The sequence below is a fragment of the Phyllobacterium brassicacearum genome, assembly GCF_003010955.1.
Taxonomy (GTDB): Bacteria; Pseudomonadota; Alphaproteobacteria; order Rhizobiales; family Rhizobiaceae; genus Phyllobacterium; species Phyllobacterium brassicacearum.
This window is the reverse complement of sequence record NZ_PGGO01000027.1, coordinates 1-56,459: the sequence shown is the minus strand read 5'-3', so window position 1 is coordinate 56,459 and position 56,459 is coordinate 1. Positions and strand designations below refer to the sequence as shown.

54 protein-coding genes and 7 pseudogenes (1 of these 61 running past the window's edge) are annotated in these 56,459 nt (G+C 57.5%); 24 read left to right on the top strand and 37 right to left on the bottom strand.

The window, feature by feature from the left end; all coding sequences use genetic code 11:
- Window positions 1-698, bottom strand: the 5' portion of a protein-coding gene (locus CU102_RS24845; RefSeq protein WP_106713756.1) for an NADH-dependent flavin oxidoreductase. It extends 481 nt beyond the left edge of the window; the window shows 698 of its 1,179 coding nt (coding positions 1-698); its start codon is at window positions 696-698; the stop codon falls past the left edge of the window.
- A gap of 115 nt (window positions 699-813) precedes the next feature.
- On the opposite strand from CU102_RS24845, the gene CU102_RS24840 reads away from it, so the two are divergent.
- Window positions 814-1,707: a LysR family transcriptional regulator gene (locus CU102_RS24840; protein ID WP_106713755.1), complete on the top strand. Its 894-nt coding sequence runs from the start codon at window positions 814-816 to the stop codon at window positions 1,705-1,707.
- A 322-nt stretch (window positions 1,708-2,029) separates the two neighbouring features.
- Here CU102_RS24840 and CU102_RS24830 read toward each other — a convergent pair whose 3' ends face one another.
- Together CU102_RS24830 and CU102_RS29520 are read right to left on the bottom strand one after the other, a co-directional pair.
- Window positions 2,030-2,257, bottom strand: coding sequence for a helix-turn-helix domain-containing protein (locus tag CU102_RS24830; protein ID WP_106713753.1), 228 nt, complete (start codon window positions 2,255-2,257; stop codon window positions 2,030-2,032).
- 12 nt (window positions 2,258-2,269) lie between these two features.
- A complete protein-coding gene (locus CU102_RS29520) occupies window positions 2,270-2,485 on the bottom strand; it encodes a hypothetical protein (protein ID WP_133624756.1) in 216 nt (71 codons plus the stop codon).
- A gap of 377 nt (window positions 2,486-2,862) precedes the next feature.
- Here CU102_RS29520 and CU102_RS24820 point away from each other — a divergent pair, with 377 nt between their 5' ends.
- The 3 genes and pseudogenes from CU102_RS24820 to CU102_RS24810 all read left to right on the top strand — a co-directional run.
- Window positions 2,863-3,105, top strand: coding sequence for a helix-turn-helix transcriptional regulator (locus CU102_RS24820; RefSeq protein ID WP_106713751.1), 243 nt, complete (start codon window positions 2,863-2,865; stop codon window positions 3,103-3,105).
- A 520-nt stretch (window positions 3,106-3,625) separates the two neighbouring features.
- Window positions 3,626-3,931 carry a hypothetical protein gene (locus tag CU102_RS24815; protein ID WP_106713774.1) on the top strand — a complete coding sequence of 102 codons (306 nt, stop codon included), beginning with the start codon at window positions 3,626-3,628 and terminating at the stop codon, window positions 3,929-3,931.
- A 378-nt stretch (window positions 3,932-4,309) separates the two neighbouring features.
- Window positions 4,310-4,678, top strand: a pseudogene (locus CU102_RS24810) (transposase); the annotation flags it as partial.
- 45 nt (window positions 4,679-4,723) lie between these two features.
- Here CU102_RS24810 and CU102_RS24805 read toward each other — a convergent pair.
- The gene (locus CU102_RS24805) at window positions 4,724-5,620 is read right to left on the bottom strand and encodes a LysR family transcriptional regulator (RefSeq protein ID WP_106713750.1); all 897 of its coding nucleotides are present in this window, start codon (window positions 5,618-5,620) and stop codon (window positions 4,724-4,726) included.
- A 101-nt stretch (window positions 5,621-5,721) separates the two neighbouring features.
- On the opposite strand from CU102_RS24805, the gene CU102_RS24800 reads away from it, so the two are divergent.
- The 8 genes from CU102_RS24800 to CU102_RS24765 all read left to right on the top strand — a co-directional run bounded on the left by CU102_RS24800 (window position 5,722) and on the right by CU102_RS24765 (window position 14,617).
- Window positions 5,722-7,284, top strand: a complete 1,563-nt coding sequence (locus tag CU102_RS24800) for a sulfatase (protein WP_106713749.1) — start codon at window positions 5,722-5,724, stop codon at window positions 7,282-7,284.
- Between the two features lie 193 nt (window positions 7,285-7,477).
- On the top strand, window positions 7,478-8,824 hold the full coding sequence (locus CU102_RS24795; RefSeq protein ID WP_106713748.1) for an extracellular solute-binding protein: 1,347 nt from the start codon (window positions 7,478-7,480) through the stop codon (window positions 8,822-8,824).
- 21 nt (window positions 8,825-8,845) lie between these two features.
- Window positions 8,846-10,153 carry a carbohydrate ABC transporter permease gene (locus CU102_RS24790; protein ID WP_106713747.1) on the top strand — a complete coding sequence of 436 codons (1,308 nt, stop codon included), beginning with the start codon at window positions 8,846-8,848 and terminating at the stop codon, window positions 10,151-10,153.
- A 7-nt stretch (window positions 10,154-10,160) separates the two neighbouring features.
- On the top strand, window positions 10,161-10,985 hold the full coding sequence (locus CU102_RS24785) for a carbohydrate ABC transporter permease (RefSeq protein WP_106713773.1): 825 nt from the start codon (window positions 10,161-10,163) through the stop codon (window positions 10,983-10,985).
- Window positions 10,985-12,040, top strand: a complete 1,056-nt coding sequence (locus CU102_RS24780) for an ABC transporter ATP-binding protein (RefSeq protein ID WP_106713746.1) — start codon at window positions 10,985-10,987, stop codon at window positions 12,038-12,040. The genes CU102_RS24785 and CU102_RS24780 overlap by 1 nt, the downstream gene beginning before the upstream one ends.
- A gap of 23 nt (window positions 12,041-12,063) precedes the next feature.
- The gene (locus tag CU102_RS24775; protein WP_106713772.1) at window positions 12,064-12,804 is read left to right on the top strand and encodes a glycerophosphodiester phosphodiesterase; all 741 of its coding nucleotides are present in this window, start codon (window positions 12,064-12,066) and stop codon (window positions 12,802-12,804) included.
- Window positions 12,801-13,796, top strand: coding sequence for a LacI family DNA-binding transcriptional regulator (locus CU102_RS24770; RefSeq protein ID WP_106713745.1), 996 nt, complete (start codon window positions 12,801-12,803; stop codon window positions 13,794-13,796). The genes CU102_RS24775 and CU102_RS24770 overlap by 4 nt, the downstream gene beginning before the upstream one ends.
- Window positions 13,796-14,617: an inositol monophosphatase family protein gene (locus CU102_RS24765; protein WP_106713744.1), complete on the top strand. Its 822-nt coding sequence runs from the start codon at window positions 13,796-13,798 to the stop codon at window positions 14,615-14,617. Before CU102_RS24770 ends, CU102_RS24765 begins: the two co-directional genes overlap by 1 nt.
- A 16-nt stretch (window positions 14,618-14,633) precedes the next feature.
- Here the strand turns inward: CU102_RS24765 and CU102_RS24760 are convergent, their stop codons facing one another.
- The 4 genes from CU102_RS24760 to CU102_RS30620 form a co-directional block, all read right to left on the bottom strand.
- Window positions 14,634-15,509, bottom strand: coding sequence for a glycerophosphodiester phosphodiesterase (locus CU102_RS24760; protein ID WP_106713743.1), 876 nt, complete (start codon window positions 15,507-15,509; stop codon window positions 14,634-14,636).
- Window positions 15,510-16,190: 681 nt separating this feature from the next.
- Window positions 16,191-16,691 (bottom strand): hypothetical protein, encoded by a 501-nt coding sequence (locus CU102_RS24755; protein WP_106713771.1) that lies wholly within the window; start codon window positions 16,689-16,691, stop codon window positions 16,191-16,193.
- Between the two features lie 604 nt (window positions 16,692-17,295).
- Window positions 17,296-17,862 carry a type II toxin-antitoxin system VapC family toxin gene (locus CU102_RS24750; RefSeq protein ID WP_106713742.1) on the bottom strand — a complete coding sequence of 189 codons (567 nt, stop codon included), beginning with the start codon at window positions 17,860-17,862 and terminating at the stop codon, window positions 17,296-17,298.
- Window position 17,863: 1 nt separating this feature from the next.
- A complete protein-coding gene (locus tag CU102_RS30620) occupies window positions 17,864-18,223 on the bottom strand; it encodes a hypothetical protein (RefSeq protein ID WP_245425527.1) in 360 nt (119 codons plus the stop codon).
- Window positions 18,224-19,102: 879 nt separating this feature from the next.
- Between CU102_RS30620 and CU102_RS24740 the strand changes: the two genes are divergently transcribed.
- Genes CU102_RS24740 through CU102_RS24730 form a run of 3 tightly spaced genes read left to right on the top strand, consistent with a single transcriptional unit; the run spans window position 19,103 to window position 23,236 of the window.
- Complete coding sequence (locus tag CU102_RS24740) at window positions 19,103-19,759, top strand: ABC transporter ATP-binding protein (RefSeq protein ID WP_106713741.1); 657 nt, start codon at window positions 19,103-19,105, stop codon at window positions 19,757-19,759.
- Entirely contained in the window at window positions 19,759-22,167 is a 2,409-nt protein-coding gene (locus tag CU102_RS24735) for an ABC transporter permease (protein WP_106713740.1), read from the top strand. Before CU102_RS24740 ends, CU102_RS24735 begins: the two co-directional genes overlap by 1 nt.
- A complete protein-coding gene (locus CU102_RS24730; RefSeq protein WP_106713739.1) occupies window positions 22,157-23,236 on the top strand; it encodes a lipocalin-like domain-containing protein in 1,080 nt (359 codons plus the stop codon). The genes CU102_RS24735 and CU102_RS24730 overlap by 11 nt, the downstream gene beginning before the upstream one ends.
- A gap of 742 nt (window positions 23,237-23,978) precedes the next feature.
- Here CU102_RS24730 and CU102_RS24720 read toward each other — a convergent pair.
- The 5 genes and pseudogenes from CU102_RS24720 to CU102_RS24705 form a co-directional block, all read right to left on the bottom strand.
- Complete coding sequence (locus CU102_RS24720; RefSeq protein WP_106713738.1) at window positions 23,979-25,214, bottom strand: adenylate/guanylate cyclase domain-containing protein; 1,236 nt, start codon at window positions 25,212-25,214, stop codon at window positions 23,979-23,981.
- A 69-nt stretch (window positions 25,215-25,283) separates the two neighbouring features.
- A pseudogene (locus CU102_RS31175) lies at window positions 25,284-25,439 on the bottom strand (serine protease); the annotation flags it as partial.
- A 567-nt stretch (window positions 25,440-26,006) separates the two neighbouring features.
- Window positions 26,007-27,071 (bottom strand): annotated as a pseudogene (locus tag CU102_RS24710) (porin).
- A 180-nt stretch (window positions 27,072-27,251) separates the two neighbouring features.
- Window positions 27,252-27,428 carry a hypothetical protein gene (locus CU102_RS29985; RefSeq protein ID WP_166648598.1) on the bottom strand — a complete coding sequence of 59 codons (177 nt, stop codon included), beginning with the start codon at window positions 27,426-27,428 and terminating at the stop codon, window positions 27,252-27,254.
- Window positions 27,404-28,459: a hypothetical protein gene (locus CU102_RS24705; RefSeq protein ID WP_106713736.1), complete on the bottom strand. Its 1,056-nt coding sequence runs from the start codon at window positions 28,457-28,459 to the stop codon at window positions 27,404-27,406. The genes CU102_RS29985 and CU102_RS24705 overlap by 25 nt, the downstream gene beginning before the upstream one ends.
- On the opposite strand from CU102_RS24705, the gene CU102_RS29980 reads away from it, so the two are divergent.
- From CU102_RS29980 to CU102_RS24695, 4 genes and pseudogenes are all read left to right on the top strand, one after another.
- The gene (locus CU102_RS29980; protein WP_166648597.1) at window positions 28,458-28,595 is read left to right on the top strand and encodes a hypothetical protein; all 138 of its coding nucleotides are present in this window, start codon (window positions 28,458-28,460) and stop codon (window positions 28,593-28,595) included. The two genes, CU102_RS24705 and CU102_RS29980, sit on opposite strands and share 2 nt — an antisense overlap.
- 40 nt (window positions 28,596-28,635) lie before the next feature.
- Entirely contained in the window at window positions 28,636-29,274 is a 639-nt protein-coding gene (locus CU102_RS24700; RefSeq protein WP_210204793.1) for a hypothetical protein, read from the top strand.
- Window positions 29,275-29,614: 340 nt separating this feature from the next.
- Window positions 29,615-29,836 carry a hypothetical protein gene (locus CU102_RS29975; protein WP_166648595.1) on the top strand — a complete coding sequence of 74 codons (222 nt, stop codon included), beginning with the start codon at window positions 29,615-29,617 and terminating at the stop codon, window positions 29,834-29,836.
- 74 nt (window positions 29,837-29,910) lie between these two features.
- Window positions 29,911-30,176: pseudogene (locus CU102_RS24695) on the top strand (ISKra4 family transposase); the annotation flags it as partial.
- A 193-nt stretch (window positions 30,177-30,369) separates the two neighbouring features.
- Here CU102_RS24695 and CU102_RS24690 read toward each other — a convergent pair.
- A complete protein-coding gene (locus CU102_RS24690; protein WP_106713735.1) occupies window positions 30,370-30,879 on the bottom strand; it encodes an SDR family oxidoreductase in 510 nt (169 codons plus the stop codon).
- Window positions 30,880-31,701: 822 nt separating this feature from the next.
- Between CU102_RS24690 and CU102_RS24680 the strand changes: the two are divergent.
- Window positions 31,702-32,010 (top strand): annotated as a pseudogene (locus CU102_RS24680) (transposase); the annotation flags it as partial.
- 363 nt (window positions 32,011-32,373) lie between these two features.
- Here CU102_RS24680 and CU102_RS24675 read toward each other — a convergent pair.
- Window positions 32,374-33,765, bottom strand: coding sequence for an amidohydrolase (locus CU102_RS24675; protein WP_106713733.1), 1,392 nt, complete (start codon window positions 33,763-33,765; stop codon window positions 32,374-32,376).
- 9 nt (window positions 33,766-33,774) lie between these two features.
- Window positions 33,775-34,998, bottom strand: a complete 1,224-nt coding sequence (locus CU102_RS24670) for an MFS transporter (protein WP_106713732.1) — start codon at window positions 34,996-34,998, stop codon at window positions 33,775-33,777.
- Between the two features lie 117 nt (window positions 34,999-35,115).
- Here CU102_RS24670 and CU102_RS24665 point away from each other — a divergent pair, with 117 nt between their 5' ends.
- Window positions 35,116-37,035, top strand: a complete 1,920-nt coding sequence (locus CU102_RS24665) for a helix-turn-helix domain-containing protein (protein WP_106713731.1) — start codon at window positions 35,116-35,118, stop codon at window positions 37,033-37,035.
- A 490-nt stretch (window positions 37,036-37,525) separates the two neighbouring features.
- On the top strand, window positions 37,526-37,948 hold the full coding sequence (locus CU102_RS24660; RefSeq protein ID WP_106713730.1) for a hypothetical protein: 423 nt from the start codon (window positions 37,526-37,528) through the stop codon (window positions 37,946-37,948).
- 88 nt (window positions 37,949-38,036) lie between these two features.
- Here the strand turns inward: CU102_RS24660 and CU102_RS24655 are convergent, their stop codons facing one another.
- The 16 genes from CU102_RS24655 to CU102_RS24580 all read right to left on the bottom strand — a co-directional run bounded on the left by CU102_RS24655 (window position 38,037) and on the right by CU102_RS24580 (window position 51,194).
- Window positions 38,037-38,504, bottom strand: coding sequence for a DUF411 domain-containing protein (locus tag CU102_RS24655; protein WP_106713729.1), 468 nt, complete (start codon window positions 38,502-38,504; stop codon window positions 38,037-38,039).
- A 54-nt stretch (window positions 38,505-38,558) separates the two neighbouring features.
- A complete protein-coding gene (locus CU102_RS24650; protein WP_106713728.1) occupies window positions 38,559-38,831 on the bottom strand; it encodes a hypothetical protein in 273 nt (90 codons plus the stop codon).
- Window positions 38,832-38,904: 73 nt separating this feature from the next.
- Window positions 38,905-39,486 (bottom strand): methyltransferase family protein, encoded by a 582-nt coding sequence (locus CU102_RS24645; RefSeq protein ID WP_106713769.1) that lies wholly within the window; start codon window positions 39,484-39,486, stop codon window positions 38,905-38,907.
- A 70-nt stretch (window positions 39,487-39,556) separates the two neighbouring features.
- Window positions 39,557-42,730 (bottom strand): efflux RND transporter permease subunit, encoded by a 3,174-nt coding sequence (locus tag CU102_RS24640; RefSeq protein WP_106713727.1) that lies wholly within the window; start codon window positions 42,728-42,730, stop codon window positions 39,557-39,559.
- Window positions 42,727-44,187: an efflux RND transporter periplasmic adaptor subunit gene (locus CU102_RS24635; RefSeq protein WP_106713726.1), complete on the bottom strand. Its 1,461-nt coding sequence runs from the start codon at window positions 44,185-44,187 to the stop codon at window positions 42,727-42,729. The genes CU102_RS24640 and CU102_RS24635 overlap by 4 nt, the downstream gene beginning before the upstream one ends.
- Window positions 44,184-44,579, bottom strand: coding sequence for a FixH family protein (locus tag CU102_RS24630; RefSeq protein ID WP_106713725.1), 396 nt, complete (start codon window positions 44,577-44,579; stop codon window positions 44,184-44,186). The genes CU102_RS24635 and CU102_RS24630 overlap by 4 nt, the downstream gene beginning before the upstream one ends.
- Before the next feature lie 121 nt (window positions 44,580-44,700).
- Complete coding sequence (locus CU102_RS24625; RefSeq protein WP_133624752.1) at window positions 44,701-45,081, bottom strand: hypothetical protein; 381 nt, start codon at window positions 45,079-45,081, stop codon at window positions 44,701-44,703.
- Between the two features lie 282 nt (window positions 45,082-45,363).
- Complete coding sequence (locus CU102_RS24620) at window positions 45,364-46,053, bottom strand: haloacid dehalogenase type II (RefSeq protein ID WP_106713723.1); 690 nt, start codon at window positions 46,051-46,053, stop codon at window positions 45,364-45,366.
- 113 nt (window positions 46,054-46,166) lie between these two features.
- Entirely contained in the window at window positions 46,167-46,886 is a 720-nt protein-coding gene (locus CU102_RS24615; protein WP_106713722.1) for a cytochrome c biogenesis CcdA family protein, read from the bottom strand.
- Window positions 46,887-46,893: 7 nt separating this feature from the next.
- A complete protein-coding gene (locus tag CU102_RS24610; protein ID WP_106713721.1) occupies window positions 46,894-47,292 on the bottom strand; it encodes a thioredoxin family protein in 399 nt (132 codons plus the stop codon).
- Between the two features lie 140 nt (window positions 47,293-47,432).
- Window positions 47,433-47,660: a GDCCVxC domain-containing (seleno)protein gene (locus tag CU102_RS30610; protein ID WP_106713768.1), complete on the bottom strand. Its 228-nt coding sequence runs from the start codon at window positions 47,658-47,660 to the stop codon at window positions 47,433-47,435.
- 660 nt (window positions 47,661-48,320) lie between these two features.
- The gene (locus CU102_RS24600; RefSeq protein WP_106713720.1) at window positions 48,321-48,578 is read right to left on the bottom strand and encodes a DUF982 domain-containing protein; all 258 of its coding nucleotides are present in this window, start codon (window positions 48,576-48,578) and stop codon (window positions 48,321-48,323) included.
- 534 nt (window positions 48,579-49,112) lie between these two features.
- Window positions 49,113-49,439, bottom strand: a complete 327-nt coding sequence (locus tag CU102_RS24595; protein ID WP_166648596.1) for a GYD domain-containing protein — start codon at window positions 49,437-49,439, stop codon at window positions 49,113-49,115.
- Window positions 49,440-49,612: 173 nt separating this feature from the next.
- Entirely contained in the window at window positions 49,613-50,062 is a 450-nt protein-coding gene (locus CU102_RS24590; protein WP_245425533.1) for a transposase, read from the bottom strand.
- Complete coding sequence (locus CU102_RS30605) at window positions 49,996-50,535, bottom strand: hypothetical protein (protein WP_245425525.1); 540 nt, start codon at window positions 50,533-50,535, stop codon at window positions 49,996-49,998. Before CU102_RS30605 ends, CU102_RS24590 begins: the two co-directional genes overlap by 67 nt.
- A gap of 44 nt (window positions 50,536-50,579) precedes the next feature.
- Window positions 50,580-51,194 carry a TetR/AcrR family transcriptional regulator gene (locus CU102_RS24580; protein ID WP_106713766.1) on the bottom strand — a complete coding sequence of 205 codons (615 nt, stop codon included), beginning with the start codon at window positions 51,192-51,194 and terminating at the stop codon, window positions 50,580-50,582.
- Between the two features lie 67 nt (window positions 51,195-51,261).
- On the opposite strand from CU102_RS24580, the gene CU102_RS24575 reads away from it, so the two are divergent.
- Window positions 51,262-51,666: a hypothetical protein gene (locus CU102_RS24575; RefSeq protein ID WP_106713718.1), complete on the top strand. Its 405-nt coding sequence runs from the start codon at window positions 51,262-51,264 to the stop codon at window positions 51,664-51,666.
- Window positions 51,667-51,788: 122 nt separating this feature from the next.
- Here CU102_RS24575 and CU102_RS24570 read toward each other — a convergent pair.
- Window positions 51,789-52,485, bottom strand: a pseudogene (locus CU102_RS24570) (IS6 family transposase).
- Between the two features lie 800 nt (window positions 52,486-53,285).
- On the opposite strand from CU102_RS24570, the gene CU102_RS24565 reads away from it, so the two are divergent.
- On the top strand, window positions 53,286-53,723 hold the full coding sequence (locus CU102_RS24565) for a hypothetical protein (protein ID WP_106713717.1): 438 nt from the start codon (window positions 53,286-53,288) through the stop codon (window positions 53,721-53,723).
- Window positions 53,724-53,946: 223 nt separating this feature from the next.
- On the opposite strand, the gene CU102_RS24560 is transcribed toward CU102_RS24565, so the two are convergent.
- The 4 genes and pseudogenes from CU102_RS24560 to CU102_RS24545 all read right to left on the bottom strand — a co-directional run bounded on the left by CU102_RS24560 (window position 53,947) and on the right by CU102_RS24545 (window position 55,764).
- Entirely contained in the window at window positions 53,947-54,183 is a 237-nt protein-coding gene (locus CU102_RS24560) for a hypothetical protein (RefSeq protein ID WP_106713716.1), read from the bottom strand.
- 72 nt (window positions 54,184-54,255) lie between these two features.
- A pseudogene (locus CU102_RS24555) lies at window positions 54,256-54,375 on the bottom strand (NADH-quinone oxidoreductase subunit D-related protein); the annotation flags it as partial.
- Window positions 54,376-55,124: 749 nt separating this feature from the next.
- A complete protein-coding gene (locus CU102_RS24550; RefSeq protein WP_133624754.1) occupies window positions 55,125-55,304 on the bottom strand; it encodes a hypothetical protein in 180 nt (59 codons plus the stop codon).
- Between the two features lie 250 nt (window positions 55,305-55,554).
- A complete protein-coding gene (locus CU102_RS24545) occupies window positions 55,555-55,764 on the bottom strand; it encodes a hypothetical protein (RefSeq protein ID WP_106713714.1) in 210 nt (69 codons plus the stop codon).
- Window positions 55,765-56,459: the final 695 nt, after the last annotated feature.

The window sequence follows — 56,459 nt, the reverse complement described above, 5'->3', positions numbered from 1 at the left end:
GAGATGCGGTAACCGAGAAGAAAAGGGCGCTTGGCGCTGGACTCTATGACACGCTTGACCTCCCGCAACACCGCCAGCGGAAAGCGCATGCGGTTTTCAAGTGAGCCGCCCCACTCATCCGTCCGCTGGTTGAATCGAGGCGAAAGGAAGTTCTGAATCAGGAAGCCGTGCGCGCCGTGCAGCTCGATGCCATCGAATCCGGCCTCAATGGCGCGCCGTGTTGCCTCGCCGAACGCGCGAATGACGTCGAGTATCTCACCATGCGTCAGCGCCCGAGGCGTGACCGAGGGGCTAAAGGGGCCTGCCTCGGTGGTTATGGCGCTCGCGCTGACGACCTCGCCGCCTGGAACCAGTTCTGAGACGGCCTTGTTTCCAGCGTGAAATATCTGGAGCAGCGCGGGCGCGCCACCGCTCTTGGCGGCCTCCGCCAGCCGTTTCAAGCTCGGACCGAACCTGTCGTCGTACGAAGCGAACTCGTCGGTGAAGCCAATGCCGTTCGGCAAGACGTGGCTACATCCCGTGATCACGAGGCCGACTCCGTTCACCCTGCGGCGGTAGTAACCGACCTCCTCGTCGGAAACCGTCCCGTCTGGATTACCGGCCCAAGTCGTCATGGGAGCCATGACGACACGATTGCGCAGAGTCATTCCCTTGGCGAAGATGAATGGTTCGAAAAGTTTCGGGTGTGTCTTGCTCATTGTCTCTCATCCGCTTGCCGATGTAATGGCGTGTGGTGTTGGCGAATAAATAGAGGAGGACATGGACGCTGATTAGTCGCTATAATCTGCATGAAGTTATAAATGGGGTTTATAAATGAGAAAGGGCGACTTCAGTGAGTTGGCCGTATTCATCGCCGTTGCTGAAGAGGGCAGTTTCACTCGTGCGGCCGCAAAGCTTGGCCTCTCCCAGTCGGCACTCAGCTATGCCGTCCGCATGCTGGAACAACGGCTCGGTCTGCGATTGATCTCGCGAACGACGCGCAGTTTGTCGCTGACGGACGCAGGCGAAAGGCTGCTCCTCAGCCTGCGTCCGGCATTCGATCACATCGATAGTGAAATTGCCGCCATAACCGCACTTCGCGACAAGCCTGCAGGCACGATCCGCATCACGACCTTCCGGCATGCCGCAAGAATGGTGCTCTGGCCCGCTCTGGTAAAGCTCCTGCCTGAGTATCCCGATATCAACGTCGAGATCAATGTTGATGAAGGGCTCACCGATATCGTCGCTGGCAGATTTGACGCGGGCATCCGCCTGGGCGAGCAGGTCCAGAAGGATATGGTGGCAATTCGGGTGAGCCCGGATATCCGCATGGCGGTGGTTGGCTCCCCATCTTACTTTGCCAACCGAAAGGCTCCCGAAACGCCGCGTGACCTTAGCGAGCATAATTGCATAGGCTACCGTCAGAGCACAGGAGGCGGGCTTTATGCCTGGGAGTTCGAGCGTGATGGTATTGAACTTGAGGTCCGGGTGAATGGGCCGCTTGTCCTCAACGACAATGAACTGCTGGAAAACGCTGCCCTCGATGGGCTGGGACTGGCTTACACGTTTGAAAGTCAGGTTTCCCAGCACATTGCCGACGGACGTCTGATCCGTGTGCTGGAAGATTGGTGCCAGCCATTCTCCGGCTATCACCTTTACTACCCAAGCAGACGACAACATACGCCGGCCTTCCACCTCCTGATCGAAGCACTCCGCTGTAGAGGGTAATGGCGGTCCCGGTCGAGACGAACGGGATCGAACTCGCGATCCGCGGTTTTAAATGGAACAAGCCCTTCAACGTTCACGCTGATTTCGGCGTCTGTTCAAAACTGGCACCCCTTGATAAACGTTCGTTGGAAAATGGAGCGAATTTTCCGCCGAATCCGATTGGTTCCTGGAATTCTACAATCACATTTCAGAGCATGTCGGGATGAGCGATTTCCATTGATCGCCTTGACGGGATCCGAACATCCGGCCGCCACCGGCATTCGCCGCCGAAAGGCCGACCCGGCTCATTGGCGAGGTGGCGTTTTGTTTGACGATCGGGCCGCTAACGCATGTTGAGCAGCGCCGATCCCGTTGTTTCAAGGGCAAAGGCTATTTTTTGAATGGTGTCGAGGGAAATGTTGCGCTTCTCCCGTTCGATGCCGCTGAGATAGGCCTGGGTCAGTCCGGTGCGCAGGGCAACCTCTTCCTGCGAGATAGCAAGCTCTGCCTGGCGGATGCGCATATTGCGGGCGAGAAGCTTACGCAGCGCAAGAGGGTCGAACGTGTCCATTGCGATCGGGATTCATGATCGGCTCGCCAGAGCCATCTCCAGTTTTCTGTCGTTTGTACGATGCTGCCCTGAAGCATCGGTGCAGAAAGCGGCATCAGGCTTCGCGGCGATGTCGGCGATAAAGCGACGCGGTTTGTCCATCGCCACCCATACCTGCTTGCGGGCACTGGCGTTGATCAAGTCGCGCGCTTCGGCCAAATCATCGAAAATGAATACGGGAACATTCATATCGCCGCCTCTTCTATCTGTCGCTTGGTGTCGGGGGTGTTCCCACCTGGTTAAATGGGTCCAGGTTGGCGATGGCTCATCATCCCCACCATCCTTATCCCGCTCGTCCTCACGCTCACCTTTTATAGCCGTAGATTGCGTCGTGAGGATCGCCCTGCACATAGCGGTTGCGCTGGCATTTCGGTCCGTCGGGGTTCACCAAAGCGTGTCCTCGATGGGCTTCCGTAGGGCGTCAGCTCCGGCAATGAAGATAAAAATATCCTGTTCGCGGAAATGGTCGCCCATCGCGTTGCTCCTATGGCGTGCTTCGTGCTATCAATTGCGCACCATGCCCAACATTGGGCCCTTTGTCAACACCATGCACAACGTTGGGCATAATGCCAATTTCTTCCGCACAATGTCGCGCCGGTCGGGCGCTTGTCGAAATGGATCAAGCCAAACTTGCCGAGGCTGCAAATATTTCACGAAATACAGTCGTGGACTTTGAGAAAGGGCGACGGACGCCCAACACCAACAATCTCTTGGCGTTGCAAAAAGCCCTTGAAACGGCAGGTGTAGTTTTCGTGGATGAAAACGGAGAAGGTCCGGGTGTAAGGTTGAGGAAAACCGTCACCAATTGAGACGCGCATTTTCAATTGGCGAGTACGCGACGAGCTGTTCAACGAGAATTCGCTCAATCATTCCTCGAAGCGGGCCATTGCTGAACGAGCGGACGATTACAACTGGATGCGAAACCGGGCTGACATGCTAATGCCCATCACCGCAACAGGCACCAACGCTGCGCAATACGAGAGCTTCGCATGAGAGCATGCAGTTCCTCTTGAGACGTTATGCGATCTTTTCAGCACAAACCCGAAACAAGGCGTGAACTGAGCCGGCAATGGATTTCAGGCCGAGATTAACCGCGGGAAGAAGCGCCGTGTCGCCAGACCGGCCTGACGCAACCGCGGCGGCCAGCAGCCGGCCGCCATGGCGCATGTTTGAAGGACGCCATGCCATGCCACAGGCGACCAGGGCGCATTCGTTGTCAGGCGGCGGTATGCAACGGAATTCGCAAGATGGGTTGTGAAAAAGTTTGAGTTGACCGTTTTCGATGGCGAGGCGACACTTGCAACCCGCAGCAAGTCAAGAGGAAAAACGATGGACGAGCCAGACCGCTGGCGCCACATGGCGAGCGCGCCGAAAGACGGCAGTCGAATCCTCGTAACGATTCGCCCATCCGAACAGGGGCAGGCAGAAGTTGATCTTGCCTATTGGTCGAATGGTGACCAGTTCGGTGCCGAAGGCTGGCGCGCCTCTGATTCCTCACCCGGTCGGGTCGTCGAATATGCCGAGCCAGAATTGAAGTGCTGGATGCCGATGCCCTCGGCCAATCTTAATCGCACTTCTATGCCCTCACCCTGGGAAGGCGAAGATGCCGAGCAGCTCGACGGTTCAGGGATTTAAGAACTCACGTCGTTGCAAAGTCTCGATACGCGGCCGATGCCTGAAATGGCCCGGCGGAATGGTCAGCTTGGGCGACAAATTTTGAAGATTGCCAAAAACCTTCAGCCGGAAAGAGGACCCTGTCCGACAGTTTCTCAGTCTCCTACCCAAGAAGCGAACTCGCGGTATCCGCCCCGCATGGACCCGGCGCTGTCAGCATCGCCATTATAAGCCGCAGATTGTATTTGCCGTTGGAACATTTGCCCATAAACCAGTGGCTTCTCATCCTTTGGGAGCAGATGTTCCAGACGAGATGGGATGGTTGCCGCCCTCCCCTGACGGCATCGCAATGTGCCAATGTTGTGGTGCGTTAACCCACAAAGCGGAGAAGGCGGCAAAATGAACGATACGATGATTGGTGTGGACCTGGCAAAGAGTGTTTTTGTGCTCCACGGAGCGTCGATGCTTGGCGAGGTGAAGTTCCGCAAAAAGCTGTCCTGGTCGCAGTTTCTGAAGTTTATAGCGGATCAAGCACCTGCGGTCGTGGTGATGGAAGCCTGCGGCAGCGCGCACTACTGGGCTCGACAGGTCGTGGAGTTCGGCCATGCGGTGAAACTGATTGCACCACAATATGTCCGGCCGTTCGTGAAGCGGCAGAAAAACGATGCGGCCGACGCCGAGGCGATCGTGATCGCAGCGCAGCGGCCGGAGATGCGCTTTGTGGAACCCAGGTCGGAATGGCAACAAGCCAGGGCGGTGCTGTTCCGGGGCCATGGTGACCTGTCGCCGGTGGCACGCCTCTGACATTTTCTTTCAGCCAAGCGGTGCGGCACAAAGGTCGGAGAGGAGACTGAGGCTGCGACGGACGATCGGGTAGGCCAGGCTGGCGTTTCGGAAGCAGGCGCCTGAGCGAAACGTCCAGATGGTTTCGGCATAGCGGAGGGGAACGAGACCGTATTGACGCGCAATCGCCTCCACTTGCCGGGGAGCCGACATGAGAAGGTCGGTTCCCCTGACAATCTCGAAGCCCGAGGTCAAAGCGCCGACCTGAACGGCGATGCGGGTCTCGCGGCATCCGGCAGCTGCGAGGTAGGTATTGATCCTCGCATGCACCATGTCGTCCTTCTTGTAGACCAGCCAGACGGCCTCACTGAGGCTTAGGGGATCAATATCGTCGCGGGCGGCAAGGGGATGTTCCGATCGAACATAAATCGCCGTTTCAACATCGAGCAGCCAGAGGCGCTCGATGTTGTCGGGGGGCTGGCCATCCAGTGACCCAAGCAGGAGATCGATATCGCCCGCGATCAGCTTCGGCATTTCGGAATCGTTGACGCCTGTATCCATCTCGATCCGGGTTTCGGGAAACTCACCCGTCAGCCGACAGAGGAGTTGGGGCACGATCAACGGATGATAGGCCGGGCCCGCGCCGATCCGGAAAGTGTCGAGGCGACCAGCCGTGATGGCGCGAATCTCCTCCTTGGCAGAATTCCAGGCGCGTTGCATCGACTTCGCCTGGGCCAGCAGCACTTCGCCGGCCCATGTTAAACTGCACCCTCGCGCATGCCGATCGAAAAGGGGCGCGCCCAGATCGCATTCCAACGACCGCAACGTCTTGGTCAGAGCCGGCTGCGTAATGTTGAGTGCGCAGGCAGTTGCGGTCAGGCTGCCCGTTTCGGCGATTGTGAGAAAAACTTTTACACGGCGATCCACGATATAACCTCAAGTTATGGATATAAGCAAAATATATCATTTTTCGGAGCGACTGTGGAGCAGCTATGGTCAGCGTTCGATGGTCAGCTTGGTCGAAACCGATGCGCTTCATTTTGGTCCTTTTTGATTCGTTGAATCGTCGCGCCCTAGGAAGCTATGGAGGGACGCTCCCGACGCCCAATTTCGATCGTTTCGCCGCGCGGGCGGTCACGTTCGATACCCACTACGTCGGCAGCCTCCCTTGCATGCCGGCGAGGCGCGACATCCATACCGGCCGGCTCAATTTTCCGCATCGCAGCTGGGGCCCGCTGGAGCCCTTCGACAATTCCTTCGCCGAAATCCTGAAGCAGGGCGGCGTGCATACGCATCTCGTCACCGATCATGCGCATTATTTCGAGGAAGGCGGCGCCACCTACCACACGCGCTATTCGACCTGGGATTTCATTCGGGGCCAGGAAAACGATCCCTGGAAAGCGATGGTGCAGCCGCCGCTCGAGCGCTTCCGAGAAAAATTCGACCAGAGACATTACCCCTTCGGACATGACATCGATGCCTCTTCGCGCATGCGGCTGCAGCACGCTATCAACAAGGAAACCATGCGCGAGGAAGCGGACTATCCCGGCCCACGCTGCTTCGCCGCGGGCCTCGAATTCCTGGAAGCGAACAAGGACGCCGACGGCTGGTTCCTGCAGATCGAATGTTTCGATCCGCACGAACCCTTCGACGCACCCGAACGGTTCCGCCAGACCTTCGAGAGCGGTTGGCGGGGCGGCGTGCTGAACTGGCCTTTTTACGAGCATGTCACCGATAGCGCGGAAGAGGTCGCCGAGATCAGGGGCAACTACGCCGCGCTGGTCGCCATGTGCGACGCCTATTTCGGCCGGCTGCTCGATTTCATGGACCGCGGCGAGATGTGGAATGACACAGCGCTCGTCCTCACCACCGATCACGGATTCCTGCTCTCTGAGCATGATTGGTGGGGCAAGAACCTGCAGCCCTATTACGAGGAAATCTCACACATCCCGCTGATCGCCCATCATCCGGACTTTGCGTCGTTCGCCGGCAGCCGCCAGGCGGCGCTGACGCAGACCTATGATCTGATGCCGTCGATCCTCGACTGCTTTGGAGTGAAAGGACCAGCCGAGGTGCAAGGGCGGTCCGTGTTCTCGATCCTGCGCGGCAAGGGGCGCCTGCGCGAAGTGGGGATTTTCGGCATGTTCGGCGGCCCGATCGGCGCAACCGACGGCCGCTATGCCTACTACATCTATCCCGAGGATCTCTATGCGACCGGCCTCCACGAATACACGCTGATGCCCATGCATATTCGCTCGATGATGACGGCGGCCGAGCTTGCCAGCGCCGAACTGGTCAGCGGCTTCGGCTTCACCAGGCAAATGCCGCTGCTCCGGATCGACGCGACGCGGGACTCCCGCCGCATTCCGAACGTCGATCGACGGGTCTTCGAGAACATGGGAACGCAGCTTTTCGACCTCGCCAAGGATCCGCAGCAATTTGCGCCGTTTCGCGACGACAGCGTGGAAGCCGGGCTACGCGAAGGCATCCGAATGGTTCTGGAGACACACGAAGCGCCCCCGGAGATCTACCTCCGCTATGGACTGGGCGGACCTTCTCACAAGGCCACCAGCATGCTCCGGCGCCATTGACCCATGGGAAAGTGCATGGCAATGTACACGTGTACATTGAGGCGCTGGCGAGTTTCGGGTTTATTTGCGCACGTGAACAATTGTCATTCAGCTGTCAGCTTGCGGAATTAGGAGTAACTGCCAAGCCAACGAAGACGGCGTCTTTGAATGCCAATCGTCCCTGGCTACCGGCAAGACAAGGGAGGAACACAAGATGACGAAACTGGGATTGACCATCAAGGCGGCCGCTGTCGCCGTAGCGCTCTTTAGCGGCACAGGGCTTACGGCCGCGCAGAACGTCACGATCAGCGTCTGGGCCGGCGGAACCGGACCGAACGACAATTACCGCGTCGATGCCATCGACATTGCTGCCGACATCTTGGAGCGAGAGTACGCCATCCGCGGCAAGGAACTCAGCATAGCCGTCGAAAAGAAGACCTATCCAACCTGGGATGATTTCAAGCAAGCACTGACCCTCGCCGCCGAAGCCGGCAATGCTCCCGATATCGTCGTCACCGGCCACGAAGACATTGCGCCTTGGTCGCAATCTGGGCTCATCGTGCCCGTCGAGAACTACCTCAATCTCGACGCCTGGCCGATCAACGACATGTATGAAAACCTGATCAAAATCTCGTCCTACGGCGGCGTGCTTTACGGGCTTCCCCAGGATGCGGAATCGCGTCCCTTGTTCTTCTGGAAGCCGCACATGAAGGCGATCGGCTATTCCGACGCTGATCTCGATGCGCTCCCCTCCAAGGTCCAGTCGGGCGAGTATACGCTCGCCAACGTCATCGAAGACGCCAAGAAGATGCAGGACAAGGGCGTGGTCAAGCCCGGCTACGGGTTCTACCCGCGCCCGAACAACGGTCCCGACTACTGGCAGTTCTACACCAGCTTCGGCGGCGTGATGGAAGAGGGCGGAAAGCTCGTCCTAGACAAGGCCGCGATGCAACGCTTCTACCAGTTCTTTGTCGATGCCGTCGCTGCAGGCGTCACCCGAAAGAACCATATCGGCACGCCGAACGACCAGTGGTTCGCCGAAGTGGCGAGCGGGAAGGCTGGCATCTGGCATGGCGGTACCTGGCACTATGCCCGCTACGTCAATCAGGAGGGCCTGACCGACTTCTTCGGCAACGTCGCCTTTTCGCTCATCCCCGCCGGTGAGGAAGGAAAGGCGAATACGCTTACCCACCCGCTCGTCTATCTGTTGACAAAGAATAAAAGCGAGGAGAATGCCGGGATCGCCGCGGAACTGATCAAGATAGCGTCGGAACCGCGCATCAACGCGCTTCATGCGATCAAGTCCGCGCATCTGGGCATCACCAAGCAGGAGGCGAACGTTGATCTCTATAGCAGCGACCGCTGGGCGCGCGAGGCGACGGAGCGTCTCCTGCCCTATGCCAACGCCATGCCCAACAACTCGGATTTCGGTACCTATTGGAACGCCATGTGGAAGGGCCTTGAGAGCGCATGGACCGGCCAGAAGGCGCCAGGGCAGGCGGTTCAGGATCTCGAGACCGAGCTGAAGAGCTCGCTCGGCGAGGCGATCGTGGTGCGCTGATCATTCAGCAGGGAGGACAGTGTGAACAGCTCGCGAAACCTTGGCCTCGTGCTAATGGCACCGGCAATCGTTCTGGTGGTCCTGTTCTTCCTCGTGCCCGTGGCGTTGACCGCGGTCTTCTCCTTCACCACCATGAGCACCTCCACCGGCATCACGGGCGGCGCTTATCAGCTTGCGCCGAATGCGATCCAGAGGCTGCGCGACCAGTTCGGCATGGTCGAACTGGCTCAGAAACTGGGTGAACCGAGCTTCGTGATTGACGAGCGGGGACTGGCCACTCTCGAGGCGAAGGGCGTCGCGCCGGGGATTGTCGCGGAGCTTCGCAGCAATCACTTGAATGAGACGTTCACGGTGCGCCGAGATGTCGAGCGCATGATCCGCAGCCTTCGCGAGCGTCCCTCTACACCGGAGGTCAAGTTGATCTCGGCCGAGTTCAGCCGGTCCCTCGCCAACGCACGCTTTGCGGACGAGGCCGCGCTGTTTGCCGCGGTCAAAGCCATCGATGCGCAACTCACCGAAGACGAAAAGGCGGCACTTGCGGCCGCGAGCTACTCAGGCTGGACGTGGACGACCGAGAACTTCAGGCGCATGGTCTCTACGCCCGATACGGCGCGGACGCTGTTCAACACACTGGCCTATGTCAGTCTGACGCTAGTCCTTTTCAACACTGGATTCGCAATGATACTGGCGCTCGCCGTCCACTACATGCCCGAGCGGCCCGCCGGCTTCTTCAGGATTCTGTGGCTTCTGCCACGCATCACGCCGCCCGTCATCTACGTGCTGATGTGGAAGTGGCTGGCTTGGGACACCGGATTCCTGAGCGCCGTGCTCGATGATTTCGGCGTGCGGCCGCGCAACTGGATGCTCGACTCCGCGGCCAATGCGTGGGTTGTCGTCGTGTTCATCAATGGGCTCGTTGGGGCGTCCATGGGAATGCTGATCTTCTCCTCCGCCATCAAGGCCATACCGCAATCGCTCTTCTACGCCAGCGAAGTCGACGGCGCCTATCGCTGGCAGCAGATCAGGCACATCATCCTGCCGCAGCTTAGATGGCCAATCCTGTTCGTGACCTGCTACCAGACGCTGTCTCTGCTGACGTCATTCGAATATATCCTGTTGTCCACCAATGGCGGTCCCGGCGGGACCACCGAAGTCTGGGCGCTCGCGATCTACCACACCGCGCTCAACAACTACGCCGGCAACCTTCAATACGGCTACGGCGCGGCCATGGCGCTGGTGCTGGTGGTTATCGGCATCGTCCTATCGCTGGTTTACCTGCGGCTGTTCAACTACGGCGCGCTCGTGGCCCGGCCGCTGATCGAGCATTGAGGCAATGATGACCGGCAATTTCCGCAGTTGGCCCGTGGTGCTGGCACTTTCCCTTCTCAGCGCGCCCCTCTTACTGATGTATGCCTACCTGATCGTCGACACGATTACCAATTCCCCGGTGGGCTCCTTCGTCCCAAACGAATTCACCCTGGAGCACTGGAGCTTCCTCTGGGAGACGCCGCGCGGCCGGCCGAATATCTGGCGGGTCACACTGAATTCACTAGTCTTCGCGACGTCGTCCTGCCTGATCGTGCTTGCCGTCTCGTCGACCGCGGGCTACGTGTTGTCGCGCCTCAACGTGCCCGGACGCAGCTTCTTCCTTGCCGGCGTCATGGTGCTGCATGCCTTTCCCGCCATCACGCTGATTGTCGCAATCTTCCTCGTGCTACAGATGGTCGGGCTCTACAATTCGCTCGTCGGCGTCATCCTGGTAAAGGCCGCAATCGACATGCCCCTGGGCATCTGGATCATGAAAGGATTCTACGACACCGTGCCTTGGGAAATCGAGATGGCCGGCATCCAGGACGGGGCGAGCCGATTCAGGGTCTGGCACAGTCTGGTGCTGCCGCAAGTGCGCCCCGGCCTGTTTGCCCTCGGGCTGTTCTCATTTCTGCTGGGGTGGAGCGAATTCATCCTGCCCCAGGTTCTCGCACCGGGCAACCAGGTGCAGGTGCTGTCCGTCTACCTCGCGTCGCTGATCGCCGATGACAACAATTTCGACATGGCGCTCTTCAAATCGGTGGGCCTGTTCTACATCGCGCCGGTGCTGATCCTGTTCTTCGCCTTCCAGAATTATCTCATGAACATCTACGGTGGGGGGACGAAAGGCTAATGCGCATCCTGCTCGACGGATTCACAAAATCGTTCGGCGCTGTGACTGTCATCGAAAACATGAAGCTGGAGATCAAGGACGGCGAGATGCTCGCCCTGCTCGGACCCTCCGGCTGCGGCAAGTCGACCACGCTGTTCGCGATCTGCGGCATCCACAAGGTGACAGGCGGCCGCATCCTTTTCGGCGACAAGGACGTAACACGCATCGCCCCACAGGAGCGAAATGTCGGGGTCGTCTTTCAGTCTTATGCACTCTATCCGCACAAGACCGTCGAGGAGAACATCGCCTTCCCGCTCCAAGTCAGGCGGCTGTCCGCCGACGAAATCAGCCGGCAGGTGAACGAGATGGCGCGGCTCGTCCATATCGAGAAGCTTCTCGGCCGTCGGCCGGCTGAACTTTCGGGCGGCCAGCAGCAGCGCGTGGCGCTGGCCCGCGCGCTGGTGCGCCGGCCGGACGTCCTGCTGCTCGACGAGCCGCTTGCCAATCTTGATGCAAAACTTCGGCTGGAGATGCGTTCGGAAATCCGGCGCATCCAGCTCGAAACTGGAATCACCGCCGTTCTGGTCACGCACGATCAGGTCGAGGCGATGAGCATGTGCGACCGCATCGCCATCATGGACGCCGGCAGGATCATCCAGATCGCAACGCCGTCGGAAATGTACGAGAACCCGCGGACGGAATTCGTGGCCGGGTTCCTCGGCAACCCGCCGATCGCGTTTCTGAACGGTGTGGTCGGCGACGGCGCGATCGACATATCCGGTACCGACATCCGGCTGCCTAAATCGGCCGGTGCGCTACCCTCGTATGGCGCGCGTGTCGTGGTTGGGATCAGGCCGGAAAATCTCGGGCCTGCGGGGGATGTGCCGGTCAAAGGGCGCATTTCCTTTGTGGAGACCCAGGGGCGTGAGAACCTTTATGATCTCACACTTCCCAATGGCCGTGTTTTGCGGTCGATCCAGCCCGTGCGTTCTGATGTCGGACTGAACGACGAGGTGGAATGGTTCATGCGATCCGACAGGATTTTCGTTTTCGGAGAGGATGGGGCAAGGCTGTGAGAGCAACTGTCGCTAACGATTTCATGGGGCGGTTCAAGTGGCCAGAAAGCTTGAGTTTTCCGCTGACGATCGGTCATCGCGGCGCGAGCGCGCATGCGACGGAGAATACGCTGAATGCATTTTCGCTCGCTTCCAGTCTCGGCGCCGAGATGTGGGAACTCGACACGCAATTGACGAAGGACGGCGTCTGCGTCGTCAGCCACGACGACAATCTACTGCGTGTCTTCGGAATCGACGCACGCATTTCGGCGCTGACCGCCTCGGAGCTTGCAGCTCTCCCAAGTGCGCAAGTGCCGGCTTTCTCGAAAGTGGCGGCGCTCGCCCGCAACCTCGACACGGGCCTTTACGTGGAGTTGAAGGCTGCCGGGACTGGCATTTCTGCTTGGCGCGAGCTCGAGGCAAATGACCAGAGCTTCGCGGTGCTGGGCTCCTTCAATACGAGTTTTGTGCGCGAACTGCGCGACGCGGGATGTCCCTATCCGCTTTCGGTCCTGGTCCCGCTCGGGGTCGATCCCCATGAAGCTGCGGACGCTGCGGGCGCCGACATCATCCACCTATGCTGGGAGCGTGGCGGTAACCGGCCGCAGGATCTGGTCACCACGGAGCTTCTCGAACGCGCGAAGAATGCCGGTCGCGGCATTGTGCTCTGGCACGAGGAAAGGCCGACGATTATCGATGATCTCATAGGTTTGCCCGTCCTTGGCATATGCTCCGATCGGCCGGAGTTGATAAGGGCAGCGGCGGACAAGGCAGCGGCAGCATGAGGTCTTCAGACAATCCGAGCCGGAAGGCGACCTCATTCGACGTCGCGCGTCAGGCCGGCGTGTCGCGGGCGACGGTCTCGCGCACGTTCACGCCCAATGCCAGCGTCTCCCCGGAAACGCGAGAGAAGGTCCACAAGGCAGCCAAAGAACTCGGCTACCGCGTCAACTACCTCGCCCGCAGCCTCATCAATCGCCGTTCCGACCTTGTCGGGATCGTGGTGGCAGGCATGGATAACCCCTTCCGGGCGCAGCAGGTCCACGAAATCGCCAAGGCACTGGTCAGCCGGAATTTTCGCCCTATCCTTCTGCCGGCTGACCAGGGCGAGAGTGCGGATCACGTCATGGACCAGCTCCTGCACTACAACGTTTCGGGGGTGCTGGTGACCTCGGACGCGCCTCCGACGGAACTCTGTCGGGAGTTCGCCGTCCATGGCATTCCGATCGTTCTGATCAACAAGGGCGACCCGATCCCGCTGGTCGATCGGGTCATTTCCGACAACGCGACCGCCGGCCGTGTCGCCGCCGAAACACTCGTCGAGTGCGGAGCGAAACAACTTGCCGTCCTCAGTGCTTCGCACGTCTCTTATGCAGCGCGCCACCGCGAGGCGGCCTTCGTTGCGCGGGGCATGGACCTCGGTTGCGCGCCGCGCGTCGTACCGGTCTTGATCAACGACTATCAGAACGGTCTCGCAGCGGGCCGAGACCTCGACGGTATCGACGGACTGTTTTGCATCAACGACTATATGGCGTGCGGAGTGATCGACGCGCTGAGAACCAAGCCACAAGATCCAAAGAACCGAATCAGGCTCATCGGGCACGACGACATTGGCCAGGCAGCCTGGCAGGCCTACGGCCTCACCACATTCCGGCAGCCATGCGATATTCAGGCGAGCCAGGCCATCGACCTGTTGATTAGCCGTATGGCAGACCCCGAACTCGAAGAGCGCACGGTGTTGACGCCAGTGACGCTGGTGCGGCGAGTCACCGCCTGATGCCCGGAAAAACCCATTCCGTCGGCGCGGCCGCCATTGCTGCCCGGCTCGATTTCGCCCGCGAACTGGCGCGCTCCGTTGGCCGCGAAGCGGAAGCGTTCCGCAACACCGCCGATGCCGTTGCCCTGGGGGTTTCGGCGAAGGGCCCGCAGGACTTCGTCACCGCTGCCGACCGGCGCGCAGAGGACACGATCAAATCTGAACTGGCACGCGCCTTTCCCGAGGACGGATTTGTCGGAGAGGAGACCGGCGGGAAGCCGACCCAGGCCGGATTCTGGGTGGTTGACCCGATTGACGGTACCGCCAACTACATTCGCGGGCTCAGACACTGGGGCGTGTCGATCGCCTATGTCCATAATGGCAAGGTAAGGGTTGGTTGCGTCTTCGACGCCGCATCCGGCAATGTCTACTCCGCGTCGCTGGGGGGCGGCGCCTTCTGCGAAACCCGTCCGGTCAAGGTATCCCTCCGATCTGACCCAACCGAAGCGCTGGCGATTGTCGGTTATTCGCGGCGAACAAGCTTCGACGTTTATCAGACCATGCTGAGGGGCTTGCACGAGATCGGCATCGAATATCGACGGCTTGGATCAGCGGCGGTCGGGCTGATTCGGGTGGCCGACGGCATAGCGGACCTCTACTTCGAGGCGCACCTCAATTCCTGGGACGTCCTTGCAGGAGTGCTAATCGCGACCGAGGCAGGCGCGCAGGTAACAATGCCCCCATTGGCCCGAATGCTCGCCGAAGGCGGCGCGATTGCAGCTTGTGCGCCCGGAATGGTCCGTCACTTTGGCGCACTTTCAGACAGATTCAACAAAAGGTAGCCCCGTGACCGCAAAGTCAGCCTGAGCGGATGCGTGTCACATAGGCTCGCTCCGTCGCGACCGCCTCGTCCGTCGTGATCTGGTCGACACCGAGCGACAGCAGCCGGGACAGGTCACGCCATTCGCCATCATTGAAGCCGGCTTCGGGATCGGACAGGGTGAAGGTCCAGGCATCGACGCATTTGCCTTCATCATGACAGATGGCGACAAGATCGACGCCGGCGTGGAGCGTGTGAAGCAGGAGCTGCCACGACAGATAGACGATCTCGGGTTGAGCCGGCCCGCGAATTTCCGATCGGAACTCCTGCAGCGCCGTTCGGATATCAGCCTTTCGGAAGAGATCGACAAGCCGATCCGTCGGATCAATCCCGCGACGGATTTGCGGCAGTTCGTTGCTGAGAGCGAGGATCAGGTCGCTGCACGCACCGCTGATGACGAGCGGAACATGCTTGCCGGCGAAAGCCTGCTTCAGCCGCTCTACGCCTTCTCGCTGCACCGCCGCCAACCTGTCTTTCATGTCGAATTGCAGCAAGGCCTCCGGATGCGCGCCGTCCAGAAGGGCGGTCAGATCGCCGAGAAGGAGCAGCGGGCGCGCATCTGGCGCCACGCCCGGCAGATCGCGGTCGTCATAACGAATGGATGCGAGCTGGTTGCACGACCGTTCTGCCACGACACCACTACCATCTGTCTCACGTTCCAAGGCCGCATCGTGCAGAACGGCGAAGTCGAAGTCGCGTGTGACGCGCAAATCGATTTCCATCGAAGCGCCGAGTCGCATGCCTTCGCGAAGATTATTGCTGCCGAATACGGGATCGCTCATCCGGCGCCTGAGGCGGTGCCACTTCAGCGCGACGCGCCTGCCGTCGAAATCGAGCGAAATTCCATGAGACATGAGACTCTCATCCTGTTGCTGTGCAAGGCCTGTGTCGCATGGCACTTAATTAAGGTCTTGCAAATGACCACTCGCTATTGCCTGTACAATGTAGAATGTTAGGGACAAAAGTTCGTTTGAAAATGCCGATAATAGCGGATTTTCCACCGATGCCGATTGGTTCCTAGAATTCTACAATCACTCTTCAAAGCATATCGGGATGAGTGATTTCCAATGAGCGCCTTGAGCGGAGTCGAATTAACGAAGCCATCGGCTAGATTTTCACTTCCAGCGCGCCGAGCGCCAGGAACACCGTCGATCTAGAGGCTTCGTCTCGAGCACCTCGGGCAGGTTCTGTCCGCGCCGATCGAAGCAGCGGTTGGCAATTAAGCAGCACGGAATCGCCGGACCATGCATGACGGTAGCAGGCATTGTTTCGGCTCCTTCGGTCGGATGTCAGGATAGACACGCGATTCAAGCGGAAATTCGCCACGTGTGTCGCGCTGCAGTTAACCATGAGAATTCCGACTTAGTGTTCGCGCGGGCGGGCATCGCCACCAACATCCGTATTCCGCTATGTGATGCAAAGATGCGGATACGACAGTAAACGGAGGCAGGAGGCTTTGACCGGCCCCCTCTCACCTCCTTTTTTTAGAACGATTTCAGACGGCCACTGCGGGGAAACGCAGCGGATACCGCCGCTTACTTCTTCTGAGCGGCCTGACACTCCCGCAATGCCTTGAACGCGGCATCGGTACCAGTGAGGTCAATTACCAAGGCATCACGCCCTTTCGCGGTGATCGTCAGCTTTTTCTTCTTGGCAAGACCATAGATGAAATCAAGGTTGTTGAAGGGAACGGATGCACCGTCGAATCCCTCTATCTCCTGGCCGGTAGCCACGCCCGTAAACTGCTCACCATCGACATCGAATACTACCGAAAGCTGTTCACCTGCGGTGATCTTTTCGGGTTTCTTGGAGTAAAGCGCCAGATAGCCGCGCAGATCAGCGGTAGCATCGATGCCGATCTCCACTTGTGCGCCAGCGTCGGGGTTTTGCCGGGCGATCAGGCAACCAGGCCCCATCTTCTCATTGACAAATATGTCCCAACCGGCGGCCTTGCCATATTTCTTGAACATTTCCTGGGCCTCACATGGAACGGTGAGGACCGCAACTGCCAGGACAGTCCGAACTAATAAATGCATGATCTCCTCCTGTGTTCTGCTTTGAACGAAACCGACGCAAAGATGTGTGCGACGCATCAAAATCTCTAAGATGTTTGGGTATGTCCCAAGAATTCAAATCGCCGAGAGTCGTTCTTCCCGGCATCAGGACCAAGAACCAACGGAACCATAGCTTGTGGGCAGCGGTACCGTTTGATCGTGAGTATTTTCGACCAGTGAAATCCTACGGTGGGCAATTAACAAGTACGTAACTGTAACTATGCGGGAAGTGGTGGGTTCGCAGCTGCCCCTTAAGAGTCCGCTGATCTAGCATACTATGCCTTCGCGCTGAAAGTGGCGGTATATATATTGGCCAAATGCTTGACCATTCGTCCCGAACGTCTTCGCCGCCACGAGCTGCGGTCTTAAGAGGGTCCATCGGGCAGGTCATATATCTCACCCATCACGGGCACCTCTGCGAGATCGCGACAGAAGGTTCTTCCGAGTATATGAGTTCACGAATTGACTTGTATAAGATGTTCAACTTGCCCGCTTTGTTGGTCTTTGAGTTCTTGAGCTAATTCGATCCTTGATTGTCCAGATTTCAATCCAATGACTCCTTAGGAACTTTTGCAAGATGACCCAGTCAGATCTGTCGATACAGAATGACGCGACCGGTTGGGATGAGCTGCAGAATATAATCGAAGTCACTGACATTCCCGGTGAGAACCGTAAAGCCAAGCTTTTGAGCCTGTAGAAACAACACGCAGTCATGAAGAGCGCGAAGACGCGCATCGGCTTTGTAGCCTTGCAGCCGACACAACATGCCAGAAAGCAGGGCGGCTCTGCCCAAAACATCTGAATCGGGTGCGAAAGTCCGATGGGAAGGCATATCCTTCACAGTTGTAGCGATCTGGTTAACCGCTGTCTGTGTGCCTGGATGATTGGGATCCAGCACGCCAACGGTGTGCATGAGTTCCTGAATTGCAATCGTCGAGTGATTGACCTGCCTGAGCGCAAGCATATCGGCGATTAAGCGGGGGGCGCGGCCCTGCAAACCATCAATGTATACGCTTGTGTCGAGCAGTAGGTCGGGGCCCGCCTCGGCTGCGTCAGCAAGAAAGGGCAGATCGCCATCCTTGCGACGACTCAGAGTTTTTTTAGGATCGAACTGTGCCCAGCGAACGGCTGCAACAAAATCGAATTCAGCCAAATCAGAATCCGAGCTTCAGAGATGGATCCACTGTTCCCTGTGTTTTGCGGAATGTCTCCGCAAAATTGTCCTCGAGCGCCAGACTTGCAAGAGCAAATTCCACGAGCTCCGTGTCGGAAGTCAAACCGGTCCTGGCCTTCGCCTGCTCAATCAGCTCTGCGCTCACACGCCCGGCGATGCGCCCAGTTTTCTCTTCCAGCAATCCGGATCGCTTGGCGCTCTCAATGACGGCTTGGATGCGTTCCCGCTGCCGTTTCAGCACTTCAATGCGCTGCAGCTGTTCTTTGCTCGGACGACGCACGCGTTTGGTAGTTCCACTTGTCCGTCCTTGGCGGGTGCGGAAGGCGAGCTTAGCAGTCATGATGGCACTTCCTGTGTTTAACAAAAACCAATTTTGTTAAACATACTACAATCGTCCGGAATTTCAAGGAACAAGAAAAACTAAAGGCCGCACCTAAGTCGCCTTGTCCCGCATCAAATGATGCAAATGTTGAAAGCCAGACTGATGGGTAGTCGTGGTCGAAACCAAACGCACCACAAACAGCGAGTCCGGGAAGGGTCTTTACCGACATCAGCGCTTGGTCTTCCATTTCGCAACGATGCTGGAAATCGTCCGCTGGGAGAATCGGTCTCATCAGCAAGCTCCGGTGCCGTTAGCGCATCAAGGCCTGTAACTGAAATGCGAAAGCAGAAATTCAGCACCCATCTCTGCCTTACCGTTTCAAATTGAATGCTAAGTCAGAAGCCACAGGAAATCTGCCCCAGGAGAGCGGCTTCCGGCGAATTTTTCGAATTGCAGTCCTATTGTGGGAAGAAAACGCTCGCCTGATGCGAAAGCGGCTCGGTCATGTGTGTCCCCTTCCGCCCGGCAATGTCTGCGCGCTTCTCAAAGACCCTCATCCAGCCTACTCTGTTCCGACCAGTGGGCAAATGGGTCGCTGATCTGGGACATGACGGCCAAAGACTCAAAGAATTCGCCCATTGGCCAACACTGAGCAGGATATTAGGAGGTAATGATGGATCTCAAGGACAGGCGCCTCTGGTACGGCGTAGCCGTGATCGTGGTATTGATCGTGATTGCCTATGCGACTGGTTGGTTTGGCGGGACGCCGACACCGCCACCGCAGTGAGAGCAATCGTCATTTGCGCCGAATTTTCCGGTATCGCCTTTTATTCGTTCTAGGGACGATTAGATCAGTCGTTAAGAAATCTGCGTGGTGACCTGACCACGAAGGAGCCAATGCTCGTCGCGCTTCAAAAAGTGAGTAAATCCTATCGAACAGCAGAAGGGCCGTTGGAGGTCCTGCGCGAGGTTGACCTCGGGCTGGATGTCGGCCGAAGCCTTGCTTTGACCGGAGAGTCAGGCAGCGGCAAAAGCACACTTTTGCACCTGGCGGCAGGGCTGGATCATCCAGACTCCGGCCGCATCGAAATCGCCGGTCAGGATATCTCGCAGCTGAACGACGTCGGCCGCGCCGCATTGCGGCGCGGTGTGGTCGGACTGGTGTTTCAACAGTTCAACCTGATCCCTTCGCTTGATGTAGCAGCCAATCTTTCCTTCCACGCGCGCCTTGCCGGACGCTACAATTCGGCTTGGCAATCGGAATTGGTCGAGAAGCTTGGGCTTGAAGCCCTGTTGAAGCGCTACCCCGAACAGCTCTCCGTCGGCCAGCAGCAAAGGGTGGCGATCGGGCGGACCCTGGCCGCGCGTCCGAAGCTGGTGCTCGCCGACGAGCCGACGGGCAATCTGGACGAGGCAACCGGTGATGCGGTGCTGGCGCTGATGCTGGAACTGGTGGTGCAGACCGGGGCAGCTCTATTAATGGTGACGCATTCGACGCGGCTTGCCGAACGGCTCGATGCACGGGTGCACCTTCAGGCCGGGCGGATCGCCTGATGTTTTATGCGAGCATGTCTGCCTTGCTTTCCCATTGGCGCCGGCAGCCGATGCAACTGGCGATGCTGCTCATGGGTCTCTCACTGGCGACCGCCCTCTGGTCGGGTGTTCAGGCGATCAATGCTGAAGCACGCGCCAGCTACAATCGTGCAGCGTCGATGCTTGGACAGGATCGCCTCGAACAATTGGTATCGGCGGACGGGAAAACAATCCCGCAGCAGGTCTTTGTCGATCTCAGCCGGGCGGGCTGGCTGGTGTCTCCAGTCCTGGAGGGTCAGCTGCGTCTCGGCGCCGCGCGGCTGCACGTCCTCGGCATCGATCCTGTGAGCTTGCCGCGCGAAGCGCAGCAGGTGGATCTGGCAGGAGGCGATAGTCTTCTGCCGTTCATCACCCCACCGGGGCTGCTCTACGTTTCGCCAGCCACGGTAGAACAGCTGCCAGGCCAGCAAACGCCGCCATTGCAGATCGCAAAAGACCTGCTGCCGGGCATGGCAATCACCGATATCGGGATAGCCCAGTCCCTGCTCGGCAAGCCCGGCCAGATCAGCCGCCTGATCGTCTCGCCGGATCAGACCGTCGATCGTGCCACGCTTGAGACGACTGCGCCGCAACTGACGCTGAAGAAACCAGACCCCCAGGGCGATCTGGCGAGACTGACCGACAGCTTCCACATGAACCTGACCGCGTTCGGCTTTCTGGCCTTCGCGGTCGGGTTGTTCATGGTCTATTCCGTAATCGGGCTAGCCTTCGAACAGCGCCGCTCAACCTTCCGGACGCTGCGTTCGCTCGGTCTGTCGGCGCGATCGCTGACGGGTCTTTTGCTGACAGAGCTGATCATGCTGGCGCTGGTGGCAGGCGTTGCCGGGGTGGCGCTTGGCTATCTCATCGCATCGCTTCTTCTGCCGGGAGTCGCCGCAACCCTGCAAGGTCTCTATGGTGCCAGTATTCCGGGGGCGCTGACGTTGCGCCCGACATGGTGGTCGACGGGACTGGGCATTGCGGTTTTCGGAACACTTTTGTCGGCCGCGCAAAGTCTCTGGCGCATTTGGCGCATGCCTCTGCTGACACCGGCCCAACCGCGTGCATGGGCGCGGGCGTCGGAAGGTGCGTTTCGCATCCAGGCGATAGCCGCGATTGCGCTTTTTGCTTTGACGCTTGCGCTCGCTCGTTGGGGTACGGGGCTGATCGCCGGATTTTCCATCCTCGGCGGCCTGCTTCTGGGAGCAGCGCTAATATTGCCGCTCCTGCTCGCGCTGTTCCTGCTCGTCATGCAGCGATGGTCGACGAGACCCGTGACGGCGTGGTTCTGGGCGGACACACGCCAGCAATTGCCCGGCCTTGCGCTGGCGCTGATGGCACTCTTGCTGGCATTGTCCGCAAATGTCGGCGTGGGAACAATGGTGTCAAGCTTCCGCTTGACGTTTACCGGCTGGCTCGATCAGCGACTGGCTGCCGAACTATACGTCACGGCACGAACCGAGACTGAGGCTACCGCCCTTCGCGAATGGCTCACACCTCGGGTAGACGCCATCCTCCCGGTCTGGAATGTCGAAGGCTATGTCCTGGGACAACCAGTGCAGATCTTCGGCGTAGCGGATGATGCGACCTATCGCGACAACTGGCCCCTTTTGCAGGCGACGTCCGACGTTTGGGATCGTGTGGCCCGCGGCAAGGCCGCTTTGGTCAATGAACAGTTGTCGCGCCGCGCTCATCTAAACATCGGCGATCCTCTCATCCTTCCCGGCGGCTGGACGACGGCGATCGCGGGAGTTTATTCGGACTATGGCAATCCGACGGGACAGGTCATCGTCGGCATAGTTGCCTTGACATCGCACTATCCGGACGTCTCCCGGCTTCGCTACGGTCTGCGCTTGGCCCATGCAAAGGTCGCCGGAGTGGGCAGCGAGCTGCGCAAGCAGTTCAATCTTCCTGAGCAGAACGTGGTTGATCAGGCGAGTCTCAAACGCCGGTCCATTCAAATTTTCGAACAAACCTTTGCTGTGACGGCGGCGCTGAATGTGCTGACCCTCGCGGTTGCGGGCCTGGCCATGTTTGCAAGCCTGATGACCCTGTCGGGGATGCGGCTGCCGCAGTTGGCACCAGCCTGGGCGATGGGATTGACGCGGCAGCAATTGGTCCTGCTTGAATTGGCACGAGCCATGGTGCTCGTCGTCATTACCCTGCTTGCTGCGCTACCAGTCGGCATCGTGCTTGCCTGGGTATTGCTCGCGATCGTCAATGTCGAGGCATTCGGATGGCGGCTGCCGCTGCATCTGTTCCCGGCCGACTGGCTGCGGCTTGGGACGATCGCGCTTGCCGCCGCGCTGCTGTCGGCGCTGATCCCCCTGCGGCGTCTCGCGCGGGTCACGCCCACCGATCTTCTGAAGGTCTTCGCCAATGAACGCTAGATCTTTGCTGTCGACACTCTCTGCAGCAATTATGCTCTGCAACGCTTTCGACGGCACGGCTAATGCCCAGGGCTTTGCCGGCCTTGGTACGACCGCGGAGGGATTTGCGGTTCCTCAGCCCGGGATCGCGTTGAACTTTTCGGTCGATCATGGGCCGCATCCGAATTATAGGATCGAGTGGTGGTATCTAACGGCAAACCTGAAATCCGGCGATGGCACGGAGTATGGCGTACAATGGACGCTCTTTCGCTCAGCACTTGCACCGGGCGAGAAGACCGGCTGGTCGAGCCCGCAGGTCTGGATGGGCCACGCGGCGTTGACGACGCAAAGGCAGCAGTATGTCGCCGAGCGCCTCGCGCGTGGTGGAGTCGGCCAGGCCGGCGTGACCGCCTCGCCCTTTGCGGCCTGGATCGGCGATTGGCAGATGCAAAGCTTGGTGGGCGGCAGCCAACAAGACGCGCTGTCGGATATCGAGCTCAAGGCTGCTGGTGCGAAGTTTCGTTACGATCTACGGCTTCACGCAACCGGTCCTCTCGTTCTGCAGGGCCAGAACGGCTACTCCGTGAAATCCGCAAAAGGGCAGGCAAGCTATTATTACTCGCAGCCTTTTTACTCCGTCGAGGGCAAGCTTGATCTGCCGGAAGGCGAGGTTGCCGTCACAGGGCAAGCGTGGCTAGACCGGGAATGGTCGTCACAGCCGTTGGCAGCAGATCAGACCGGATGGGATTGGTTCTCTTTGCATCTCAACAGCGGTGAAAAGCTGACGGGCTTTCGCCTGCGGGATGGCGGTAGCGGATTTACATCCACAACATGGATTTCCGCAGAAGGAAAGCCGACGCCGTTACCTCCAGGAACACTGAAGCTGACGCCGCTCGACACCGCGCGTGTGGCCGGTCGCGATATCCCGGTTGCATGGCGCATCGAATTGCCATCTCGCAATCTCAATATTACCGCGACCGCGCTCAACCGCCAGGCGTGGATGGCGACGCGGACACCCTATTGGGAAGGTCCAATAAGCTTCAAAGGCTCCCATACAGGGCGGGGATACCTCGAAATGACCGGTTACTGATTGTATTCAGCCGCAGCGACTTTGCCGTAAGATATTGATCGAAGGACCGAGTGTCATCAAACCGTTTCCTCCATGGCGGATGAAACTGCACCCTGATTCCAGCCGTAAATCTGACGGACGGCGCAGATGAGATGAGGGGATCGCAGATGGACAGTTTCGATTGCGGGGGGGGACGCCAAGGGCACCGTGGCGGCCTTTCGGGCTCCGTTTCGAATTGCCGGTCTATCTCGTCGACCTCTACAAGAGCCTGAAGAACGACTTGCCAAGTTTCAATGATGATCCAAGTTGGACGCTGCCGATGCCGGGCCGTTATGTCATCGGCCGGGATGGCTTCGTTCTCTACGCGGAGGAAAGAAGCGGGTCAGGACGCCGCCGCTTCGCGGCACCTCGCGTTCCTCGATTTCAAATAGCCCATCCTTTCCTTGCAGGATGGTTCCCAGAGGTTTGCCGTCAATAATGGGCGGCTTGTCCTCCCCGGCGACGGGACGTTCGGCGAAGGTTCCGACGCCTGAACAGCAACGATCCGGGAACCTGGGAGTCTTTTTCGACGGTCAGCGGGAACCAGGTGAGGGGCACCGGCGTCTGCGGTAGATGTAGGCCGAGTCGATCAGCCCCTCCGCATCAATGGCCTGATGGATGACCTCACCGGGCTGCGTCTGCCGTAGGACTCCCTTGGCGGTAAGGCCTGGGATGATTCGTTCGGTCGCCCAGACCAGGTTGGCCATTTCGTCGCGGAACTGTGTTATGCCGACAGAACACAGTCGCCAGAAAATGCGTACACATCGATTGGTTCGCCGACGCCTCTCAGTGGGAACGAGCCGAGATTCTCCAATTCGGATATGCACCCCGCCATCTCGACGAACGCCTTGGATAAGAGAATGGGCCGCTTAATTTCCTTGGTCAAACTTTCAAGACGGGAAGCAACATTAACGGCCGGTCCTATCACCGTGAAGTCGAGACGCTTGCGGGAACCGATGTTGCCGTACATCACGTCGCCTACGTGGACGCCAATTCCGTAGCCAAGCGCTTCGCGCCCGTTCCTGGTGTTCTCGTCGTTCATCTCGGCGACGGAGGTTTGCGCTTCGCTGATCGCTTGGAGAAGATTGGCGCATGCCGCTGGGTCGCTCAGCGGAAAAATCGCCAGAAGTCCATCGCCCATGAATTTGAGGATTTCCCCACCGTGCCTTTCGATCGGTCCCGACATCGCGTCAAAATAGCCGTTCAACAGTTCAATGACGTCATCCCGGGGCCAAAGGTCTGATATTGCCGTGAAGTTGCGAAGATCACAGATCAGGATCGCGGCGCCGACCGTCACGCCACTGCCGCGGGTTGTAGCGCCGGCGAGGATCTGCTCACTCGCATGTGGACCGACATAGGTTTCCAGCAGCGTGCGTGCGAGCCGGTTCTTCAGTCTGATTTCGCTGACGAGCGCTAGCGCCGGGAGAAGATCTGCAAGAAACGCAAGGTGGTCTTCGCTGAAGCCACCGGCCCTGTCGGTCGCGAAGGTGACGACGTGCCGCTTGTCCAAGGTATGATCAAGCGGCCAAGCAATATAGTCGGTATAACCATCGGCTTGCAGCTCATCATACAGCGGGTACCGAGGACCGTCCTCCTTCGGTTCGTCAAGCCGTCGCCGGACGACGGGTGCTCCATTATTGATCTCGTATATCGGGCTATTCAAATACTGGGCGGTTTCTTCAACGCCGTAGTCGAAGGTGCGGATTTCCGCCTCCGACATTCCTTTCCGCCACAGGATTCGCGCGCCAAGCCATTGAGGATGATGCGTTCTGAAATGGAGCGTCGCCCGGGTGACCGGCACACCGGCATCCAATAGCCTTTTGCACATCCCTACCAGGATGTTGTCGATGAAACGTTCATTCCGCGTCTCGGTTACCAACCAATCAAGTATTTTCCGTCTCTGTGTTGGCCAGACGCCTTCATGAGGCGAACCAAGGGTTGCGTTTGATACAGATAGCATTGCAACACTCCATTACGTCATTTTAGCCTACCGGCCCGGGCATCATCGCCGAGCTACTGCACGGCCAGTGGCATTTGCGTTCCCGTGTCCGCCACGCCCGCCAACCCGCTTGATACGGCTGACCGCTGGTCCGACGCGTTCGACCGCCTCGGCCACCGTTCTTGAATACCCATCAATCAGGTCGGCATCCTCTGCAGGCAGGATTTGTTTGTCTATGAAGCCCATTGGGTAGCCCTTTTGCGCGGAACTGGATGGACGTGCGGGGAACGCTCGCCATGTTCCAAAGAGGAGATGTGGCGCGGTCGCAACCGAGGCGTCACGCGATCACGCATGATACACGGATCGTGCCTATAGATATGGTCGTCGACTGTCGCCATTCAAGTGGCGTCGAAACGCTTAACGCGCGCTCGAAGCCGCGAATTCGGCTCGTACAGTTGAGTCCTCGCTCGAGCAAAATGTTGCGAGCGCCCATCATTGGCGTTGGGTGATGGACTCTCTAGTCGCCTTGAACCAATGTCAGCTTTCGAGAGTTCGAATGTACTCGGTCACAAAGGGACCATACTAACCACAAGATACTTTTGCCGCTGTGGCGAGGTGATTGTAGACAATTAGCATACATTCAGAATCCGCTATTATCGGCAACTTCCCGCTTGGTTGCCTAACTTCCGAAGGGCAGTAATCGCGGCTCATTGGCAGCAAGTCATCCGGATGAATCTCTACAAATCTTCTTGATCGGGGCACTCGGCAGATGCGGTTCCAGATTGTATGTGCATGCAATTGTGTGTTGAACCTTTAGAAGTTACGCTGCAATCGCAGTCTGCCCTCTATGGGATCACCACGATCATCGTCGTAGCTGGTATAGGTGATCTCCGGAGTGATATCGAAACCGGGAATGGCCTTGTATCTCACGTTCAATGAGGCGGAGATATTACCGTATTCCTCGTAGCCGACCTGGCCATTCAACGTGGCCTTCTCCCACAGCTTTGCCGACAGACCGGCCCAAAGTGCATAGTCGCCCTCCCAATTGGCAAAGTAGCTGTTCACGCCAACCGCGCTGTCCCAATCAGACTGATAGCCACCCATGACAAATCCGGAAAAGCTTTCGGTGAGTGCCACGTCAACGCGAACCTTGCCGGCCCAGGTCTCGTCTAACGCATCATATCCTGCCACTGCGGAAACAGAGCCCCACTGCTGTTCCAACTTCAAACCGCCAACAACATGGGGCATGTAATCATCGATGACGTAGCTCTTCTCAAGCTCTTCATCCGAATAGCCAAAGTCACCGTCGCTGCCTTGCTCCAGACCGATCATCGCGGAAAAGCCATTGCCACCTGCGAACGTGTAATTGACCTGGTTCGTGGGCGCATCAGAATACGGACCATATCCAATGACATCGTCATTGATCAGATCGCCGGCATAGTTTGTCCACGACGAGAACTGGCTATCCGTCGCGCCTATGCGAAAACCGCCGAGTTCAATGTATGCATGGGGGAGGTATGAGACCGTGTCACCGTTGGTGTACTGGATTTGGGTCTCGATGTAGGAACGGAGCGTTCCCAACTCGGTATCAGACCGTGCATCAAAGCGAAGCGTTGCCCGCGAGCGTTTGGACTATGTATCGCGTTCGGCGCCCGTATAGGAATCGTCGCCCCCTCTGATATCGTATCGAACATAACCGCTGATCTTCAGGCAGGTTTTCGTGCCGGGGATATAAAAGAAACCCGCACCATAGGCGTCGCAGACGCGAACATACTCGACGGGTTCCGGCTCAGCGACTACGACCGCATCCGCTGCAGTCGCGGCAGAGGCGCAAACGATGGCCGCACACGAGCCAAAAAGCACGCTCTTGATATTCATTTTCCGTCTCTCCTACAGTCCCATGGATTCGCTATCTAGACTCGAGAACTCTGCATGGGCAAGCGACGTGCGGGAATTAATATTCACGGAAGCTCTGTGACGATCGGCGCCAATGCGCATGAGTCGAACAGCGGGGAAACGCCGCGGGAAGGGTGGTTGCAAAATCGCGATATTGGGATGCTAGGTCGTGTCATCTCGCTTCGGGATCAAAACCGTTCCGTCGTCGGTCAAGATCACCGTATCGAATGTAACCATCTGGTCGAATAGCCGACGCAGCGCCGCCCGATTTTCCTCAAAGAGCGGATAGCCGGCCGAGTCTTCCAGAATGTCTGTCAGGTAGTGGTTGAGGGTAGCCATTGATCTTTGTGGGTCCTCTCGGAGATGTAGCGTGAGACCTCCGCGTCCGAGAAGTGTACGATCTCACGAGAAAGAGCCCTCAGCTGGATGGAGGCCTGCCAAAGGAGCCCAAGAGCCTCCTGATAGTTATTCTCGACCGCAGAGATTGCCTCGTCTATGTCCGAGTGGTTCCGTGGGAACAGGTATCGTGCATTCGCGCGGATGCTGTCGATGAGCAGCGAGAACCTACATTGGGTCGCAAGCAGCACTTCTTGCAGGAATTTGGTCGATCGCCATTCCTTGATGCATATTTCCTCGAGGGCCGCAACCAAGGGAAACATTACAAGATTGCCGAACGTCTGATCGAGTTGGAACTCTCGGCTGGTCCTGGCTACCAAGGCGAAGACCGCAGTGACTGCGAACCAATCTGAAATGGCCTCCTCCTTCAAGAGAGGCAGGAAGAGGGGAGAATTTTGGTCCTCCTGGCAGCTGGCATAGTCCAGATCGCCGATCAGGTACCTGATCTCTTCATGGCTAATGCGGTAGGTGTCGAAAAACGTGTCACTGTGGATCTCGGCCGGGGCCAATGCCTGAGAGCGCCCTAAATGCCCGATTTCATGTGCCAAGGGCACAAACAGATTGATGATGGCGGCCTGATTGGACTCGCGAACTGCCTGAAGCATGTTCTCGACAATGTCTGCATCGGGTGACCGCGCCGCGCGAAACTTGGTGAATGCGTGAGCAATGTAAGCGGCGCCGACGAATCGGTTCGTCATAAGTAGCTCGCGCCCGAGCAGCAAACAAATCATGCTGCAAAAGCTCTCGGCGGACTTCTTCGCAATGCCTTGGTTGAGGACGTCAAACCGGGACTTGTACCTGGCCAAAGCCCGTTTGCTGAAAAAGATCATCGGCGGGGATCTGGGATCCTCAAAGATCCGGATGCGGTGGGCGATACCCTTTTCGTCGAGCCTGATTTCCGGGACTGTCTGGATGTTCTGCTCGATGAGACCCATGAAGGTGTCAAAGATCGGCAAGGCCCGCAGAGGATCCATGGGGCTACTTCTTCGGCACGGCTATGCCACGGGCCGAAAGCATTCCGAGCAGCCTTTCAAGCTCCGGAATGTCGCGGACCACGAACTCGTTCCCGTCAATGCTGACCTTGAGATCGCGGTCTTTCGTCAGCAGTGAGCTCAAAAAGGCGAAGAGTGCAGGGATAGCCGCCTTCGCTATGCAACTGACACGTCTCGAGCTCTATCAACAGGTCTGCGATAGGCCGCTGAGTAAAGTCGCCCCGGATCTCGGCATCTCCGGCACGGCACTGGCCGCCATCTGCAAGCAATATCGGGTACCCTACCCCGGATCCGGATACTGGACCCGCAAATCCCTTGGGCTTCAGGCAGAGCTGCCAACGCTCCCCGAGGCATCTGATGACACCATCGAGATAACGCCGTCAGTCCCGAAACCACGACAAAAAAGAGCGCTGGAAGAAGGCCCTGCGCGCAAGACCAGGGCCGTACCGAAACCTCATCGTCCGGCTCGTCATTCGCTGCTGTTTGGTGTCGAAGAACACCTGCGAAAGACACGGGATGTTAAAAGTGGTGAATTCCTCCGACCCTACAAGAGGATCCTGCCGGATCTGATTTCATCAGAACCTGCTTTGCTTCGCGCACTCTCTATCACCAATGACATCTATCTCGCGTTGGACAAGCGGGGCTACCGTGTGCACATCGCTCAGCCCACCGACGACCTGCATCGCATCCATATCAAGGAACAGGAGGTGGAGCGAAAAGATCGCAAATACGGGCGCTACCCAATCAGGCAGTATCTGGGGACCGGACTCCGGGCTATGCCGGTCAGCAAAGGGTAGCTGCCGCGCGATCCAACCCACTTCGATATGTTATAAGAGGCTCCCTGTACTAGATAACAAAGTGGGTGTCGGACCCATCCGGGGGCGTAGGCATGCTCTTGGAAAAGTGCGTACAGTCCGCCTGTTGATCGGGCTGAAGAAAACCATACGCTTAGCTGTAAGACGCCCCGGCTTGCTGGGCGGCTACAGCGGCCCGCAGGGCGCAGGTTTTCGGTGGCCAGTCAAGCACGCAGGCTCCAAGGCATGTCGAGCGGCGGTTCGGCTCTTCCACAATCGAAAAGTCCCCCCAATTCTACCGTCCGAATTTCTGCTATGTTCCCTGTTTTCGGAGGGAACCGCGATGACTTCTCTTGAGGAGACTATTGCCTCGTATAACGCCCGGATTAACGTACATCTTCAGAACATCGCCGCGTCAGAGATGATAATAAATGAGCTAAAAACTATTCAGGATGACAGCGGTGATATTGAGATGAATAGGCAACTCATTACTAGGGAATATGAGGAAATCCGGAAATTAGAGGAACTCATAAAGCTTTTAGAAGGGGCCAAGGGTCCCGGATGATGCCAGCCTGATTTAGCCCCTCATCGCTCATCGGCTTTTGTTATGATCCGCGTAACAGAAACTGGAGATCGTAGAACAGCGCGAGCCTGATCAATTACGGCGAGCGCTACCGGTCTGGTGAGCGGATATCCTCGGCATTCGTCGAGGCCACCGTGAACGCCGTCATCAGCAAGCGTTTCGCCAAAAAGCAGCAGATGCAATGGAGCCGGACGGCGCGCATTTTTTACTACAAACCAGAACGCAGACCCTGGACGGCTCCCTGCGGTCAACCTTCGAGAAATGGTATCCAGGCATGGCAAACGACAATCACGAACCCGGCGATAATTTCGCCGCGGCCTGAATGCCATACAATTCCTCATGCTCTCCTTCTTGCCGTGTTCGTAGTTGAGTCAGCGCAGAACCGACGATTTTCGAACTCAAATCCACGACCGCAGACGGCAGGGCCGTCTCGGCCGACAGTTTTCGGGCTTGGCGGTGCGAGCCGTCCCTGCGTGAGCGGGAACAGGAACGGCCTCGACTCTCTGCAACAAAGCTCAAGCGCCCACGGGCGAAATGGCCGCGACCCCGCCGTCGATCAGGAAGTCTGCTCCGACGACGTACGCGGAATCGTCCGACGCGAGGTAAACCGCCAGCTTCGCGATTTCCGACGGATTGGCCATTCGCTTGCTGGGATTGCTGGTTGCAAGGACGCCCTTGACCGCGTCGCCCTGCTCTTGGCCTGCGAAACGAGCGAACATCGCCGTGTCCGTCGAGCCTGGGCTTAGGGTATTCACGCGAATCCCGCGGTCCACGAGTTCGGCGCTGAGGATTCGCGCGAGATGGACGACCGCGGCCTTGCAGGTCGAGACGGTCGAGGTCGTCGGCCACCCTTTGCGCGGGCCAACGGACGCATTGATGACGACAGACGAGCCTTTCCTGAGGAGCGGCAAGGCCTTTTGAATGGTGAAGTAAGCGCCTTTGAAATTGGAGCCGATCACCATGTCGAAGCTTTGCTCTGTCACGTCTTCGAACGGCAGGAGGCGGCAATTCTCATACCTATCCATCGTAGGGGTGGGATCAAAAACTATCGCTACAAATGGAAGCGTGGGGAGAAGATGTTGGGGATCATATTGCTGTCGATCAGTGTGTTGGCAAAGTACATCGATCCGTTGCAGTTCCCCTCCAACGACGACTACCTAGCGAATGGCCCGCATTGGTTGCCGAGCGACGAGGCTGGTGTCATCGCATTCGTCATTGTCATGAACGGAGCGTGGTGGGCTCATTGCTTACGTTCGCGTCGATCACGCATATTGAAAGCAGCAGAGTAATCGGGCCACCCGCACCTCAGACTGATACGAGTGGCGCCCCCTCGACGTATTTACCGCGGCGCTGCCGTGGCTGACACGGAACGATGATTTTGCGGTGCCGTGGGCATCGCATCGCAAATCTTTGGCGCTTGCGGGCAAGCACCTTTCGCAGGGGAAGCCTAATCTGTCTGCCAACCACTCTCCGGGTGTGGCCTACCTCGGCACCGGGATCTCCGGCCACACAGCAAAAAGGATTCAGTAATGAAGATTCACGGAAGCATGCATTCCATCGCCGTGTCTGCCCACCGTGCGTTCGGTGAAATCAGCATAGAAGTATGGCATGGCGATGAAAAGCCACTGGTCGATATGCGAATCAGCTGAGAGCAGGGATATATGCTCGCCGACGCCTTATGGGCCGCCGCTCGCGACTGTGCCGATGACGACTGGGGTCCAGCATCAAAACCCCCCATCCCATTCCGTTCAGTGATGTGGCATGCCATACTTTGGGCACAGCAATTTTTCAAAGGACCCAGTAAATAAGAAAGATACTGATAGCTTTGTTCATGGGTGCAGTTCGCCATTCGTGTGGATAATGGACCTGAATATGTCAGTGGCAAACTGATGGAATGGGCCGAAACACAAGGTATTGCTTTGAGCCACATCCAGCCCGGAAAGCCGCAACAGAATGCCTATGTCGAGCGCTACAACCGCACCGTCCGACATGAATGGCTCGACCAATACATCATTGAAAGCATCGAGGAGGCACAGGAATTCGCCACGCAGTGGCTATGGGCGTACAACAACGAACGGCCCAATATGGGTATCGGCGAAACTGAAAATGGCTGCGTGAATTCTACTGGAGAGCCCCGTATGTCGGACGGCACTTAAATATAAGAATGCCACGGCAATGAATACAATAGGTTATACTTGCAGTAAATTTGAGAATTAGCACTTTATTTGATAACCAAAACTTGATTTTCAGCAGTTAATTTGAGAATCTATCGACACATCGTTTTTCAACTTATTGAATGTTGGATTAAAGCGCTGACTGCTCATGCATTAACCGTCCGGGTCAAAACCTTTCTTATTTTCAATATCATATGCAATGCCACATCAGATGCTGTCCGCGTCTCGCTGTGGCATCATATTTGAGAACCGAAGCACTGAAATTCTCATAATTAAATGCCACAGTTCGCACAAACTACCGCATTCTTGCGTTCAAGTGCAAGCCGACACCCGCCGAAGACTCAGTTAGCGCAAACGTTGCGGCATCGCTTCCGCAGGGATCAATGACAGATAGCTCTCGCCGCCCAGCTGCTCGCGATGCTCTTTTTTCGCGGCGACGACCAACGCTGGATCGGTCATTGCCCGCACCGCCGAGGCGGCCATGACCTTGCCGGCCTGCAGCATCCCCTTGTGGGCATAGCCAGAGGTCCCTTGCGCAACCATCTGCCAAGTATGGGGTGGCGTGCCGTAGGCCTCGGTCGCGACATAAACCTGCCCGGTCGGGACTAGCCAGCTCACGTCACCTACATCGGTCGAGCCATGCAGGAACGTCGGTTCTTCCTGGAACGTGTTAAGGTCTTCGGACAGAATCTTGCCGCGTTTGGCTATCCGCCTCTGCACCTCAGCCGAGAAGGTTTTCTGGATACTCCCTGCGAAATCCTTTTCACTGTTGGAGAAGCCGGCGACACCGAGCTTTTCGAACTCCTGGTGCATCATCCGTGCAAGTGTCACGTTTGGCACCAGGTCGGCGGAGGCAGCGTCGAACGTGATCTCCAGCTCCGTCCCGGTCATCAGCGCCGCGCCGCGTGCAACATCTTTCACCCTCTCTGTGATGTCGCGGACTTGGTCCATTCGAGGTGCACGCACTTTGTAGAGCACCTGTGCCTGAGACTGCACTACATTCGGCGCCCGCCCACCCGTGTCGGTGATCGCGTAATGGATGCGGCCGTCCTGAAGGATGTGCTCACGCAGATAGTTGGAACCGACATTGGTCAGCTCGACCGCGTCCAGCGCGGAGCGACCTAGATGCGGCTCGAACCCGGCATGGGCGCTGGTGCCGCGGAAGGTGAAGTAGAGCTGATTCGTCGCCAGCATCCGTGCGTTATAGGAAAGGTTTTCGTCCCAGGGGTGCCAAGTGAAGGCCACGTCAACATCTGCGAACAGCCCCTCGCGCGCCATATACGCTTTGCCTCCGCCGCCTTCCTCGGCCGGGCAGCCGTAGTAGCGAATCGTGCCGTCGAGGTTCAACTCGTCCTTGCAGGCCTTCAGCGCGAGAATTGCCGCCAGCGCGCCGGTGCCCAGCAGGTTGTGACCGCAGCCATGGCCATTTCCACCCTCAATGGTGGGGTCGTAGCTTGCAACACCGCCTTGCTGGCTAAGACCGGGCAATGCATCGAACTCGCCGAGGATGGCGACGACCGGATGGCCCTCGCCATAGCTGGCGACGAAGGCGGTTTCGATATTGCCCGCGTTGCGGGTGACCGCGAAGCCCGCCTTTTCCAACTCGTCCGCCAGAAGGGCCGCGGATTGCGTCTCCTCATAGCGAATCTCGGCGAAGGACCAGATGGCGTCCGACACGGATTTCAGATTTTCCGCATGCGCCGCGACGGTGCGCTCGATGATGTTGATATAGGTCATGATCTTCCTTCAGGCGGTCTGTTCGACGATTTTTTTGCTGTGGATGGCGGGGAAGGTTGTGGCGATGGCGCAGACGATTACGGCGCAGCCGACGATGACCGAGAAGGCAATGCCGTAGTTCTGGTTCGTTGCAGATAGGACTGCCCCAATCAGCATGGGTGATGCAAACGAGCCAAGCTGCGCCAGAGAATTGATGAGGCCCGTGGCGGTCCCGACCGAATTGTGCGGAAAATGCTTCATGATGCTGACGAAGACACTGATCGAGATCGCGTTCAGGAAGACGTTCGATACTGACAGATAGGCGAAGGCCAGTGGAATCGATTCCGCGTTTGCCATCAGGTAGATGAACACTGCCGACACAGCTGAACCGATGCAGATGAGATATTTCTCTTTCTGATGGAAGAAGCGGTCAAGTAACCAGCCGCAAGTGAGGAAGGAAACAAACCCCAGTGTCGGCGGGATCATCGAATAGGCACCCATCTCCATCATGCTCATGCCCTTGACCTTCACCCAGTAGGATGGCAGCCAGGATTGCAGGCCCCAGAAGACAATGTTGGTGAAGAAATACACCGATGCGATCTTCCAGGTCAGTGTGTTCTTCAGTAGCCCTGCGATGCGCTGCTTTTCCGAGATTTTCGCGCCAGCGTCTTTGGCGACCAGAGTATCGGAGCGCGGCGGCATGACGCAGTACAGCATTATCGCCAGGACAAGGCCGACGGCGCCCAGCGCGAAGAACATCAGGCGCCAGCTATAGAATGCGATCAACGAGGTGATGACGATTGAGCCGAGGGCGAAGCCGACAGATGCACCCGATTGCAGAACCGACTTGGCGCGGGCCATTTGGGTTTTTTCGAAATTCTCGGTGATGGCGACAGAGCCGCCTGCGGGGAAGATTGCTTCCCCTGCACCAGTGACGGCACGTGCTGCCGCCAATCCCACCGCGCTGGTGACTGCACCCGAGACCACCGTGCCCAACGACCAGACGGCCACAGCCGAACTCAGTACCCGGCGTGAGCCCAGACGGTCTACGAGATAGCCCCCAATCAACTGCGTCATCGAATATGCAAGGAAGAAGGCACTTATGATCATGCCCTGATGATCCGGCGTCAGACCAAATTCCTCGCTAATCGGAATGATCGCGATGTTGATGGCGGTCTTGTCCAAAAAGCCAACGACCCAGCAGACAAACAGCATGCCGATAATGACGTGGCGACGCTTTATTCTAGAAATCATTTCGCCGTTCCCTTTTTATTTTGATTTTTAATGTTTGTGTCATCGCGATGAAATTCCTATGTTGAAGGCTCCATACGAATTCAGAATCTAGTGTGTGTTATCACATGGAATGTTCGAGTGAAGATTGACTTGCTGTCACACCCGGTCCTGCGCGAACTGGCACAGTCTCGAGCGTTGCGCCTGAAGGACATCGATGCCGAGCCGGGGGGCAGTCCCACCTTGATCCGCCACTCCATTGAGCGCAAAGGAGAAACCCTTTACCTCCTCGTGGATCACTCTCATTTCACAGCCAAACGGACCGAGTTTGCGATCTGTGATGAGGAAGGCGACAAAACGACTGCTAAAATTCTTCAGGCCGTTCAGGACGCCGTCATCGAGATTCAGACCCGAACCTTTGAAATGCTTGCCTCGGTAAACGCCGCAGTCATCAATTCATTGGACGAACACGAAATCGTCCATAACGTCCTGCGCGAGGTGATGAATGTGCTTCCCCATTGCGATGCCGGTGTTTTTCGCTTGTTCGACGAGGAAAGCGGCTTTCTCATCCCCGTTTCGCATGAAGGATTGCCCGAGGATTATACCCATTATCGTATCCAGCCGCACGAATCGGTCTCGGGCGAGGTATTCGCAACCGGCCGACCGGCCATTCACAATGGTAGGCAGAATATCATCGCGGCCCATCGGGTCATGCGTCCCGAAAGTCAGTCCTTTATGGAACGGTCCGAGATAGCGAACGCGCTACTTTGCGTTCCCGTCATGGCCGAGGGGAAACGCCTGGGCACGCTGACGACGCTTTGCTTTTCCAGCGATGGAGCCTTTTCGGTTTTTGACCGTACCGTCCTTGAATCACTGGCCGCTCAGATCGCGGTCGCCTATCAACGGTCGCTGACCTATCAGAACGCCGTCGCCACCTCACGCCGGCTTGAACAGATGCGCAACGATCTTGCGCGCAAGAACGCCGAGTTGGACCGCGCCGTCGCGCTGCATGAGGCGCTGCTGCGCATCTTCTCCACCGGTGACGGCCTTCTAGAACAGCTCGACGCCGTGGCTCAGCTGTTTCGCGTCGATTTCAGGTTCGAGAACGTGCTGGGGCTCGACTACCAATCGACAGGGTGGAGCGACGACGGCGAAGCCTTACGCCAGACAGTCAAGGTTGCTGAAGCGCCTGTCGGTCGGTTCCAGTTCCGGACTTCGGAGGATGCGGGTTTTCATCAGGTGCTGTTCGGCACGCTGGCGACATTCGTCGCGCTCGACTTTGTGCGCGACATGTCGCGGATGGACGTTCTGAATGCACGCAAGAAAGCGCATTTCGAAGCATTGGCCGCTGGCTTACCCTCCGATGGTCGTCGCAGCGACCACGGATTTCGGCTCGATCGCTACAATCAGGTGTTTGTTGCGCGCGCCCCTCTAGGCGAGGTTTCCGGCAACCCGCGCCTTTCCCTTCACAAGTCCCTATCGGACCTGCAAGAGGGCATGACCTCCCCAAACTCCTTGCTCTTTCACCATGATGCCCAGATCGTCATACTGGTCTCCGCTTCGACCACGGCGGCGCTGGAACGAAATCTTCGCGCTATCTCCGACGCCGCGACGAAGCAGACCATCTCCGTCGGAGCAAGCGAGATTTATGAGGCGAACGAACATCATTTGATGTCGCGCGACTTGGCTACGCAAGCGGCGGAGGCGCTGTCGCGTCGTGGACGCTCGGGGCTTCTGCGGCATCGCGATATGGGAGTGGAACTGCTGCTGGAGGGGCGGGCGCGGCAGGATATCCTTGAATTCACTCGTCAAATACTGGCGCCTCTGCTTCAGGATCCGAGGCATCGCGTTCTGCACGACACTCTCTCGCGCTACATTCTCGAGGGAAAGTCGGCGACCCGCACCGCGCAGGCCCTAAACATTCACCCCAACACGCTTTACCAGCGCCTGCAACGGGTGGAGACACTAACCGGTCGCAAGATTGCCGACGCGGCTGATTTTACGCTGCTTAGCCTCGCCTGCCAGCTTCACGCGGAATATTTCGGGCGTGTCACACCCTAGGAGGGGGCATCCACACACAACCCCTACATTCGAATTGAGCCGTTGCCAAAACCCGCTGGATAATTTGCATCCGAGAGGTCCTGGAATGTAACAGGAGATGGGCAGGTGGCATGCCTGTGCTGAGAGCAATTCTAACGCCGTGAGAAGACGACGCTAGTATTCCGGAGAGGGAAGTTCCATACGAGCCATTATGCGATTTTCGGAGCACACCGAGAACTTCAAAAGCTGGGTCACTGCGTGTCGCCATTCACAGAATGACGTCAGCCGCCGGGGGCTCCGGGACATAGTATCCGCTGCTCTCTTCCTTAACTGGCCCCCGCCGAAAGCGGTTCTAGAGTACAAAGGGCCGTCCGGCCGCCTCAAACCCCAGCGGCGGTCTGCGACAGCGTCAATCGCCGAGGACACAGGTTCGACCGTGTAGTAAAATGCATTTCTCGTGGGGGTAAGAACGGATCCTAAGTCCACCCCGCACGAAATATGGGAGGAAGTCATGACAGACATTAATCGTCGATCGGCATTGGCACTCGGTCTTGCCGCGACGGCCGCAACACCCTTACTCATTTCAGCAGACCCGGCCGTGGCCAAAGAATACGGGCCAAATGACGGCAAGGAGCTCGCTCCCGGTGTCAGAATTGTTGAGTTGGGCACGTTTAAATCAGATATCCCCGCCTACAAGAGCATCAACTTGGTTGACATCGTATTTCAGCCCGGCGCGGTGGTCCCGGAAACCATGATGGACAATGACATGCTGTGTTACATCACTGCGGGTGAGTTCACGATCAAAAAGCCAGACAGGGAATTCAAAGTAAAAGAAGGCGAGATGTATGCCTGCGCCAAAGGCCAGACGGACATGGCGACAAACACCAGCACGGTAGTTGGGATTCATACGATAGGCATTCTGGTCCCTGCTTGAAAGAACACAGCTTTTCTCCGGCTGGACTCAGCGGTGAGTGCTATCGGTCCTCAGTCCAGCCTGAGTGGCCATCGCTGCCGCTGCTAACTCAGCTCCTGGGTCTGACCTCGTAATAGATTGACGTTTTCTGATCGGGCCCCTTACCGACTGCAAAGACATCGTAACTGGCATTGGGGTCGCTGCCCATCCCGAGCGAGCCCTCAGGCATGCCGGGTACCGCCAACCCGGCAAGATCGGGCTTTTCATCCAGTAGTTTTCTCACCGCTTCCAGGGGCACGTGCCCGTCGAGGAAATAGCCATCGATGGTGGCGGTGTGACAGCCTTCAACCTCTGACGGCACGCCGAAACGTTTCTTGATGCCAGGCAGATCATCCGTGTTCACGCGCTCGACCGTGAACCCGGCGTTTTCCATTGCCTTGGCCCAAAGGTTGCAGCACCCGCAGTTCGGGTCCTTGTAGATCGTCATCACCGAAGCTGTTGCAGCGTTGGCCTGCTCAGAAGTCAGGACAATGGCTATTGCTCCGATGCCCGTGCTAATAAAGTCGCGCCTTCTCATCTGGTGGTACCTCCTTATGCGTTCTCCGTGCCGTGGCCGCCCGCCGGCTCTTGATCATTCCTTCGTGTCAGGCTGGGCCGGCATCTTCTTTTGATGCTGCCCGTCGGTAGGAGCGGCATCCATTTTTTGCATCATCTTGTTGCAGCTCTCCATCATTTGGTTCATTTGCTGCATCATGCTCATCATGTTCATCATACCGCCCTGCTCCATCATGCCGGTGCCCATTTTTGATCCGGGAGCCTGGTCGGTATCTGCGGCAAATATCTGTGGCGTGACGGCAAGCCCAACCACTAAAGCGGCGACAAGGATTCTCAGTAATCTCAACATTGCAGCTTCCTTTCATTTGTGACCGTTGCAACGGTCGAACCAGTGTACTTGCTACTGGCAGTCGGCCACTGCGTTACCAACCGGGAACGAACATCGGCACCAGTTCCTGGTATTGTTTGTACGGAGTTCCAAATCGATCAATCAAGTCGGCCTCTTCCCGCTTGGCCAGGCGCACATATAGCCACAGGATCACGGGCGCGAGCAGCAGTACCGGAATCGTCGGCCAATGCATCAGCGTCCCGAAGACCACCAGGAAGATGCCTGCATATTGCGGGTGCCTCATCATGGCGTAGGCACCATCGGTGATCAGTCTGCCGCTATGAAAATAAAGCTTGATCCAACCTTTGACAATCAGCAGAAGCCCGACCACCACGAGGACCGAGCCAAGCATCATTTCGAAAACGGCCCCTGACGTCCCGTAACCCAAAAGTGCAGCCCAAGGGTGACCGCGCCCGTGATTGAACGGGACGTTGGTCAGGACGATGCCGTTCATTTCCGCACAAAACGCAACGATGAACGCTTGCAGCGATCCCGCTCCGACCCATTCCAGCCAATGCGATGGCGCGAGCAAAAGATGGACAGCCCCGGCAGACAAAATGAGCAGCAGGACCACGTAGGGCCAAAGAGTGATCCAATCATTGTTCTCGGCGTCCATTGTTTCTGACACCTCCATTCCTTTAGCCAGGATCCGCGGGAGCCGGCCGGCGGGCTCCATCATCCGTCCTTCACTCGGCGGCCACCTTCAGTTCGTCCGCGCCTTCATGAACATTCGACTCCGCCGCCCTGAGGGCCGACAAGCGCCAACCTTTCACCAGCCCGTAGATCGCCGGGATGACGATGAGCGTCAAAAGCGTCGACGACACCATGCCGCCGATCATTGGCACCGCGATGCGCTGCATGATCTCCGAACCCGCTCCGGTGCTCCACAGGATCGGGATCAGCCCCGCCATGATGGCGACGACCGTCATCATCTTCGGCCGCACGCGCTCGACCGCACCCTCCATGATGGCGTGATGCAGGTCCAATCGTGTGAAGTCTCGGCATTGCGCCTGTGCTTTGTCGCGCTGCTCATTCAAAGCCTGATCGAGATAGATCAGCATGATGACGCCCGTTTCGGCGGCAACCCCCGCAAGTGCGATGAAACCGACGGCGACCGCAACGGACATGTTGAAGCCGAGCCACCACATCAGCCAAAGTCCGCCGACAAGCGCGAAGGGCAGCGACAGCATGACAATCAGCGTTTCGGTCAGCCTGCGGAAGTTGAGGTAAAGCAGCAGGAAAATGATCAGCAGCGTCACGGGGACGACGATCTTCAGCCGTGCCTCCGCCCGCTCGAGATACTCGAACTGTCCGCTCCACGCGACATAGGTTCCCGCGGGAAAGACGACCTCCTTCGCCACAGCTTCCCGTGCTTCGGCGACATAGCTGCCGAGATCGCGCCCGGCGATGTCGACGAAGATGTAGATCGCAAGCTGGCCGTTCTCGGTGCGGATCGAGGTGGCACCGCGGGTCAACTGAACGCTGGCGACCTCTCCGAGCGGCACCGTGCCGGCATTCGGCAGCGGCACCAGCACCTCCCGGGCGATCGATTGCGGATCGCTGCGGAAATCACGCGGATAGCGGACATTGACCGTATAGCGCTCGCGCCCTTCTACTGTCGTTGTCACGGTCTCGCCGCCAAGGGCGGTGGCGATCACGTCCTGCACATCGCCAATCATCAGACCGTAGCGGGCGAGAGAGGCCCGGTCGGGAACGATGTCGAGGTAATAGCCGCCGATGACGCGTTCAGCATAGGCGCTCGACGTTCCGGGCACGGCCTTGACGACGCTTTCGACCTGACGCGCCACCTGTTCCATCTGGGTAAGATCCGTCCCAAACACCTTGATACCAACGGGCGTCCGTATACCCGTTGACAGCATGTCGATGCGTGCCCGGATCGGCATGGTCCAGGCATTGGAAACGCCCGGGAACTGCAACGCCTTGTCCATCTCTTCCTTCAGGCTGTCGATGGTAAGGCCGGGTCGCCATTGCTCCTTCGGTTTGAGGTTGATGATGGTCTCGAACATCTCGGTCGGAGCCGGATCTGTGGCCGTCGCGGCGCGGCCAGCCTTGCCGTAGACCGATGCCACTTCAGGGAAGGATTTGATGATCCGGTCCTGCGTCTGCAAAAGGTCGGCTGCCTTGGTGATCGAGATGCCCGGCAGGGTCGTCGGCATGTACATCAGCGTTCCCTCGTTGAGCGTCGGCATGAACTCCGAGCCGATCTGTCTGGCGGGCCAGACCGATGCGCCAAGTACCAGCAATGCGATGAGGATGGTCAGCACCTTGGCACGCAGCACGCCGCTGATCACCGGGCGGTAGATCCAGATCAGGAAGCGATTGATCGGGTTCTTGTGCTCGGGAACAATGCGGCCGCGGACGAAGATAACCATCAGGGCAGGCACCAGTGTCACCGACAGGAGGGCTGCCGCAGCCATGGCGAATGTCTTGGTAAAGGCAAGTGGCCCGAACATCCGCCCTTCCTGCGATTCCAGCGTGAAGATCGGCAGGAACGAGACGGTAATGATCAGCAAGCTGAAGAATAGCGCCGGGCCGACTTCCTTCGCAGCGTCGATCAGTACCTCGATGCGTGGCTTGTCGTCCGGCGCGCGTTCGAGATGCTTGTGGGCGTTTTCGATCATGACGATGGCGGCATCGATCATCGCCCCGACCGCAATGGCGATGCCACCGAGGCTCATGATGTTGGAGCCAAGCCCGAGCAAACGCATCGCGGCAAACGCCATCAGCACGCCAACGGGCAACATCAGGATGGCGACAAGGGCGCTGCGCACGTGGAGAAGAAATAAAATTGAGACGAGCGCGACGATGACGCTTTCCTCAAACAGCGTGCTCTTTAATGTTTCAATCGCTGCGTCGATCAATTGCGACCGATCATAGACGGGAACAATCTCGGTACCCTTCGGCAGGCTTGGTACGATCTCGGCGAGCGCAGCCTTGACGTTGTCGATGACTGTCAGCGCGTTGGCCCCGAAGCGCTGCAAGGCGATGCCGCTGGCGACTTCGCCTTCGCCGTTGAGTTCGGTGACACCGCGGCGCTCGTCGGGACCGAGTTCCACTTGCGCCACGTCGCGCATCAGGACAGGCGTGCCGCCGTCGCTCTTTAAAACGATCTGTTCGAGGTCGGTGATACCCTTGAGATAACCCCGTCCGCGCACCATGAACTCGAATTCGGAGAGTTCAACTGAACGCCCGCCCGTATCCATATTGCTGTTGCGGATAGCGTCCTTGACGGTCTGCAGCGGAATGCCGAAGGAGCGCAGGCGCTGCGGATCGACCACGACATTGTATTGCTTGACAAACCCGCCGACGCTGGCGACTTCGGCCACGCCCTCCGCCTTGGCAGCGGCAAAACGGACGACCCAATCCTGAAGCGACCGCAGTTCCGCAAGGGTTTGCTCCCTGGCGACAATCGCATACTGATAGACCCAGCCGACGCCCGTCGCATCCGGCCCAAGACCCGGAGTGACGCCCTGTGGTAGCCGAGGTGCAGCGGCATTCAGGTATTCAAGGACGCGGCTGCGCGCCCAATAGGGATCGGTGCCGTCCTCGAAGATCACGTAGACAAAGGACACGCCGAAGAAGGAGAAGCCGCGGACGACCTTTGACTTCGGCACGGTGAGCATGGCCGTCGTCAACGGATAGGTGACCTGGTCCTCGACAACCTGCGGCCCTTGTCCCGGATAGTCGGTGTAGACGATAACCTGAACGTCGGAGAGGTCGGGAATGGCATCGAGCGGCGAGGTCTTGAGCGCATAGACGCCTGCGGCGACGGCAAACACCGTACCGATCAGCACCAGCATCAGGTTTCGTGCCGACCAGGCGATGAGATGACCGATCATAGCGGCTTCTCCCCTGGCTGGTCAGGTTTTGGCGTATCCGGAGCAAGACCGCGAAGCGCCGCCTTGAGGTTGCTCTCGGCATCGATCAAGAAGTTTGCCGCCACCACGACGTCATCGCCGGGGGTAATGCCTTCGCGGATTTCGACGTAGTCGGTATTGCGCCGCCCAACGGTAACGACACGTGGCTCGAAACGCCCCTCGCCCTTGTCGATAAGGACGATCTGGCGCATACCGCTATCGAGCACCGCACTTGCGGGTACGGAGGTGACGGGCTGTTCGCTGCCGGTGGCAATCTCGGCCTCGACATACATGTCCGGCCGCAGGATGCCATCGCGGTTTGCAAGCTCCACCCGTACGCGCGTCGTCCGCGTCTCCTTGTTGACCTGCGGATAAATCTGCGAAACCTTGCCCGCGAAAGTGCGATCATCGAAACCCCGCACGCGCACGGTTACATTCTGGCCAGTCGCAATTCTCGGCAGATCGCGATCGGCGATGTCGGCCAGCGCCCAGACTGTTGAAACGTCGGCGATGCGGAAAAGCACGTCACCCGGTGCCGCCTTCATGCCATCAATGGCATTGCGCTCGAGCACAACCCCGTCCTGTGACGCGGTCCAGGGTACGGCGAGCGGCACCTTGCGGGTGCGCTCGATTTCCTTGATCAGATCGGCGTGTGCCCCAAGATTTTCGAGCCGTTGCCGGGCACCGCCCAGCACTGACCTGCGCACTGGATCGCTCAGCTCAGTGACATATTGAGCCCCGGCGGTGGCGATGTCGGGCGAGTAAAGACGGACCAGATCCTGTCCCTTCTTGACCTTGTCCCCCGTGGTGATGTCGGCCACCTTCTCGATAAAGGCGTCGGACCGCGTGGCGACAACCGAAATCCTGCGCTCATCAAGCTGAATGGTGCCGGGGGCACGCACCGGGACCGTCAGGACCCGGCTTGCAGCTTGTTCGGAACGTACGCCCGTGCGCTGCATCTTGCCGAGACTGATCTTCAGTTTTCCGTCGTCATTGTCCTCGCCGTCGTAAACGGGAAGATAGTCCATGCCCATGGAATCTTTCTTCGGCACGGGGGAGGTGTCGGGAAGGCCCATCGGATTGCGATAGTAGAGGACCTTTTTGTTTTCCGAGGTGACCGCGGGGTTTGGGTCAGGTGCAGACGGATTTCCGCTGGTCGAGCCCTGCCCGTCGAAGCTGACGTCCTCGCTGGCGAGCACGGGCAGAAAATCGCGTCCGTCCGCAGTCTTTCGAAGAGTTGCCGCGTAGAACGGTTTGCCGTCCGGATCGCGGTAATAGATCACCGGACCTGAAGCAGCGGGTGCAGCCACGGACGTCGCAGGGGCGGACAATGCCAGCCCCTCCACGCGAAATCCATTACTGCCGGCGTAATACCCCCCTGCCCCCGCCGCCGATATGGCGACGAGGGTCAGGAACGCCGAAGTGATCCGGCTGGTCATTGTCCTGCCTTGAGCACCAGCTGGTTTTCGACCGTTCCGGTTTCACCCCGCACTTTCGCGCCGAGTGACAATCGCCAGCCGCCGGCCATGCTGATCTGCGCCTTGAAGCGATAGATGCCGGGTTCGGTCGAAGGCAATTCCTCGATGGGCGCGCTCATCGTCTCCATCCCATCCGGAGCCATGTCGATGCGCTTGGCGAAGATCACGGCATCGGGCACCGTCTTGCCCGACCGCTTGTCGACAAGCCGGACATCAAGGATTGCTTCGCCGCTTTTGGTTTCCGGCTGGACCAGCTGGAATTCGTAATCAGACGGTGCGGCGTTTGCCATTTGTGTCGATGTGAGGATGGAGGCGAGCATGGCGCCCGCGAGGAGTCTTACGATTTTTGTCATGTTTCAGTTTCCGATTATCATCAGCCGCGTTTGATGCACGGCAATCAGCGCGGCAAATGCCACGCAGTTTTCACCGAAGGCTTCCGCTGCTCGGTGAGATGGCGCTCAGCGCCAATGACAATCAGATGCTGGGTGGCCTGTGTGGGGGATCGTCTGCCCAGGAAGCGAGTACTTCCACAGGAAAGGGGTGGAACAGGTCCTTGTGCGCGAGGATGGAGAATGTATCCACGTCGCCGATTGCGATGTTGGCGAAACCAGCGAGGCAAAGAACGTTCAGTGGGCAGCCCTTCGAACAATCGGGAATCTTGGCCCGTTGTTCGGGACAGCATGGCATGTCGTCAGGCATGCTTGCCATGCCCGCCATGTCGTTCATTCCGGTCATGACGGATGTGCTTTGGTCAGCCATGGCCGCACCGCTCATGAAACCAGCCATCGGCCCGAGCACAAGCCCAAGCAATGCAAAAGCAAACATAAGAGTGCGGATAGCGGATTGTCTCGTCATTGATCCGAACTTGTCACAGGAACCACGGCTTGAACAGACGCTCACTGGAAATTGATGGATGATCGTGAACTCTGATGCGTGCCGCTCCGGCACAACTTCGCATTTCACATAAAAATCAGGTGCATCAAATGGCGGTTACAACACTGCTAAAAACCTAAGCACTGATTATAAATGCGCGAATGACGGTGGGGCGATGCCGAGCGGGCATCGGCCGCTGACGCCTTGCCGTCCAAGGCATCAAAGCGGCGATGACGTTGCGCGAACGTCGGCAGGATGCTTTCCTCACTTTATACCGATGAGTGGCGGCAGTTCAGCCAGGCTTTTGATCACAGCGTCCGGCTTTGCCGACAGTTGATCAAGCGGCTGATCGTAACGATTGCACCACACGACCCGGAAGCCGAAATGCGATGCACCAATGGCGTCCCAACAGTTCGACGACTGGAACGAGATGCGCTCCTTGGCGGCCCCGAGCCGATCAACGGCAAGCTGGTAGACGGACGGATGTGGCTTGTAGATTTGCACTTCATCGACCGATAAAATGGCGTCGAAGAAGCCATCTATGCCTGCGTTGCTGCAGGCGGCCGCGATCATTTCAGGCGTGCCATTGGTGAGTATCGCTGTCTTTATCCCGGCTTGCTTCAGGACCTTCAGTGTCGCGGCAACGTCCGGGAACGGATTGAGCGCCAGGTAGAGCTGCATCAATCGCTGACGCAGCTCATTGTCGGCGATGCCAAGCGTTTCCATGGCATAGTCCAGTGCTTCGCCCGTAACTTGCCAAAATGGCGCATAGGCTCCCATTAACGACCGTAGCCACGTGTATTCAAGCTGCTTTTGACGCCAGACGCTCGACAATGCTTCCGCGTTTTTCCCAAGAGTGTCCTTTGCGCGCCTCGCAGGAGAATCAAAATCGAGCAACGTGCCATAGGCATCGAAGACGCAGGCCTCGATGTTCTCAAATCTCGCTTCGCTCATGTGAATCCCCTTATATTCTGCAACCTTCGAGCCTATGAGGATTGGCCTTCATCTCGGCCGGCACACCCCGGCAGAGTCAGTGCGGCGTGGTGGTGGCTTTGGAACGCAATCCGTCAAAACCGCGTTGTTAAATCCGTAAGCCAGAGCGGCGATGCATCAACAAGCCAGGTTTCCACGACTTTATCCACACCCGTCAGGACGAGAAGACCAAAGACGGTCAATATCGCACCCATTGCCGTCCTCAGTCCATAACCGGTCGCCGCCATGCGTCCCCGCCAACGCGTCATCGTTTCACGCGAAAGCATGCCAAGCAGCAGCAACGGTACCGAGGCTCCGATACCGAAGGCAAGCATCGTTATCGCGACTGAGCCAAGATCCTCGCCTCGTGACGCCAGGACTGACGCAGCACCGAGTGTCGGACCGACACACGGGCTCCAAACCACACCTAGAAGTATTCCTACCCCGAGCTGTCCGGAGACGCCGGATGTTGAAAACCCGCCAAACTTGCGACCTATCCGGTTGGCAACCGGGCCGGATGCCACCGCAAACTTCATTTGAAGTTGCGGGACCATCAGGATGGCGCCAAGTGCAATCATCAGGATGGCTGCGCCCGCTCTAAAGACGGTCGCGTCAAGCCCAATAGCAAATCCGATCGTCGCGATGAATAGTCCAACTGCCGTGAACGATATGGCAAGCCCGGTTGCGAGTGCTGCGGGCCCCCATTTGGTTTCAGCGGACGCAGCACCGAGAACTAGGGGCACAATTGGCAGAACGCAAGGCGAAAAGATCGACGCCAGTCCCGCTAGCCCGGCAAAACCGATGGTTCCAAGCACGATGACCTCAGATTGCCTTGTCGAGAAGACGGGAAATAGATGCCTTGTTGGTGTCGCCGGTGGAACGGCCGGTCTCCTTGCCATTTTTGAACGTGATCAGTGTGCTCTGCATCCGGACATTCAAGCGACGAAGCACGTCCTTCTGGCTGTCGAAGTCCACCTCGTAAATGACGAGATCCTTGAACTTCTTGTCCGATGTCAATTCCGACAGAATCGGCTTCTGCGCCTTGCAGGTTGGACACCAGGGAGCCGTCACTTCAATCAGAATGGATTTGCCGGCGGCCTTGGCTGCGTCAAAATCGGATTGAACGAAACCGCTCTTACTGGCGGCATAAGATGCGGGCGCAAACATTGTACCCGCGGCAAATACCACGGCTGTAAGTATCACCTGACGGCGATTTGGCATTGCGCAATTCCTTCTCTCGCATTCGGTCATTTGATCAGATCAAGAGCAATAACGTTTGCTCATCAATTTCTATTCGGCGGTATCGCGAATATGTTACACGATCACACCGATGTGATGATTGTCGCACAGGGAATCTCCAACTACTCACTTTCGGTGTCGTCGACGCGTCCTGCTGCTCCTGCGTTCTGGATTGGCGGGCATGGGACCGAACCATAGGAACAAAATACGCAGCAATCGCCCCTCCTCGGTTTGAGCAGCACTCCGCAAGCCTTGCACTCGTAAAAGTACTGACAGGTATCAACCGACATGGACTCCGTGGACCTATGCCCACAAAGAGGGCAGGTCAGCGTTGAAATAAGCAGTGTCATGCCGGTCTCGGTCGCATCTATCTCGCTGCAGTCTGCCATTCCATAGAATGCTTGTCCGCACACTGCTTGCGCGCCTCGCTCAATCGCGTGACGGATCATAATAGTGCAGCTCAATCACGTCGACCCGCAGCCCAGCCTGCCAATAGCGCGTTCGCCACCGCGCGACCGGAACGGGACCCACTCCGGCCGAAACACGAAGGCACGCTTCTGAGAAGCGCAACGTCTGGAAACTGGGCGTCCCTGCTGCTTCCGGGGGCTACAAAAAGGGCGACTATCCTTGGCGTTTGAAATTCAATAGTTGCCTCCTGAATTGCCTCCTGAGTTGCCTCCTGTAGATGCGGCGGGCGCCGTGCGTTGTGAAGATCCGCCTTGCGTGGAGACGCAGGCGGAAACGCTGAAGCAGATCAGTCCAAGAAATACAGCATAGAAGAGGGCTTTTATTGACATCTGAGGTCACTCCCAATGCGCGCGATTATGTGCTAACGGCCTTCGGACCTCTTTTATTCGAAATTTTTGCCTTACGCGGTAGCAACAGACATTGGCTTGCGTTTCAGAGGGTTTGCGTCAGAACCCAGTGCAAACTGGCGGCATTGCCATTTACGTTCTTGATCGCTGTATCGTCGCTGAAAGCACAAATCTTGTCGTCGCCCATAATAGCTCTTATCTGCCCGTCTTAATATAATCGACGAAAATATCAGCCTCTTTGGCAGCTTCAATGAATGCAGAGCGTGCATCGGCCGCCGATGCGTTTCCGTCCAGCACGTCATAGCAACGCTGACGTGCTGCCTTCAGTTTTTGGCCTTGGTGTACGGGCCACTTCATCAACAAAAATTCTGCAGCTTCGGTGACCGAGCAAATGTTCTCGGGCTTGCCCAAGCGGCGGGATTCGATCGTTACTGGCGGAAATGGGTGGCTCATTTTGGGAAAATACGCCCGCTGTTCAGGTTAGTTTAATCCCATTTAGGGCAGCCGAGCTTATATTCAGTATGATATCAGGACTATGACGGAGTGCCGCCATTGCTCCAAGCAATTGGGATTTGCCATTTTAAGAAGTCCGTTGCATTCGAAAAGCACCTCTTTCTAAATCGTTACTGTTTCTGGTCCGTGTCGACCCATTCCTCGGGCGGTTTGGACTTTAACAACGCGAGCACGCCGAACCGCTAGTTCATAAACGGAACTACTACTGGAGTCGCTTGTAATCGCAGAACCGATAAGCTTCGCACGCCGGTCACTTCAGGAGCGGACATGACAACTGCCGAAAGGAATTGAACCGCAGACCCGTGAAAAGAGGCATTCTGAGGGGTCCTGTTCCGGAAGAGGCATTATGCGATCTTGCGAGCGCAGAACGAGTACGTCTTCGCGCGCATAGGTCCGATGCACCCCATCAGCGACCACTGACAATTCTCGGTCGGCGGCTCGAATCGAACCGTATCGATGAAGAAGGTGGGCTGCCTATGCTGCCGGTGGACGATAGCGAATCGACTTTGCCTTTCCCAGGGCTTCCATCGTATCCTCGACGGTGAGGAGGACCGTGGTCTCAAAAGAGCTGAGCGCGCCTCCTGCGCCGATAGCAAGCGAGACAGCCGCCATCGATACGTTATCAGGCGCCTCCCACAAATTCCAACCATCATGCTCGCCAAAGGCGTACCAGAACCCGTGGAGCTTTCCGCCTACCGATTCAATGTAAGTACGTGCCGCGTCTCGGCGATCCTCGGGGTTTTCGATCATGCGCGCCCAAGTCTCGGGCGTGTAGCTGAAGCGCGTGAGATACATGGCCATGGCTTGCCTCCTCCGTCAGAATAGTTAACGCTCAAGCCGGGGAGAACGCGAGTCATTTCCTATGTGCGGATTTGTCGTGCCGGATGGTTTAACTTTGCCGGGCATCGTAAAGTTAAAAGCACGATTCTGATGTCGGGGTGAGTGACGGCGCATTTATGGCTTGGGTGCTGGTTTCAGGGGACGTCGAGGCGTGCGAGTTTACGCCAGATTTTCACTGCTTGGTTACGCAGATCGCGATGCTCGGCGGATGAAATGTCATTGCGGGGAAAGTGGAACAGGTTGGCGATCGGATCGTGAATCGAGGCGAAGCGTTGAAGCTGTCGCGCTGACTTGAAGCGCTTCATAATCCATTCCCGTCGCCGGATCGGCTGATGCGAATTCTCCGCCCGGTTATTCAGCCCCTTGTGCTGGCGATGCTCAACACTGGCATAAGTTGCCGTTTCGCAGCGGCATAGGAGCGTAATTTGTCGGTGATCATTACGCGTGGCGCAGCCCTGCTTCTGCAGCAGTTTTCGCATCAGACGCTTTGCCGCCTTTGCATTTCGGCGGCTTTGCACTAGGACATCGAGGACCAAGCCGTCCTGATCCACGGCGCGCCAGAGCCATTGCTTTTTACCCGCGATACTGACGACGACTTCAACAAGATGCCATTTATCGCCGAAGCGGCCTGATCTGCGGCGAATTCGATTGGCGAAATTCCGAGCGAACTTTTCCGCCCAAGTGGCAGAAGGACAAGCTTGTCGCTATCGGACCATCCTGCTCGACCTATCAGTGGCGGACACCGATTATAGCTGCGCTGAATATTCTCGACGGCAAAGCTGTGCCCGGCCCGGAGTGGAACCTGCCGCAACCGGCGATTAGCCAGGACACGCTCGCCGGCTATATCGATGAGCGTATGCCCGCACTGCATTACAGCCTTTGCGGCTGCCAGGACCTGTCCGGCTATCCGGAGCGTTGGGGCGGCAAATAGCACGGTCTTTTCGCCGATTGAGAAGCCGCGGCGGATAGTTTCCGCCGCGACTTCTGACGCCAATTTAAACGGCCACGTGACGATCCCGCCATAGGTCTTGCCCGGAACAAGTGCCGCACCTAACAATGATTTTCCAGGCCTTGGACCTGCTGCGCATCCATGGTCTGACTTCAATTCCCAGAAATGATCCTTCCAATAGCAGCTCGGGAAGCATCCCTAACCAGATCGCAAACTGCCTTCGCCGACCTCTCCGACGCGAGCATTCGAAACATCGCGCAACTCGTAAGTGCGAAGGTCAAGTCGATGGCATCGCGTTGGGCCGAAGGGGACGCTAAGCGCCCCGTCATTCGCACGACAAGCTCTTCAAGCAATTGCCGTCGGCGCGCGTTCCGTTCAAGCAACGCCTGAGCGAATTCCGGATCGATACCCATCGCGTCATGGAGCCGGGCCACGGCGGGATCGCTGCTCCAGAAATCGCAGAAAATCTCGACTAACTGGTCGAGACCGCTCCAAGGGTCAGACGCCGCCATGGCGTCGTTGAGCCGAACGAGGCGACCCCGTCGTGCGATGTCGTCGAAGACGGCCTCAAGCAGCCCGCGCCGCGAACCAAACTGATTGTAGACCGTCAGCCGTGTGACACCTGCCGCTTTCGCGACCGTGTCCAACGAGAAAGCGGCTATGCTCTCCTCCTCGCGAAGGAAACGAGCGGCGGCCTGGATCACGCGGTCGCGTTTCTCGGCCGCCGCCTCGGCCCGCACGACGCTGACATAGGAACGTGTTGACATCACTACCTCTAGCTATTTAACTAAACATACTGTATATCGAATTGTAGCGCAATGCAGGAGCGATGTCATGCAGCAGGCACTGATGATAGCCTTGTCCCTTCATATTCTCGCCGCCACGTTCTGGGCGGGCTCCACTTTTGCGTTGGCACGAACGTCTGGAAGCGGCGGCGAACAACTGTTCGGCCCCCAGATGGGCGCCGCTGCTGTAGCCGTCCTGACAGGCGCTTACCTTTGGAACGTGTTGCATGAAGGTTCTTTCGGAACCATGGAGCAATGGCTGACAGTCGGCGCGGCATGCGCGCTCCTTGCCCTTGCCATCCAGGCAGTGGTTGCCGGCGGCGCGCTTAGAAAGCTGCGTCGGAGCGGGAACGACGACTTTGCCGCGCACTTTCGCATCGTCGTCGCCCATCGCGTCGCAGCGGTCCTGCTCGTCGGAGCGACGGTATCTATGGCGGCTGCCCGTTATGCCTGACTCTTTCACACTCACTATCACCGTAGCGTCGCTGCTCGCGCTCTTGATTGCTGGCCGGGCAGCGTAAACTTAACCTGAATCTATTTGCCCTTTTGGGCGCACTGGTGGCTTTGTTGCTGATCTCACGCAGCCTGCACGCATGCGATCTCACGCCACGTATCCATGGCAACGTTGCGACGATCACGATGGTCAGGTGAAGAGAACTTGTTGCGTGGAAAGTGGTGGAGATTGGCAATGGGATCATGAATGGAACCAAAGCGTTGAAGCTGACGGGTTGATTTGAATCGCTTCATGATCCGCTCCCGTCGCCGAATTGACTGGTGCGAATTCTCCGCTCGGTTGTTGAGCCCCTTATGCTGGCGATGATCGCAGACGGTCAGACCAATCTGCCTGTTGGCAGCCGCATAGGATCTGAGTTTGTCCGTCACCATGACACGCGGCGCACAACCTTGTTTCTTGAGAAGTTTGCGGATCAAGCGTTTGGCCGCCTTTGTATCCCTGCGGCTCTGTACCAGGACATCGATCGACTGCAAGCCACAGAAAATGCTTCCTGCCATTGATGGTGATGACAACCTCATCAAGGTGCCACTTGTCATCAAAGCGGGGGGCACGACGGCGGATTCTACTGGCGTAGTCGCGACCGAATTTCTCCGCCCAGTTGCGGATTGTCTGGTGCGTTACGATGATGCCCCTATAGGCGAGCATATCTTCCACCATGCGAAGACTGAGCGGAAAGCGAAAATACAACCATACCGCTTCGGCTATTATTTCAGCTGGAAAACGGTGACGGTGATAAAGTGGATCATGAGCCTCGGTCATCACTCAAGGTCACAAAAAATCATCGCTAACTGGTTAAGTTTACGGTGCCCCAACCGCCACTACTCCGCGCCGCATGACACCAGAGAAATTACCGGTCTCCATTGTTTCCGTGATTTGAAAATTGGGGATGGTGCTTAGAGTTGCTGGCAATTCTACATGATTACGCTACGATGCCCCATGAGCGAGGCCAACTCTGAATGTATCTACTGTAAGTCGCCTATCGATAGCGCGCGACTTTGTATGACCGGTTGATTTGGCCCCAGCCTAATTTCCTCATCATAGGGCGTGAGGTAGACCTCTTGAAGCGCAATGACATCGATGCCTAACATCTCGATGTGATCGGCAAGAGCAAAGACGCTCTGCTTCCGATCCGCGCGCGGCGTGCCGCTAAGATGGGGCGAGAGAAGCAAAAATCCTTATGGACTACGGTGCTCACAGGCGTTAGTCGCGTTGCTTCATCCACTTTTCAGGGCAGCGACCTTACGGACTGAGTTCACCTCAGATGCGAAGGCTTTCTAGATGGCACGGTTAGATCATGCGGAGAAGCTAACAATGCCGACCCTATCAAATTGATTGTCACGCTGTTCAGGCGAGGTGAGCGATCTGGGCTATAAGGCCCCATCGTCCCTTGTGACCATAGCCCTTTACCATCGTTGCTCAGCCAAGACTTGATCCGTTATTCTGTGGCGGGCCAGGTCTCTCTTTATGCGTTGTCCGCTATTTTTCCATCCGCCACCACGAAGCTGGAACATTTTCCATCACAGTTAGTTCATGTTGCATCGTCTGATTGGGAGGCCAAAATGAAACACCATGCACTCGAACATCTGCAGACCGTCGCCGAGGTCAGTCAGGACCACCCGCGCCAGACCATGTCGCGTAGCGAACGTCTTGAACGCTGGGCGGAGCTCCTCGACCGGGATCCTGGCCGGCGCCTCTCGACGCTGCACCAGACTGAGTATCAGCCGATCAGGGAGCGCGCGGCCATGCGCAACGACGGCTCGCCGATCTCGGTCGCTTTCGAGGACCCAGTCTTCCGCGCAGCCGGGCTGGAAAACGACAGTTACGGCGAAGCGAAGCGGTTCTTCGAACTGACCGATCATGAATTGCACCGGGTCATCTGCTATTGCCATTTCGGAGAAACGGTGAACGCCGCGACGGCCGCCTATCACATCCGTAAGGCGCTTCCCGGGAAACAACGAGGTGTGTTTGCCCGGTTACACGAGATGTTCGCCGGATAACGCCGGCAACGTGTCGCGGGGGTCAGCGTTGAAGCGGCCCTGCTGTGTCGTCGAGCCGACGCTGAGCTTGCTAAAATAACGCCAGCAAGGCCAACGACGACGCTCTTGCGAGACGTGCTGTAGTGAGGCTCTTTCTTCTTCACTCAGATCCTGAGCCTAATTAAGGCGCGCTATCCTTATCGAAAAAGCGGCCACGCCATATGGAAAGTAACTCGTCAATACGTCAGGGCACTCGATCGGTCAGTCCGGTCAGCCCTTCCTCCGCGGCGCAATGTGCACAGCAATAAATGATCTCGTCCTGTTCGACGCCATGTCCGATGATCCGGCATTCGCAATGTGGACATGTGGGGGCAAGTTTCTGGATCGCACATTCGAAGCTATCGAACGTGTAGGTTTCGTCGGCGACCTTCACTTCGAAAGTCTTATCATAGTCATTCCCGCATTGATCGCATCTGGCCATGGCCTGTTCCCTCCATCGGCTTCAAGCTTGATCAACCTATTGCGCGGCGATTGGTTCCGGATAAAAGCCCCATCATCGGTCTATCTCCCCAAACACGATGTCGAGCGAGCCGATGATCGCCGAGACGTCGCCCAGCATTTGGCCGCGGCACAGAAAGTCCATTGCCTGCAGATGGGCGAATGAGGGGCGGCGATAAGACCTGTTCCAAATCATACGCTAGCCAGATTCATGAGCCTTTCCAGAAAGTTACCATGATGACGATGAAGGCGAATTCCGACTACCGCTAGGGTTTTAGCCAAAGAATAAGCCTTCTGTGCTGATTTTGTTCTGTAAACGCCCCGTTATCGTATGATTTGGAACAGCTCTTGTCGCCGCCCCGAGTTGGAGGTTTTCAGCCGCGCAGAAATGCTCAGTCCGGCGGTTTCGTGAGGCCGATGCAGTTTCGGATGGCGCCGCAGCAGGATTTGGCGGCACCGGCGCGGCTACGTGTCAGGCGACTCTCCCTTTTCAGCGACCTGCGACTGCCATTGCTTGACACTGCCCCCGCATGGCCTGTCGCAAAAATCGATGGACAGTAACTGCTGCTGTTGTTCGACGTAGAATCGCATTGGTGCAGTGATCAGGAATTCGACGCGCCTCGGTCTTTGAGGTGGTTTACTATGCCTGCCTAACCTGGCAGCGGACAGAGTCGACGCAGGCCTGCCTCATAATCCGGCCAATTCGATATCCGAAATTTCGTCTTTGCGATGTGATGACGACGATCGGCGTTGTGTTTGTACGGCATGGCACTCGGATCAAGCTGATTGCGATCCTGTTTGCCTATGGCCGAACCGGTCAGAAATTATTCATGCACCAAAGCCCCTTCAATCACGATCCGTTTGAAGGGAGCTCAGAAAGCCTTACCATCCGGCGTCGACGATTCCAGTACGCCGCGATCTCTGTTACGCCACCATCAAATCGCCCAGAGATAATCGTGGTCGCATTATCCAAGACTGACGCGAATGCATCCGAGACATCAATGCCCTGATTTCGGCGCTGTCCACACCGTCGCTCGCCATCACTTGGCGGATCATGGGCTCGGTCAGCAGTTCGTCCAATGTCGGTTCACGATACTCTGCCATCGGAGGCTCCTTTCTAATGTTCATGACAGCCAGGATAACGCCCCAGATGACAGTGCGATGTCCTCAATATGACCGTTCTGTGAGAACTGCTCTTTTAAGAGCAATGCATCCTTTGATCATTCCACCAGCCGTCTTTATCGCATAGCCCCAAAATTCTTAGACTGATCGAATCCGAATTCTTCATCGTCGGTGCTGCGCCGTGGGTCGTGGCGCTCATCTTTGGGCCTCTGAGCGAGTAGGCCGCGTTGGCTTATTCGATCACCGTTTCGGCGGCGATCCTGGCGTGCTTTGCAGCCAATAGCTCGGCGTTGCTCGGCTTGAAGCGCCCCCCAACGTCCTGGTAGGTTGAATAGAGAACGCCGGCCACGAACAAGACCGCAACGCCGTAATCGCACACTTTCACCAAGAACGACCGGGTGTGCCTCCCCTCGTCATCATAATAGCCTCGAGTTGTTTTCATGGTCTCACCACATCATTCCGTTTGAAGCGTTCAGGTGCACAGGCTCGCGGTCATCGTCCCTGCGGCCGCCAAAATGCTTATTGGGCTCTTGCGTAACATAGTGTTCCTCCTGTTCAGGCGGCGTGGTTGTCAAGCCGTCGTGAAGAGCCGGGCCGTCGCAAACGCGTTCATCGCCCATCCCTCCTCGGGATCGGCGAACTCATGATGGCGTTGCAAGGCAAGCCTGCGGGCAGAAGCTCTTGATATGTGACGCGGTTCAGTTAGCTCCGGCAACTCAGTGCTGTTCAGCTCTTAGTTTTCTGATTTCTTTACGCAAACAATAAAAATTACAAAATTTCTCGGCTGATTAAATAATTAACATCTATATTTTTCTCCTAAAAGAGCAGGAAATCAATACATCAATTCGGATTAACTTGTCTCCGGTTAAACGACAGAGCGCCAATGAGAAGTTCTTATCGTCGCCTCTATTGCGATGTTCGAAGCACAGAACGAGAACATCAGAGGCGGTTTCCGCCCAAAAAGCGTTGACAACCAATCGAATGGACGCGCCCTCCGGAGCGGTGGCGCTTAGAGCGGATCATTGCTTGTCGGAATCGCACCGGGATTCCCAAATCAGTTGATATGTGATTCATCATGGATGCTGGGATTGGAGGCCAGCATCCATGACGCGACCCTATTCCAATGATCTTCGTGAG

Excerpts from the sequence above, each read along its gene's own strand:
- CU102_RS24655 (WP_106713729.1), bottom strand. The coding sequence starts at position 38,504 with ATGAGAAGGCGCGACTTTATTAGCACGGGCATCGGAGCAATAGCCATT.
- CU102_RS24690 (WP_106713735.1), bottom strand. The coding sequence starts at position 30,879 with ATGGATAGGTATGAGAATTGCCGCCTCCTGCCGTTCGAAGACGTGACA.
- CU102_RS24735 (WP_106713740.1), top strand. The coding sequence starts at position 19,759 with ATGTTTTATGCGAGCATGTCTGCCTTGCTTTCCCATTGGCGCCGGCAG.
- CU102_RS24670 (WP_106713732.1), bottom strand. The coding sequence starts at position 34,998 with ATGATTTCTAGAATAAAGCGTCGCCACGTCATTATCGGCATGCTGTTT.
- CU102_RS24580 (WP_106713766.1), bottom strand. The coding sequence starts at position 51,194 with ATGTCAACACGTTCCTATGTCAGCGTCGTGCGGGCCGAGGCGGCGGCC.
- CU102_RS24600 (WP_106713720.1), bottom strand. The coding sequence starts at position 48,578 with ATGAGCCACCCATTTCCGCCAGTAACGATCGAATCCCGCCGCTTGGGC.
- CU102_RS24765 (WP_106713744.1), top strand. The coding sequence starts at position 13,796 with ATGCCCGGAAAAACCCATTCCGTCGGCGCGGCCGCCATTGCTGCCCGG.
- CU102_RS24675 (WP_106713733.1), bottom strand. The coding sequence starts at position 33,765 with ATGACCTATATCAACATCATCGAGCGCACCGTCGCGGCGCATGCGGAA.
- CU102_RS24700 (WP_210204793.1), top strand. The coding sequence starts at position 28,636 with ATGCAACTGACACGTCTCGAGCTCTATCAACAGGTCTGCGATAGGCCG.
- CU102_RS29975 (WP_166648595.1), top strand. The coding sequence starts at position 29,615 with ATGACTTCTCTTGAGGAGACTATTGCCTCGTATAACGCCCGGATTAAC.
- CU102_RS24595 (WP_166648596.1), bottom strand. The coding sequence starts at position 49,439 with ATGGCCATGTATCTCACGCGCTTCAGCTACACGCCCGAGACTTGGGCG.
- CU102_RS29985 (WP_166648598.1), bottom strand. The coding sequence starts at position 27,428 with ATGGCTACCCTCAACCACTACCTGACAGACATTCTGGAAGACTCGGCC.
- CU102_RS24720 (WP_106713738.1), bottom strand. The coding sequence starts at position 25,214 with ATGCTATCTGTATCAAACGCAACCCTTGGTTCGCCTCATGAAGGCGTC.
- CU102_RS24755 (WP_106713771.1), bottom strand. The coding sequence starts at position 16,691 with ATGCATTTATTAGTTCGGACTGTCCTGGCAGTTGCGGTCCTCACCGTT.
- CU102_RS24830 (WP_106713753.1), bottom strand. The coding sequence starts at position 2,257 with ATGGACACGTTCGACCCTCTTGCGCTGCGTAAGCTTCTCGCCCGCAAT.
- CU102_RS24775 (WP_106713772.1), top strand. The coding sequence starts at position 12,064 with ATGGGGCGGTTCAAGTGGCCAGAAAGCTTGAGTTTTCCGCTGACGATC.
- CU102_RS24545 (WP_106713714.1), bottom strand. The coding sequence starts at position 55,764 with ATGAAAACAACTCGAGGCTATTATGATGACGAGGGGAGGCACACCCGG.
- CU102_RS24705 (WP_106713736.1), bottom strand. The coding sequence starts at position 28,459 with ATGGATCCTCTGCGGGCCTTGCCGATCTTTGACACCTTCATGGGTCTC.
- CU102_RS24620 (WP_106713723.1), bottom strand. The coding sequence starts at position 46,053 with ATGAGCGAAGCGAGATTTGAGAACATCGAGGCCTGCGTCTTCGATGCC.
- CU102_RS24820 (WP_106713751.1), top strand. The coding sequence starts at position 2,863 with ATGCCAATTTCTTCCGCACAATGTCGCGCCGGTCGGGCGCTTGTCGAA.
- CU102_RS24630 (WP_106713725.1), bottom strand. The coding sequence starts at position 44,579 with ATGACAAAAATCGTAAGACTCCTCGCGGGCGCCATGCTCGCCTCCATC.
- CU102_RS24740 (WP_106713741.1), top strand. The coding sequence starts at position 19,103 with ATGCTCGTCGCGCTTCAAAAAGTGAGTAAATCCTATCGAACAGCAGAA.
- CU102_RS24780 (WP_106713746.1), top strand. The coding sequence starts at position 10,985 with ATGCGCATCCTGCTCGACGGATTCACAAAATCGTTCGGCGCTGTGACT.
- CU102_RS24560 (WP_106713716.1), bottom strand. The coding sequence starts at position 54,183 with ATGGCCAGATGCGATCAATGCGGGAATGACTATGATAAGACTTTCGAA.
- CU102_RS24645 (WP_106713769.1), bottom strand. The coding sequence starts at position 39,486 with ATGGACGCCGAGAACAATGATTGGATCACTCTTTGGCCCTACGTGGTC.
- CU102_RS29980 (WP_166648597.1), top strand. The coding sequence starts at position 28,458 with ATGGGGCTACTTCTTCGGCACGGCTATGCCACGGGCCGAAAGCATTCC.
- CU102_RS29520 (WP_133624756.1), bottom strand. The coding sequence starts at position 2,485 with ATGAATGTTCCCGTATTCATTTTCGATGATTTGGCCGAAGCGCGCGAC.
- CU102_RS24815 (WP_106713774.1), top strand. The coding sequence starts at position 3,626 with ATGGACGAGCCAGACCGCTGGCGCCACATGGCGAGCGCGCCGAAAGAC.
- CU102_RS24640 (WP_106713727.1), bottom strand. The coding sequence starts at position 42,730 with ATGATCGGTCATCTCATCGCCTGGTCGGCACGAAACCTGATGCTGGTG.
- CU102_RS24760 (WP_106713743.1), bottom strand. The coding sequence starts at position 15,509 with ATGTCTCATGGAATTTCGCTCGATTTCGACGGCAGGCGCGTCGCGCTG.
- CU102_RS24795 (WP_106713748.1), top strand. The coding sequence starts at position 7,478 with ATGACGAAACTGGGATTGACCATCAAGGCGGCCGCTGTCGCCGTAGCG.
- CU102_RS24840 (WP_106713755.1), top strand. The coding sequence starts at position 814 with ATGAGAAAGGGCGACTTCAGTGAGTTGGCCGTATTCATCGCCGTTGCT.
- CU102_RS24550 (WP_133624754.1), bottom strand. The coding sequence starts at position 55,304 with ATGGCAGAGTATCGTGAACCGACATTGGACGAACTGCTGACCGAGCCC.
- CU102_RS24565 (WP_106713717.1), top strand. The coding sequence starts at position 53,286 with ATGAAACACCATGCACTCGAACATCTGCAGACCGTCGCCGAGGTCAGT.
- CU102_RS30620 (WP_245425527.1), bottom strand. The coding sequence starts at position 18,223 with ATGACTGCTAAGCTCGCCTTCCGCACCCGCCAAGGACGGACAAGTGGA.
- CU102_RS24625 (WP_133624752.1), bottom strand. The coding sequence starts at position 45,081 with ATGACGAGACAATCCGCTATCCGCACTCTTATGTTTGCTTTTGCATTG.
- CU102_RS24610 (WP_106713721.1), bottom strand. The coding sequence starts at position 47,292 with ATGCCAAATCGCCGTCAGGTGATACTTACAGCCGTGGTATTTGCCGCG.
- CU102_RS30610 (WP_106713768.1), bottom strand. The coding sequence starts at position 47,660 with ATGACACTGCTTATTTCAACGCTGACCTGCCCTCTTTGTGGGCATAGG.
- CU102_RS24730 (WP_106713739.1), top strand. The coding sequence starts at position 22,157 with ATGAACGCTAGATCTTTGCTGTCGACACTCTCTGCAGCAATTATGCTC.
- CU102_RS24770 (WP_106713745.1), top strand. The coding sequence starts at position 12,801 with ATGAGGTCTTCAGACAATCCGAGCCGGAAGGCGACCTCATTCGACGTC.
- CU102_RS24785 (WP_106713773.1), top strand. The coding sequence starts at position 10,161 with ATGACCGGCAATTTCCGCAGTTGGCCCGTGGTGCTGGCACTTTCCCTT.
- CU102_RS24660 (WP_106713730.1), top strand. The coding sequence starts at position 37,526 with ATGACAGACATTAATCGTCGATCGGCATTGGCACTCGGTCTTGCCGCG.
- CU102_RS24800 (WP_106713749.1), top strand. The coding sequence starts at position 5,722 with ATGCGCTTCATTTTGGTCCTTTTTGATTCGTTGAATCGTCGCGCCCTA.
- CU102_RS24575 (WP_106713718.1), top strand. The coding sequence starts at position 51,262 with ATGCAGCAGGCACTGATGATAGCCTTGTCCCTTCATATTCTCGCCGCC.
- CU102_RS24635 (WP_106713726.1), bottom strand. The coding sequence starts at position 44,187 with ATGACCAGCCGGATCACTTCGGCGTTCCTGACCCTCGTCGCCATATCG.
- CU102_RS24650 (WP_106713728.1), bottom strand. The coding sequence starts at position 38,831 with ATGTTGAGATTACTGAGAATCCTTGTCGCCGCTTTAGTGGTTGGGCTT.